51 protein-coding genes and 3 tRNA genes (2 of these 54 running past the window's edge) are annotated in these 57671 nt (G+C 47.8%); 15 read left to right on the forward strand and 39 right to left on the reverse strand.

Annotation, left to right across the window (positions count from 1 at the left end; all coding sequences use genetic code 11):
- Positions 1–2348 carry the 5' portion of a bifunctional diguanylate cyclase/phosphodiesterase gene (locus KDN34_RS14375; protein WP_212594401.1) on the reverse strand. 751 nt of this gene lie to the left of the window's left edge, so 2348 of the gene's 3099 nt are visible here — the first part of the coding sequence; its start codon is at positions 2346–2348; the stop codon falls past the left edge of the window.
- A gap of 434 nt (positions 2349–2782) precedes the next feature.
- On the opposite strand from KDN34_RS14375, the gene KDN34_RS14380 reads away from it, so the two are divergent.
- The 5 genes from KDN34_RS14380 to KDN34_RS14400 all read left to right on the forward strand — a co-directional run bounded on the left by KDN34_RS14380 (position 2783) and on the right by KDN34_RS14400 (position 8517).
- Entirely contained in the window at positions 2783–3811 is a 1029-nt protein-coding gene (locus KDN34_RS14380; protein ID WP_212594402.1) for an ABC transporter substrate-binding protein, read from the forward strand.
- Positions 3808–4791, forward strand: coding sequence for a FecCD family ABC transporter permease (locus tag KDN34_RS14385; protein WP_212594403.1), 984 nt, complete (start codon positions 3808–3810; stop codon positions 4789–4791). The genes KDN34_RS14380 and KDN34_RS14385 overlap by 4 nt, the downstream gene beginning before the upstream one ends.
- Positions 4788–5543 carry an ABC transporter ATP-binding protein gene (locus KDN34_RS14390; protein WP_212594404.1) on the forward strand — a complete coding sequence of 252 codons (756 nt, stop codon included), beginning with the start codon at positions 4788–4790 and terminating at the stop codon, positions 5541–5543. The genes KDN34_RS14385 and KDN34_RS14390 overlap by 4 nt, the downstream gene beginning before the upstream one ends.
- Positions 5544–5562: 19 nt before the next feature.
- Positions 5563–6372, forward strand: a complete 810-nt coding sequence (locus KDN34_RS14395; RefSeq protein WP_212594405.1) for a class I SAM-dependent methyltransferase — start codon at positions 5563–5565, stop codon at positions 6370–6372.
- A gap of 171 nt (positions 6373–6543) precedes the next feature.
- Entirely contained in the window at positions 6544–8517 is a 1974-nt protein-coding gene (locus tag KDN34_RS14400) for a TonB-dependent receptor plug domain-containing protein (protein ID WP_212594406.1), read from the forward strand.
- A gap of 114 nt (positions 8518–8631) precedes the next feature.
- Here the strand turns inward: KDN34_RS14400 and KDN34_RS14405 are convergent, their stop codons facing one another.
- Together KDN34_RS14405 and KDN34_RS14410 are read right to left on the reverse strand one after the other, a co-directional pair.
- The gene (locus KDN34_RS14405; protein ID WP_212594407.1) at positions 8632–10542 is read right to left on the reverse strand and encodes an alpha/beta hydrolase family protein; all 1911 of its coding nucleotides are present in this window, start codon (positions 10540–10542) and stop codon (positions 8632–8634) included.
- A 65-nt stretch (positions 10543–10607) separates the two neighbouring features.
- The gene (locus KDN34_RS14410; protein WP_212594408.1) at positions 10608–13841 is read right to left on the reverse strand and encodes a TonB-dependent receptor domain-containing protein; all 3234 of its coding nucleotides are present in this window, start codon (positions 13839–13841) and stop codon (positions 10608–10610) included.
- 573 nt (positions 13842–14414) lie between these two features.
- Between KDN34_RS14410 and KDN34_RS14415 the strand changes: the two genes are divergently transcribed.
- On the forward strand, positions 14415–16040 hold the full coding sequence (locus tag KDN34_RS14415) for an ArnT family glycosyltransferase (protein ID WP_212594409.1): 1626 nt from the start codon (positions 14415–14417) through the stop codon (positions 16038–16040).
- Between the two features lie 44 nt (positions 16041–16084).
- On the opposite strand, the gene KDN34_RS14420 is transcribed toward KDN34_RS14415, so the two are convergent.
- The 7 genes from KDN34_RS14420 to petA all read right to left on the reverse strand — a co-directional run bounded on the left by KDN34_RS14420 (position 16085) and on the right by petA (position 22386).
- Positions 16085–17794, reverse strand: a complete 1710-nt coding sequence (locus tag KDN34_RS14420) for an FAD-dependent oxidoreductase (protein WP_212594410.1) — start codon at positions 17792–17794, stop codon at positions 16085–16087.
- A gap of 413 nt (positions 17795–18207) precedes the next feature.
- Entirely contained in the window at positions 18208–18507 is a 300-nt protein-coding gene (locus KDN34_RS14425) for a DUF134 domain-containing protein (RefSeq protein WP_212594411.1), read from the reverse strand.
- A 166-nt stretch (positions 18508–18673) separates the two neighbouring features.
- Positions 18674–19135: a ClpXP protease specificity-enhancing factor gene (locus tag KDN34_RS14430; RefSeq protein WP_212594412.1), complete on the reverse strand. Its 462-nt coding sequence runs from the start codon at positions 19133–19135 to the stop codon at positions 18674–18676.
- Positions 19135–19764: a stringent starvation protein SspA gene (gene sspA / locus KDN34_RS14435; protein WP_212594413.1), complete on the reverse strand. Its 630-nt coding sequence runs from the start codon at positions 19762–19764 to the stop codon at positions 19135–19137. The genes KDN34_RS14430 and sspA overlap by 1 nt, the downstream gene beginning before the upstream one ends.
- Before the next feature lie 95 nt (positions 19765–19859).
- A complete protein-coding gene (locus KDN34_RS14440; protein WP_212594414.1) occupies positions 19860–20588 on the reverse strand; it encodes a cytochrome c1 in 729 nt (242 codons plus the stop codon).
- Positions 20585–21799, reverse strand: a complete 1215-nt coding sequence (locus KDN34_RS14445) for a cytochrome b (RefSeq protein WP_407695773.1) — start codon at positions 21797–21799, stop codon at positions 20585–20587. The genes KDN34_RS14440 and KDN34_RS14445 overlap by 4 nt, the downstream gene beginning before the upstream one ends.
- The gene (gene petA, locus KDN34_RS14450; protein ID WP_212594415.1) at positions 21799–22386 is read right to left on the reverse strand and encodes a ubiquinol-cytochrome c reductase iron-sulfur subunit; all 588 of its coding nucleotides are present in this window, start codon (positions 22384–22386) and stop codon (positions 21799–21801) included. The genes KDN34_RS14445 and petA overlap by 1 nt, the downstream gene beginning before the upstream one ends.
- Positions 22387–22410: 24 nt before the next feature.
- On the opposite strand from petA, the gene KDN34_RS14455 reads away from it, so the two are divergent.
- On the forward strand, positions 22411–22689 hold the full coding sequence (locus KDN34_RS14455) for a hypothetical protein (protein ID WP_212594416.1): 279 nt from the start codon (positions 22411–22413) through the stop codon (positions 22687–22689).
- Here KDN34_RS14455 and hflC read toward each other — a convergent pair.
- The 14 genes from hflC to orn form a co-directional block, all read right to left on the reverse strand.
- Positions 22639–23562 carry a protease modulator HflC gene (hflC, locus tag KDN34_RS14460; protein WP_212594417.1) on the reverse strand — a complete coding sequence of 308 codons (924 nt, stop codon included), beginning with the start codon at positions 23560–23562 and terminating at the stop codon, positions 22639–22641. The two genes, KDN34_RS14455 and hflC, sit on opposite strands and share 51 nt — an antisense overlap.
- A 3-nt stretch (positions 23563–23565) precedes the next feature.
- Complete coding sequence (gene hflK / locus KDN34_RS14465) at positions 23566–24729, reverse strand: FtsH protease activity modulator HflK (RefSeq protein WP_212594418.1); 1164 nt, start codon at positions 24727–24729, stop codon at positions 23566–23568.
- A gap of 35 nt (positions 24730–24764) precedes the next feature.
- Positions 24765–26072 carry a ribosome rescue GTPase HflX gene (gene hflX / locus KDN34_RS14470; protein WP_212594419.1) on the reverse strand — a complete coding sequence of 436 codons (1308 nt, stop codon included), beginning with the start codon at positions 26070–26072 and terminating at the stop codon, positions 24765–24767.
- A gap of 17 nt (positions 26073–26089) precedes the next feature.
- Complete coding sequence (gene hfq, locus KDN34_RS14475; RefSeq protein ID WP_212594420.1) at positions 26090–26365, reverse strand: RNA chaperone Hfq; 276 nt, start codon at positions 26363–26365, stop codon at positions 26090–26092.
- An 87-nt stretch (positions 26366–26452) separates the two neighbouring features.
- Positions 26453–27379, reverse strand: coding sequence for a tRNA (adenosine(37)-N6)-dimethylallyltransferase MiaA (gene miaA, locus KDN34_RS14480; RefSeq protein WP_212594421.1), 927 nt, complete (start codon positions 27377–27379; stop codon positions 26453–26455).
- Positions 27372–29156: a DNA mismatch repair endonuclease MutL gene (gene mutL / locus KDN34_RS14485; RefSeq protein WP_212594422.1), complete on the reverse strand. Its 1785-nt coding sequence runs from the start codon at positions 29154–29156 to the stop codon at positions 27372–27374. The genes miaA and mutL overlap by 8 nt, the downstream gene beginning before the upstream one ends.
- Positions 29157–29163: 7 nt before the next feature.
- Positions 29164–30492, reverse strand: a complete 1329-nt coding sequence (locus KDN34_RS14490; RefSeq protein WP_212596674.1) for an N-acetylmuramoyl-L-alanine amidase — start codon at positions 30490–30492, stop codon at positions 29164–29166.
- Positions 30485–30958 carry a tRNA (adenosine(37)-N6)-threonylcarbamoyltransferase complex ATPase subunit type 1 TsaE gene (gene tsaE, locus KDN34_RS14495; protein WP_212594423.1) on the reverse strand — a complete coding sequence of 158 codons (474 nt, stop codon included), beginning with the start codon at positions 30956–30958 and terminating at the stop codon, positions 30485–30487. The genes KDN34_RS14490 and tsaE overlap by 8 nt, the downstream gene beginning before the upstream one ends.
- A 38-nt stretch (positions 30959–30996) precedes the next feature.
- On the reverse strand, positions 30997–32472 hold the full coding sequence (locus tag KDN34_RS14500; RefSeq protein WP_212594424.1) for an NAD(P)H-hydrate dehydratase: 1476 nt from the start codon (positions 32470–32472) through the stop codon (positions 30997–30999).
- 200 nt (positions 32473–32672) lie between these two features.
- Positions 32673–33128, reverse strand: a complete 456-nt coding sequence (locus KDN34_RS14505) for a ferritin family protein (RefSeq protein WP_212594425.1) — start codon at positions 33126–33128, stop codon at positions 32673–32675.
- A 306-nt stretch (positions 33129–33434) separates the two neighbouring features.
- A tRNA-Gly gene (locus tag KDN34_RS14510) sits at positions 33435–33510 on the reverse strand.
- 20 nt (positions 33511–33530) lie between these two features.
- Positions 33531–33606: transfer RNA gene (locus KDN34_RS14515), tRNA-Gly, on the reverse strand.
- Between the two features lie 34 nt (positions 33607–33640).
- Positions 33641–33716: transfer RNA gene (locus tag KDN34_RS14520), tRNA-Gly, on the reverse strand.
- Between the two features lie 104 nt (positions 33717–33820).
- On the reverse strand, positions 33821–34366 hold the full coding sequence (orn, locus tag KDN34_RS14525) for an oligoribonuclease (RefSeq protein ID WP_212594426.1): 546 nt from the start codon (positions 34364–34366) through the stop codon (positions 33821–33823).
- Positions 34367–34461: 95 nt separating this feature from the next.
- Here orn and rsgA point away from each other — a divergent pair, with 95 nt between their 5' ends.
- The 3 genes from rsgA to KDN34_RS14540 are packed head-to-tail and all read left to right on the forward strand — an operon-like array spanning position 34462 to position 37198.
- A complete protein-coding gene (rsgA, locus tag KDN34_RS14530) occupies positions 34462–35523 on the forward strand; it encodes a small ribosomal subunit biogenesis GTPase RsgA (protein WP_212594427.1) in 1062 nt (353 codons plus the stop codon).
- A gap of 25 nt (positions 35524–35548) precedes the next feature.
- A complete protein-coding gene (asd, locus tag KDN34_RS14535) occupies positions 35549–36424 on the forward strand; it encodes an archaetidylserine decarboxylase (protein WP_212594428.1) in 876 nt (291 codons plus the stop codon).
- Positions 36425–36475: 51 nt separating this feature from the next.
- Positions 36476–37198 carry a glycerophosphodiester phosphodiesterase gene (locus tag KDN34_RS14540; protein WP_212594429.1) on the forward strand — a complete coding sequence of 241 codons (723 nt, stop codon included), beginning with the start codon at positions 36476–36478 and terminating at the stop codon, positions 37196–37198.
- A 2-nt stretch (positions 37199–37200) separates the two neighbouring features.
- Here the strand turns inward: KDN34_RS14540 and KDN34_RS14545 are convergent, their stop codons facing one another.
- Positions 37201–37533 carry a DUF3392 domain-containing protein gene (locus tag KDN34_RS14545; protein WP_212594430.1) on the reverse strand — a complete coding sequence of 111 codons (333 nt, stop codon included), beginning with the start codon at positions 37531–37533 and terminating at the stop codon, positions 37201–37203.
- Between the two features lie 50 nt (positions 37534–37583).
- Here KDN34_RS14545 and KDN34_RS14550 point away from each other — a divergent pair, with 50 nt between their 5' ends.
- Both KDN34_RS14550 and KDN34_RS14555 read left to right on the forward strand, forming a co-directional pair.
- A complete protein-coding gene (locus KDN34_RS14550) occupies positions 37584–38510 on the forward strand; it encodes a D-2-hydroxyacid dehydrogenase (protein ID WP_212594431.1) in 927 nt (308 codons plus the stop codon).
- A 208-nt stretch (positions 38511–38718) separates the two neighbouring features.
- Positions 38719–38910 carry a bacterioferritin-associated ferredoxin gene (locus KDN34_RS14555; RefSeq protein WP_212594432.1) on the forward strand — a complete coding sequence of 64 codons (192 nt, stop codon included), beginning with the start codon at positions 38719–38721 and terminating at the stop codon, positions 38908–38910.
- Between the two features lie 51 nt (positions 38911–38961).
- Here the strand turns inward: KDN34_RS14555 and parC are convergent, their stop codons facing one another.
- The 7 genes from parC to nudF are packed head-to-tail and all read right to left on the reverse strand — an operon-like array spanning position 38962 to position 46909.
- Positions 38962–41262: a DNA topoisomerase IV subunit A gene (parC, locus tag KDN34_RS14560; protein ID WP_212594433.1), complete on the reverse strand. Its 2301-nt coding sequence runs from the start codon at positions 41260–41262 to the stop codon at positions 38962–38964.
- 29 nt (positions 41263–41291) lie between these two features.
- The gene (locus KDN34_RS14565) at positions 41292–42428 is read right to left on the reverse strand and encodes a PQQ-dependent sugar dehydrogenase (protein ID WP_212596675.1); all 1137 of its coding nucleotides are present in this window, start codon (positions 42426–42428) and stop codon (positions 41292–41294) included.
- A gap of 41 nt (positions 42429–42469) precedes the next feature.
- Positions 42470–44356: a DNA topoisomerase IV subunit B gene (gene parE / locus KDN34_RS14570; RefSeq protein WP_212594434.1), complete on the reverse strand. Its 1887-nt coding sequence runs from the start codon at positions 44354–44356 to the stop codon at positions 42470–42472.
- 52 nt (positions 44357–44408) lie between these two features.
- Positions 44409–44984 carry a YqiA/YcfP family alpha/beta fold hydrolase gene (locus KDN34_RS14575; protein WP_212594435.1) on the reverse strand — a complete coding sequence of 192 codons (576 nt, stop codon included), beginning with the start codon at positions 44982–44984 and terminating at the stop codon, positions 44409–44411.
- Between the two features lie 34 nt (positions 44985–45018).
- A complete protein-coding gene (gene cpdA / locus KDN34_RS14580; protein WP_212594436.1) occupies positions 45019–45858 on the reverse strand; it encodes a 3',5'-cyclic-AMP phosphodiesterase in 840 nt (279 codons plus the stop codon).
- Positions 45859–45873: 15 nt separating this feature from the next.
- On the reverse strand, positions 45874–46302 hold the full coding sequence (locus KDN34_RS14585; RefSeq protein ID WP_212594437.1) for a DUF1249 domain-containing protein: 429 nt from the start codon (positions 46300–46302) through the stop codon (positions 45874–45876).
- Complete coding sequence (gene nudF / locus KDN34_RS14590) at positions 46283–46909, reverse strand: ADP-ribose diphosphatase (RefSeq protein WP_212594438.1); 627 nt, start codon at positions 46907–46909, stop codon at positions 46283–46285. Before nudF ends, KDN34_RS14585 begins: the two co-directional genes overlap by 20 nt.
- Before the next feature lie 250 nt (positions 46910–47159).
- On the opposite strand from nudF, the gene tolC reads away from it, so the two are divergent.
- Positions 47160–48482, forward strand: a complete 1323-nt coding sequence (tolC, locus tag KDN34_RS14595; RefSeq protein WP_212594439.1) for an outer membrane channel protein TolC — start codon at positions 47160–47162, stop codon at positions 48480–48482.
- A 61-nt stretch (positions 48483–48543) separates the two neighbouring features.
- On the opposite strand, the gene KDN34_RS14600 is transcribed toward tolC, so the two are convergent.
- Positions 48544–49281 (reverse strand): TIGR04219 family outer membrane beta-barrel protein, encoded by a 738-nt coding sequence (locus tag KDN34_RS14600; RefSeq protein WP_212594440.1) that lies wholly within the window; start codon positions 49279–49281, stop codon positions 48544–48546.
- A 3-nt stretch (positions 49282–49284) separates the two neighbouring features.
- Positions 49285–50256, reverse strand: a complete 972-nt coding sequence (locus tag KDN34_RS14605; protein WP_212594441.1) for a DUF2333 family protein — start codon at positions 50254–50256, stop codon at positions 49285–49287.
- A gap of 171 nt (positions 50257–50427) precedes the next feature.
- Here KDN34_RS14605 and KDN34_RS14610 point away from each other — a divergent pair, with 171 nt between their 5' ends.
- Entirely contained in the window at positions 50428–51165 is a 738-nt protein-coding gene (locus KDN34_RS14610) for an enoyl-CoA hydratase (protein WP_212594442.1), read from the forward strand.
- A 47-nt stretch (positions 51166–51212) separates the two neighbouring features.
- Here the strand turns inward: KDN34_RS14610 and KDN34_RS14615 are convergent, their stop codons facing one another.
- From KDN34_RS14615 to dusA, 4 genes are all read right to left on the reverse strand, one after another.
- Complete coding sequence (locus KDN34_RS14615) at positions 51213–51572, reverse strand: hypothetical protein (protein WP_212594443.1); 360 nt, start codon at positions 51570–51572, stop codon at positions 51213–51215.
- A gap of 2 nt (positions 51573–51574) precedes the next feature.
- Positions 51575–51766, reverse strand: a complete 192-nt coding sequence (locus KDN34_RS14620; RefSeq protein WP_212594444.1) for a PspC domain-containing protein — start codon at positions 51764–51766, stop codon at positions 51575–51577.
- Positions 51767–51797: 31 nt separating this feature from the next.
- Complete coding sequence (locus KDN34_RS14625) at positions 51798–52106, reverse strand: hypothetical protein (RefSeq protein WP_212594445.1); 309 nt, start codon at positions 52104–52106, stop codon at positions 51798–51800.
- 211 nt (positions 52107–52317) lie between these two features.
- Entirely contained in the window at positions 52318–53319 is a 1002-nt protein-coding gene (gene dusA / locus KDN34_RS14630) for a tRNA dihydrouridine(20/20a) synthase DusA (RefSeq protein WP_228730355.1), read from the reverse strand.
- Between the two features lie 218 nt (positions 53320–53537).
- Between dusA and KDN34_RS14635 the strand changes: the two genes are divergently transcribed.
- Complete coding sequence (locus tag KDN34_RS14635) at positions 53538–54257, forward strand: DUF4875 domain-containing protein (RefSeq protein ID WP_212594446.1); 720 nt, start codon at positions 53538–53540, stop codon at positions 54255–54257.
- Between the two features lie 422 nt (positions 54258–54679).
- Here the strand turns inward: KDN34_RS14635 and KDN34_RS14640 are convergent, their stop codons facing one another.
- A protein-coding gene (locus KDN34_RS14640; RefSeq protein WP_212594447.1) for a TonB-dependent receptor crosses the window boundary here: on the reverse strand, positions 54680–57671 show its 3' portion. The gene runs 179 nt beyond the window's last position; the window shows 2992 of its 3171 coding nt (coding positions 180–3171); its start codon lies beyond the right edge, outside the window; it ends in the stop codon at positions 54680–54682.

Genomic DNA, 57671 nt, shown 5'->3' on the forward strand with positions numbered 1-57671 from the left:
AGATCATGCTTGAGATTGAGTTTTTCCAGCGCATTAGTTTGCATATCGGCGGAGAAAAATACATAGGTGCCACGCCCGGCACTTTTAGCACGGTACATCGCCGCATCGGCACTGCCTACCAGATGATCAATGGTGATGCCATCGGAAGGGGAAATGGCAATCCCGATACTGCAACCAATGTTGATCACTTTATCGCCCACTTTCACCGTTTTGCTCACTGTGGCTATCAGCGCTTGCGCCAACTCAATCGTGGCGACACTGTCGTAAGGCGTCAGTAACAGGAATTCATCGCCACTGAAACGAAACAGGGCATCATCGACATCAACCTGCTCTTGCAGACGTAGGGCAACGGCTTTGAGCACCTCATCACCAAACTGGTGCCCCATCGCGTCGTTCACATGTTTGAAATCATCCAAGTCGATGAACATCACCGCCAGTGAACGTCTGGTTTTTTCAGCCTGATTACTCATTTTAAAGAACACATCACTGAGCCTGTTGCGATTGGGCAGGCCGGTCAGGGTGTCAAAGTTAGTCAGTCGGCGGGCATATTCTTCGGCCTGATGCTGACGCGTCACGTCTTCCATCACGCCAATAAGATGCTTAATTTCACCACGTTGATCCGTCACAGTAGAGATGGTGCCGCGCTGCAAATACAGTTCGCCATTTTTACGTTTGTTCCAGAACTCGCCGGACCAACTGCCTTTATCCAGTATGGATTGCCACATGTCACGATAGAACTCATCGGACTGCTTTGAAGATTTCAGCAACCGCGGATTTTTGCCCATCACTTCATCCACAGTGAAGCCGGTGATCCGACAAAATGACGGGTTAACGTTAATGATGTTACCTTCAGGATCGGTGATCACTATCGCTTCCTGGCTATATTCAAACGCTTCGTAGCCAAGTTGTAGCTTGATATGGTCATCTAAGGAGGTCAGCGCGAAGCTGATGTCTTTTACCAGGTCTTCAAACAACCGGTGGATATCATCATCAAAAATGGCTCCGCGACTGTCGAAAACCGTGAGCACACCGTGGATGTAACCAGAGCGATAGATAGGAAATGACACTACGGTGTTGTAATGGCAGTTCCAGTCGCAACCGCTGCAGCAACCGGTGTATTGCAAAGCACTGTAGCCGCTGCTGTCTAACACCCGATCCAGTTCTAGCGGAAATGCAGTGCCGCCATGAGTGCAATCATGTTCGGGATAGACATATCGCCAGTCAACGGCATAGGTATGTGGTTTCTCAGGTTGCCCGGTATAAGGTTGAAAGACGGTAATGCAGGTCTGCTCCAGCCCGATATCTTCGGTGATAATGCGACAGACTTTACTGAAAATTTCCTGCTCGGAGCTGTCAAAACCAATAAGATTCTGATTAACCGTGCTTAATGCTTCAAACATCTGGCGGCTACGACGACTGCGATTAAACGCCGCGACTTTTTCATTGATCAGCACGCACACGGCCAGTTTGACGCTAAACACGACAAAGATAAAAAATGCCAACAAGACAAAATCGTTTAAGCGGGATTCCAGCCCTTCATCTATCGCCGTCGTCTGCATTGACCACAATGCCACCAGCCCCACACTGCATAACACTAGGCTATTAAATCTGATAGAAAAGCTGACGGCATACAGAGCTAATATAAACACCAGCAACAAGATTTGTAGCGGAAGTTTATGAGCAACAACAGGATAATGGCTAAATGTCCAGACAGAAATCACCAAAGCCAACGCCCAATAAAACCCGGCCTGAAGAGAATTGTCCTGCTTTGCATACCGGTCCGTCGGCATAAAAACACCGTAAACAAACAGCGGTGTAAATAATAAGGCCGATAAGCCAAGGTTGCAGATCCACCTCGACCATTTCAGTACATAGGCATCAACCCCGGCGACCGGCAACAATGCCGGGAGATGACTGACAATAAACGCTGGCAGGATCGCGCCAACAAATAGCAGTTTCACCATGCCCTCAAAGGTGGAAAATCCTTGAAAGCTTTGGCTAAACATTTGTAGTAGCCAAGCCCCCAGCAATCCTTGGGCGACCACAGTGATTGCCAGTATGACAGCCGCAGATAGGGGTTCATGATAAAAAGTGATGCTGGCGACGATGCTCAGCAAAGACACGCCAACAATGGGCCAGAAATCGTTAGGGACCGGTTTGGGTTTGACCACGCGCAACGCCAGAACCAACGCCCCTGCTGCATCAAAATGTACTAAGAAATGGGATTGTTGGAACAATAATCCCAACGCTACGGTAAGCACGCCATAAGCAACAACAATAAGTAAACTGGTAAGCTGCGCCGAGCCGTCGCTTATTACTTTTAGTTGTGCCACTAATTGGCGAATCATAACGTCATCCTTAATCCTGCCAACAAATGCTTTGGCTACAACCCATTGTGATATGAACCGCTTAAACCCGACGCGCTAACTGCGAAGGTTGTTAATTCTATACCCGTAACAAATCCAGGGCATTAAATGAGTAGGTTAACATCTTGATTGAATATTAACCACGGATAATATTTAACCAAGATCAAACATTTACGTTTCTTTATAAACGCTACCGATGTTTGACCGCAACCACACAGGTAACGCAACCGACGAATACCCAACATGATGCAACACCTCTATCGTATAAGTATTCCGAGGTAAGCACTGACCTCAGTCAAGCCATAAGCTCAGATCTGCAAGCAAGCTCACACTCAGTTACCTTGACAGCATCGCTGATTTCCATAGCATATCGTTATATATTTTTTTATATATCGAATTTTCCAGGATTTTAAGATATGGATATGCAGCGCCGCATGTTGCTACAGGGACTGATGGCCAGTGGCACCCTCGCAGCATGGCCGCAATTAGCGATGGCAGATACCCCTTTGGTATTGCCCTTCGGTAAAATCCCCGCCCCGACTGACGTACGCAAGGTGCTGAGTGCTGGCGCACCAGCAGATATGCTATTGCTGGCCCTGGCACCGCAACACCTGCAAGGGTTCTCCAGTTTCAGCCTACAGCAGGATTTTCCCTGGTTTAGCCAGTCAGTGCGTGGATTACCCAAGCTCGGTCGACTTGCAGGGCGAGCCAGTACACTGTCGCTGGAACAACTATTGGCGCTAAAACCGGATATCATTGTCGACTGTGGTGACGTTACCAATACATTTCGTTCAGTGGCCCAAAGAACCGTCGCTCAGACCGGCATTCCTTACGTGTTAGTCAGTGGTCAATTGACCGACTCACCAGCGCAACTGACACAAACCGGAGCCCTGCTGGGGGTTGAAGCCACCGCGGCACAATTGGCAAGTATGGCTAAGCAGATCCTGAGTGATGCCAAAAATTTTGCCGCCAATACGGGTAAAAATATTCGCTTTTATGCCGCTCGCGGTGCCCGAGGTTTAGAAACCGGCCTTGCTGGCTCCTTACACACCGAAGCGATTGAGCTACTGGGATTACGCAATGTCGCCGAAGTCAGTGGCCGTAACGGGCTTGCCCAAGTATCGATGGAACAACTGCTACTGTGGCAACCCGATCTGATCATCACGCAGGACATCACGACGTGGCAGCACATTACACAGTCGCCGCAGTGGCAAGGCGTTCGAGCCGTCAAACAGCAACAAGTGTTGTGTTATCAGCGCTTCCCTTTTGGCTGGTTGGATGCACCGCCAGGTGTCAATCGTTTACTGGGACTTAGAAGACTCCAGGCGCATTTGGATAGCCGCTTGAGGCCTACTTTTAAGACTGACATGCAGCAGTTTTTTCAGACGTTTTTTCACAGCAGTCTGAGCGATGATGACTATCGCATACTGGTACCGGCAATATGAAGTATTGGTCTGCAGCCGTTGTCTGCACATTACTGCTAATAGCGATGGTGTTCGCGCTGACGTCTGGGAAATATCCGTTAAATCTTGCTGACATTGGTCACTTGTTGATTGACAACAAGACCGCCGATCCCCAGTTATCCATTGTATTCTGGCAGATCCGGATGCCAAGAATGCTGGCAGCGGTAATGATTGGCGCCGGGTTAGCCGCGGCCGGGACCGCCTATCAGGGAATGTTCCGTAATCCGTTAGTATCACCGGATATTTTGGGAGTCGCGGCTGGCGCGGGAATGGGCGCCAGTGTGGCAATTTTGCTCGGATTATCAATGTTATTGATTCAATCATTGGCATTTGCTGGCGGATTACTGGTGGTCGGACTGGTCTGCGTTATCGCGCGCTTTACCCGGCGCCAAGACCCAGTGTTATCACTGGTGTTAATCGGCATTGCGGTTGGCACCGTGTGCAGCGCCATGATCTCCCTGATCAAAGTGCTGGCTGACCCTTATACCGAATTACCGTCAATCACCTTTTGGCTGCTCGGGGGATTAAACAGCATTACCTTGAGCGATTTAAAAATCGCCGCACCGCTGACGTTACTTGGCATACTCCCGCTATGGTTGCTGCGCTGGCGCATGAACTTGCTGAGTCTGCCAGATGAAGAAGCCAGCGCCTTGGGCGTTAACGTTGTACGTCTGCGAGCAGTTTTCATTATCAGTGCCACGCTTATCACCGCCAGTGCGGTTGCTATTGCTGGCATCATCGGCTGGGTCGGGTTAGTCATACCGCATATTTGCCGCATGCTCACCGGGGCCAATAATCAACGATTACTGCCGATGGCGATGGCAACCGGCGCAATTTTGCTTTTGGTAACAGACACGCTGGCACGTACTGTCAGTGCGGTAGAATTGCCGCTTGGCATATTGACGGCGCTGATCGGTGCACCGTTCTTTCTGTTATTGCTGATGCGGAGAGAACGGCTGTGACACTGGTGCAATTTGAAAACACTGCGGTGGGTTACCCACAACATCCGGTACTGCAACAGCTCTCTTTTACGATTGCACAAGGTGAAGTTTGCTGTCTGCTCGGCGCCAATGGTTGTGGCAAAACCACATTAATTCGCAGTTTGTTGGGCCGATTACCCTTGCGTGGCGGCAATATTTTGTTGCAGCAACGCGCGATAAAAGCATGGCGTAGTGAAGATCTGGCGAAATGGATGGCCTATGTGCCACAGGCGCATGATGGTCCATTTACCTTTAGTGTTTTGGACATGGTATTGATGGGACGCAGTATACATCTGCCGTTGTTTTCCTCACCATCGGCAAAAGATCGACGATTGGCGCTGGAGTTATTGGACAATCTGGGGATCTATCACCTCGCGGCACGATTATATCCGTCACTTAGCGGTGGCGAGCGGCAGTTAGTGCTGATTGCCAGAGCACTGTTACAACAGCCGAAATTACTGGTGATGGATGAACCAGCGGCCAGTCTCGACTTCGGCCACCAGATCAAGTTACTGGAAAAAATCCGCCAGCTGAAAAGTACTGGAATGACCTTGTTGATGTCGACCCATCATCCGTTACACGCCAGAGCAATTGCTGACCGGGTTGTGCTACTGTCAAAGCACGAGGGCGCACGACAAGGCAGTGCTGCGGCCATGCTCACAGGACAAAAACTGGCAGCACTCTATGATGTACAGGAAGCGGATATCAGACATCACCTGGGAATCGAAATTTAAGCCTATAAGGAATCAGTCAATGATACTGGACGAGTTAAACTTTGCCGAACTTTACCGGCAACAGATGCAGCAGGCAGGCCGCACCACTAAAGCGCCGGAACACTGGGATGCCCGAGCTGAAAAAATGGCAGAAGTGTGTGCTAATCCGCAGGATCCTTATCTGGTACAACTACAAAGCAAAATTGATCTGCGAAATGCCAGCACCCTGTTGGATATGGGTTGTGGCCCCGGCTCAGTCTGTCTCAATTTAGCGGGCTCACTCACCCGGGTTTGGGGCGTCGATTACAGCCGAGGGATGTTGGAAGTAGCCGGAAGACGAGCCGCAGCCATGGGCTTACAAAACGTTACCCTGCTCAATAAATCCTGGGAAGATGACTGGACAGAGATCCCCGAATGCGACATTGCAGTTGCATCGCGCTCAACGCTGGTTGCCGATCTGCAGCAAGCGCTGATCAAACTCAATAATAAAGCCCGATTGCGCGTTTATACCACTCATACGGTAGCCACATCGTTTGTCGATGTGGCGGTGCAACGTGCAGTGGGTCGCCCGGTCGTTGAACTACCTAACTATATTTTCGCTGTTAACATTTTATATCAACTGGGGATCCATCCTAAGGTTGATTATATCCGTGGCCCCAACTGCCAAAATAAAACAGAAAGCTTTGAACAGTTTTCAGAATCCGTCAGTTGGTCATTGGGAACTCTCGACGACACAGAATTACAACGCCTGTTTGATTTTTACCAACAGAAAAAACGTATGGGGCAAGTGATTGTTCCGCCATCCCGTGACTGGGCATTGGTTTACTGGGACAAAACCCAAACACTGTAACTTAGCGAATATCAGGCTTACCTGACGGTAAGCCTTTCTGACGGTGCAATGATCCCCAATTGCTACCGATAACCACCGCCTTTCAGCCATTCTGACAGGCAGCGAATTACTGCCAAATTTTGGCATAGTCATCGATATATACTAATTTATATATCGAATTTGAGGTTCAACATGATATTGAAAAAACTCTCACTGCTCATGATCATCGCAATATCAGGGCAACATTATGCTCAGGCAGATGAGCCATCAGACACCGAACGTCTCACTATCTGGGGTAGTCAGGTTGCCGATAGCAGCGACGCTATTGATCAACAAACATTGGAACAGTTAGGAAAGACCAATGTTGCGCAGGCACTCAGTGTTATCCCCGGTGTATCGTTGCAAAAATCCGGTAGCCGGAATGAACTCCAAGTCAGAGTACGTGGTTTTGATAGTCGCCAGGTGCCGGTATTTTACGATGGGATCCCGATTTATGTGCCTTATGATGGCAACCTTGATCTGGGACGTTTTCTGTCATCCAATCTTGATTCCATTGAGGTTTCCAAAGGTTATACCTCACTGCTCCAGGGGCCCAACCAGATGGGTGGGGCGATTAATTTAACGACCCATAAACCACAGGCGCCATTTGAAGCCAGTGCGGCGTATCGCCAAGGGTTTACCCGCAATAGCAGCAATGCCTATGACGCAGATTTATCCCTCGGTATGCGAAGCGATCTGGGTTACTTGCAGTTTACCGGCAGTCAGCTGAAACAGGACTATCTTGGATTGCCATACGGCACCAATAATGATGTCGCCGGTACCGATGGCAAACTTATCAACTCTGCGGCAAACGATAAACGCGGCGTCATCAAATTAGGTATTACCCCGAATGCTAACGATGAATACACCTTTACCTATATAAAGCAGGATGGCCAAAAAAATAACCCACCCTATGCCGGGACCTCAGATCAGTCGTCTCGCTACTGGCAGTGGCCGGACTATGATAAAGACAGTTATTACTATCAGGGGCTTACACAGATAGGTGACATCTTCACCCTCAAAAGCCGGCTATACCATGATGTTTTTGCCAATACGCTGATGATGTACAACTCACTTTCAGCACTGGAAAAGAAAAGCGGCTATTACAGTCGTTATGATGATTTCAGCAATGGCGCAGCCCTGCAACTAAGCGCTGATATGCGCCAGCGTGATCAACTATCGTTTGCGGCGCACTGGAAAGAAGATGTCCATCGTGAAAAAGACGCCCCGGATGCACTATATGATCGTTATAAGGATCGTACGATCTCGCTAGCCGCTGAATACCAATGGGCAATATCAACGCAGTTTGATGCGGTTGCGGGCATCAGCTATGACAAACGCCAAAGCCTTGAAGGGATGCAGCATGAAAATGACGGCAGTATCACCCAGTATGATGACAACGATCAGCATGCATTTAACTGGCAAGGGCTGCTCAAATACCATGTGAATGACAGCGATGCGCTGACAGTGTCCTTATCAGATCGTAGCCGTTTCCCCACACTTAAAGAACGGTACACCACATCAAAACCTGCAACTGGACAAGTGGCACTGGTAAATCCGCAGCTAAAACCAGAACGTGCACGGGCATTGGATATCACTTACAACGGCTTGTTTAATTCGCAATGGAGCTATGAGGCAAGTGCTTATTACAACCGCGTCGATGATGCCATTCTTGCCATCAATATTGACGCAGACACGGTACAAAATCGCAACAGTGGCCGCGTAGATTACCGCGGCGTAGATTTAGGCATCTCAGGACATGTAAGCACATATGCTCAAATGGGACTGAGCTATAGCTATACCCATGCCGATGTTAAACGCCAAGAGCTTGGTGAAATCACCGGATTACCCGAACAGATGGGAAATGCCTGGGTCAAACTGACGCCTTGGGATCCCTTGAGCCTGACCGTATCCGAAGAGATCCGCTCATCAAGCTATAGTGATAGTGACGGCTCACAAATTGCTGCGGGATTTGCAGTGACCAATCTGCGCGCTGACTATCAGTTGCTGCCACGACTCAGTCTGAATACTTCAGTAAATAACCTGTTTGACCGTAGTTATGAATATGCCGAAGGTTTTATCGAGCAAGGTCGTAACTTTTGGCTAGGCGTGGAATACCACTTGTAAAGCATATGGGTTGTAGCACAGCAGCCTGTTACCTCGTCTGATCCTCTGTGCAAGCAAAAGCCGGTGATTACTGGTCATAATCACCGGCTTTTTATCATTTAGTCGGCGCTAGGCTTATTGTGCGAAACCGCACTTATTATCCAGCCATCCCAACAACTCTCGATACAAGGTCTGCTTATGATCATAGAACAGGGTATCAGAGAAATGATCGGCATCTTTCAGTTCAACATAGCGATAATCTTTATGGTACTGCTTCAGTTTATCGACAAAATCATGGCTGTGTTTGATGGGGACCCGGCTATCGATATCGCCGTGGATCACTAAGATAGGTACATTGACTTTATCGACCTGCTCTACCGGAGAAACCCCTTTCACCGTGGGCTGCTGCAACATACTCAGAAAACGATTGTCATTCAGTACCGCATTCAAACGGTTTAAGTCGCTGACACCAGCCCCAGCAATGGAACATTGGTAAATATTATTTTCCCGCATAGCGCTGACAAATGCCGCATAACCACCATAACTCCAGCCAAACATCGCGAGTTTTGACTTGTCAGCCAGCCCTTTATTGATCAAATACTGGGCAGCGTCATCAAGATCATCCTGCATCTTTAGACCCCAGTTTTTATCACCGGCTTTCCAGTAATCTAAACCGTATCCCGTTGACCCGCGGTAATTTGGCTGGATCACCAGATAGCCGTGATGGGCTAACAGTTGTGACCACTCATCAAACACCACTACATCGCGCACCCAAGGCCCACCATGTGGCAACACAACCGTTGGATATGGCGCTTTGCCAGTTTTAGGTATCGTCACGTAAGCGTATATTTTGCGGCCATCTCTGGCGCTATAAGAAATATATTTTACATCAGACAGTTCTGAGGGTTGCAGCGAAGGCCGGGTCGGCCCGATTTTTTGCAGCGATTTTTTATCAAGCAGCAGATAATATTCACCAGGATTTGTCGCTGATTGTGCGAATAGCACCAGCACGCCATCATCATCGCTGCGACTGACAATACGCACTACCTGTTCTGGGAACAACTGAGTCAACGCATCGTTTACGCCTTGGTCATAATCAGTGAGAAAATAACTTTCCGGATATTTATTGGTGTAGGTAAATGCCACCAGCTGGTGTTGCCGATTGAAACGCGCGCCATCCACATCCACATTCTGCAAACCAAACTGTCGTTCTGAATACTTTCCGGTAATTAGGTCATAACTATAGATCCCTGACTTGTCTTCACCGTGGTTCATATTGATGTACAGCAAATTAGGATTTTTATTATCAAACCCCAACACCTCAAACGTTTCACGATCGGTAGGCAGGTTTTTTTTCAATAACATCCAGTCTTCACTACCTTTTTTTCTGGCGTAAATATCGATGCTACTGTCTGCCAAATCAAATCCTTGGCCGATCCTGACGTCACCGTCATTATCCGTCATGAAGCCACCGTTAATTTTATCAGAACCGCGCACAACAATTGAGGTTCTGCCGTTGGTGACATCTAGCTTGATCACATCCGGGATTCGATTGTTATTGGCATCACCATAAATCAGGATGTTATCTTTATCCTGTGGCAACAGGTCGAGAATTTGGAAACCGCCCCGGCTACTGTTGGAAAAAGGCACAAGCCAGTCACCGTGACCATCGGCATCCGTAAACGCATATTTACTGACCCAAGATTTATGGGCACCATCTTCGAGTAGTTGTCGAAAAGCAACGGCGATTTTTTTGTTATTTACCCAAATTACGCCGGAGACCAACATCTTGCTGGCACCCAGTACAACCGGCTTTTTGGCAAGATCATGGGCATCGTATATCTCAATGACATAGTCACCATTTTTGGAAGTTGCGCGGACTACCGCAACTTTGCTGCCATCCGCAGCAACGCTAACTGAGCGAATAAATGGCAACGACGCAAAACTGTCTATTTCATTGTTAACGTCCGTGTGTTCCGCAGAAAAAACGTTTGTACCGAAGCATAATCCCAAACATGCTACGACCAATACATTCATCAATTTCATGTGGTGATTTCCTTTAAGAAGATGAATGGCCCCAAATAGGGGCCATTTTGATACTTCACGCCAAGTTAGAATTTAGCGCTTACGTTCAGGAACATCGTACGTGGTTCAGCATAACCGACACCTAAAGGAATGTTGGTATTGGCCGAAGTGACATAACCATCAACTTTCGGTGGACGTTTGTTAAATACGTTACGAACCCCCAAGTTAACTGAGTAGTTATCCCACTCGTAACCAACTGACATGCTGTGTACCCAGTAGTTGGTGGTATAACCTAATGGACGGCACAACAGTGGTGAACCATCATCGTTGTACATACCGGTACAACCAACGGTATTAGCCTCAAAGTCGTATTGATACTCATCGTCTTCACGTCCTTTACCGATAAAGCGTGTTTGCCAGTTCAGGAAGAAGTCGTTGTACTTAATGCTCAATAACGCATTACCACGCCATTCTGGATAAGCTGGCTCACCGACATAGTCGTTAACAGTACCCAGAACGTCATAAGTGGCATCGGTCATCTTGGTGGCGGTCATGTCCAAGGTGACTTCCATACTGTTCTGGAACAGCACCAAGTCCTGCTTATAGAAGAGGTTGAAGTCAAAACCTTTAGACGTAATCAGACCAATATTGATGAAGCTGGTGTCAATCAATGACAAGGTACCATCATCGCCACGAGTCAAACGATCACAAAATGCGGCATTACCATTAGAGGAATAACATTGGCCAATACTGTAACTGGCAGAAGGCTCTGCAATACTGCTAGTCACTTCAATATCAAAGCGAGTTGCAGACAATGTCAGCTCAAAAGCATCGGTAAATGGCTGTTCAAACACAATCCCGTAAGTTTTGGCCACAGAAGTTTCTGGATCCAACTCTTCACTACCACCACTGGCGGCTTCTACGCTATAGGAGCTACTGAAGGAGTTTTCGCCGTTTTGGCCTAAGCCTAAGGTTGTTGGGTCAACACCAGCGGCATAACAACGCTCTAATACGGCTGGATCACGCTCATCAAGTGATGCGTCGTAAGTAGCTGGAGTATTAGGATTTAATGGATCGGCCACCCGAGCATCAGCAGGTACCACACAGGGGTCGGTCACAGTGTTGAAACCAGACTGTCCATTAAGGAAGTGCTCACGTAAGTTAGGCGCTCGGTAAGATGTACCTTTGGTTCCTCGAATAGTCAACCATTCAACAGGACGGTATACCGCTTTTAAGCTGTAGGTTTTGGCCGCACTGTAATAAGTTTCCTTAGAGATACGCCCTGATGCGGTAAAGGTCAGTTCCTCTACGCCAGGAACACCTTTCACCAAAGGGAACTCCAGTTCGGTGAACGCTTCACGCAGGATACGTGAACCGTCAGCACCAGCATCTGAATAGAAGCCCCACAACAGGCCATCCGCTGCGACATCATTGGGATTGGAAGTAATTTCATCACGACGCCATTCCACACCAAAAATAGAGGCAACACCTTCGTTATTCCAAGGCAACTGGAATAAATCACCGCCAATGTAACCGTTAACAACGGTCTGGTTAACCTTAGTTTCCATGCGACGGTCAACCATCAGGTAATTATATTCCGCATCGGTCAGCGTACCTCCACCCGCCTGATAAATGTTATCTGCAAACAGATTTACTGGCACACATCCATCAGATCCATCGCCACAAGTGATTGAACCATCATCATTCAACACACTGGTATACAATGAATTCAGCAAGCGTTCTTCACTGATCCCGGTCATATTGTTAGTACCTTTAGAGGCACTGTAAGAAACATAAGCATCGTAATACCAGTTTTCTAAACCGATATTATCCAGTAGTTTCAGGTCACCAGTGGCGCCCAATACGGTGCGATACTGCGAGACTTCAACATCTGAGCGGTCACGATCGCCCCGGATATTAATGATGGGTCGCGCCCACACTGGGCCCCAATCCACCCCAACCGCATTCATACAGTTAATACCATTGGTACCACAAGGGTTGTATGGGTTAGTGTCTGGCACCCATTCAAAAATCTGCGCACCTGGGCCGAACTGTGGCGATTTACGCTTGGCATACAAGCCTTCGTAGTAAATCGTGGTATTGCTATCATCCTGGAGGTTATATTCGCCATTCAGCATGATTGAAAAACGCTTATTACGACTCTTATAATCACCTGATTTATAGTAATCAGACTGCTGATAAGCATATAACGGATCTTCGAAGTCAACGTCGGTATAGCCATCGCCATTGCCATCTACAATTGCCCGATCTGGAATACCATCGCCATTTGAGTCAGCCATTATCCAAGTAGGCAGATAGCCTGCATAAGCGGTAGGGACGTTACTCTCTGAGAAATTTGGAACCCCCACGTTGGTATACCCTGGGGTGTAATACAGACTGCCAAAGAAGTTATCAAACTGTACCCGGTTAGTCAGAGGATAAATTTCACAAGTATCCACGTCGCCACGCGCCGTTGGCCCATAACCACTGGCACGGGTAATTCTGCGACCGTCTTGAGTTTCCCAAATACGCTCTTCGCAACCATTAGTAAAATCATTGCCAGCATATGACATAGCTTTCTGGTCATGGTATTCAGCACCGACAGTGACAAAACCATTATCAAAGGTTTTACCCCACATACCAGACAAAACATACTCTTCACCGCCATCACCTTTTGGTTGGGCATAACCCGCAGTGAAATCAAAACCTTCAACGTCTTTCTTCAGAATAACGTTGGCAACACCGGCAACAGCATCTGAACCATAGATAGTCGATGCACCATCAAAGAGGTTTTCAATACGCTGGATCATCACCCCAGGGATCAAATTAAGATCGGGAGCAGTAGGCGCCCCACCGACCCCAGCGGGAGCCATACGGCGACCATTGATCATCACCAGTGTACGTTCGGCACCAAGACCTCGGAAACCGATAGTTGACGACCCAGGACCATTATCTGTGACATATCCACCAAAGGTATTGTCTATCTGTACCCCAGAAGCCTGACTGGTAGTCTGCAACATTGAGGTCGCATCAAACATCCCCAAATCTCGCGAAATATCCCCGTCGATCACCTGAACTGGTGATGCTTGGGAAAATTCTGCTTTACGAATTCGAGTACCAGTGACGATGAGCTTTTCAATATTCTCTTCATCTTCCAGTGTCGCTGTTTTGGCCTGAACATCTTCCTTTAAAACAGGTCGTTCGATCTTTTTAGATGTTTCTGCATCACCCTGATCGGCGGCAACTGCATACACTGAGGTTACGTATCCCAACATCAATGCATATCGAATTGTCGTCGCAATTATGTTTTTCCTAAACATAAATGTTCTCCATTCTCCGAATCAATATATTCAACACAATGTATTGATTTATATTGTTTTTATAATGTTTTAAGAGCATCTGTCTGATGACAGTACGGCGGCTCGATAGAGGCGTTAGGCAAGCTAACAGAACGAACGTAACATTAATTAAATTGATTGTTAACTTTTAGTTATTGATCAATTACATATTCTTACAATATTGACACTTATATTTTGGAGAATTTTTAGAAAATCTAGTTAGATATTTCCTAAATCAGAAAAAAATTATAAATAGTCATTGTTAATCATGATGTTGTGTTATTCATCAAGAGTTTTTCAACTATTAAAATAGTATTAAAAATAAACATAATTTAATAGATTAAATATTTTTATGAGTAAACATTTGTAAATGAAACAACATATTTATATATTTTTTAATAATACTTGCGATTAGTTGATATAAATCTTTCTGACACGCAGATTGTGACCAATGGTCAGCGATAAACCAGAGAGACTTGATACCGTTAATAAATTATTAATAATTGGCAGTCACTATCAGTCGCTTAGAATCAATAGGTATAAGTTTTTAACGGTATGAATAACCGCCTCACTCCTGCACCTACTTCAGTGGGTCATATCTCTTCGACCGCTTTTCTTTGGTGCACCTTACTCGCGGCATTAGGTTTAATTGCGGCACATCTGTGGTTACGACCGCTGATGCCAGTCGATGAAACTCGCTATGTCTCTGTCGCCTGGGAAATGTGGCGAGATCATAACTGGCTAGTACCACACCAAAACGGCGAAACCTATGCCCATAAACCACCGCTGTTGTTTTGGCTAATTAATCTTGCGTGGGCGCTGTTTGGCGTTAGCGAATGGCCTGCCCGGTTATCGGTCCCCTTAGCGGCTTGCATTAATTTCTGGCTGCTGCATTTGCTGGCCAAAAAGTATTATCCATCCTCCGAGACCGCGGCGCGCTTTGCCCCGGTGATCTTGTTGGCTTTGGGAGGCTGGTGTTTTTATCTGCCGACCATCATGTTTGATCTGCTGTTAAGTATCTTTGTGTTGCTGTGGATACTGAGCTGCTTGGAATTCAGTGAAAGTGGCAGCAAAAAGGCGCTGGCATTAGCGGGTTTTGCTATCGGTATGGGATTACTGGCAAAGGGACCGGTAATGCTGCTCTATGCGGTTCCTTTCATGTTGCTCAGACGATGGTGGCAAGCGGAAAACAGTATTGAATCCAAGCGTTTTGCTAAAGGCTGTGGACTGGCAATCTTAATCGGCTTGTTGCTGTTAGCGTGTTGGGTGATCCCCGCCGTTATTGCGGGTGGTGGCGCTTATGAAAATGAATTGATCTGGAAACAGACCACTGGCCGGATGGTATCGGCCTTTGCCCATGCACGTCCAATATATTGGTATTTATATTTGTTACCCATACTGTTGCTGCCATTACCGCTGTTGGGGGGGGTCTGGAAAAGTAGTCTGTTTAAAGTGACCGTCGCCAAAGACAAAGCGCTGCTGATTTACATTGCACTGATCATTGGGTGTTTCAGCCTGATCAGCGGTAAACAGATCCACTATCTTTGTCCACTGATGCCAATTATTGCGTTATATGTGGCTGGAAAGGTGCAACCAAACAAGTTTGGTCGCAGCTACCTGTTAGCTGCTGCCAGCGCCCTAATTGCCGCGGCGATTATTTCATTACCTTACTGGGCATCGCACATTTTCAAAAATATTCAGCAACCTCACGTGTATACCTGGGTGGCTATTGCACCACTGTTGATGGTAGCAGTGTCGCTAGTTAAATTCCGGCAGGAACAACTGACGTTATACGTGCGTTTTCTGGTGTTTCCGGTATTAATTACCAGTTTACTGATGACGGTCAAACTCCCGTTGCACCAGTCCTATGACATAACTCAAGCGGCAAAGGAAGTTAAAATACTTCAGGATCAAGGCAATACGCTGGTATTTTGGGATAAATATGACAATCAATTTCAGTTTGCTGGCAAGCTGTATCAGCCCATTATTGATTTGCAGGGCGATTATCCAGAACGACTGAGCTGGCTAGAAGCACATCCTCAGACAATTGTGATATGCCCTATCAATCACCCTTCTGATGCATTGCTTAAAGGCGCTATCTACTCGCAAACCTATCGTGGCCGATATTTGTTGATAGTGAAAGCTACTGACTTTATCAGCTTTATGCGCACCCAAGGTTAGCGGCATAAAAAAGAGCGGCTTGACCGCTCTTTTTCATTGTCCACTTAGAATTTTGCCATAGTCATCTGAAAGGTTTTATAACCGCCGCTGAGGTTACGGACATTAAAACCATTTTGCTGCAACATGCGATAAGCCACATGTCCACGCAAACCGACCTGACAAGCCACTAATATTTCTTTATCTTTCGGCAATTCATTCATTCGTTGACGCAACTGGTCAACCGGAATATTCACCGCCGCAGGAAATGCTCCGACGTTCACCAGCTCTGGTGGATTACGCACATCCAGCACTAGTTGATCAGCCGTTGGTTGCGCCACGTCTTCAGAATGGCAAACATGTTCATCACCATCGAGCACATTGGTTGCTACCATGCCGGCTTGATTCACTACATCGCGCGCTGAGCCAAAAGGTGGAGCATAAGTCAGCTCCAGATCCTGCAAATCTCGGACAGTCATCCCGGCTCGCTGAGCTACAGCCAACACATCAATACGCTTATCTATGCCATCCATGCCCGCAGCCTGTGCCCCAAGAATCTTGCCATTGTCAGGATCGAACAATAATTTCAATGTTACCGGATGCGCCCCAGGGTAATAGCCGGCATGGCTGGCAGTATGGACGTAGACTTTCTGATACGGCAATTGCAAGCGTTTCAGTGTTTTCTCATTCAACCCCGTGCTGGCAATGGCTAAATCAAACAACTTACAGATAGCGGTTCCTTGAGTACGATGGTACTGCTTATCCAGTCCCAACATATTGTCTGCTGCAATGCGACCCTGACGATTTGCGGGGCCAGCCAGTGGCACTAATGTCGGGTTACCGGTAACGAAATCAGGAGTCTCCACCGCATCGCCAACAGTATATATGTCTGGATCAGAGGTACACATACCGCTATCGACTTTGATACCCCCACGTTCGCCCAAGGCGATACCTGCGCCATTGGCAAGGGCAACATCAGGCTTAACACCTACGGCCATAATGACCATATCCGTTGCCAACGGTTGTGCCGATGACAGAGACAGGCTCAACAACGCGTGATGGGGTGTCGGTTGATCATAAGCATCAACTGCTTCTGGTTCTGCGGGCAAACTGTCGAGACTTTCCACGGCAGTCAGTCCAGTGTTCAGACGCAGATCGACCCCTTTGTTAAGCAATTCTCGGTGAAGCAGGTTAGCCATTTCAGGGTCAACCGGTGCCATCACCTGCGGAGCAAGCTCCAACAACGTTGTGCGAACACCTCGTTGATGCAGCGCCTCAACCATTTCTAAACCGATAAAACCACCACCGACCACAGTGGCATGTTGTGGTTTATGTGCCACAAGCGCCGCAATAATTGCGTCCATATCGGCGATATTACGTAGCGTAAAAACATGGGGATTATTGATACCAGGAATGGGAGGCTTGATTGGGGACGCCCCCGGACTCAATAACAACTTGTCATAGCTTTCTTCGTACGTTTGCCCTGTGAGTACATTTTTAACCTGCAGTTTTTTAGTTACGGCATCAACGGAAAGCACTTCATTGAAAATTCTGACGTCAACATTGAAACGTTTTTTAAAACTTTCAGGGGTTTGCAATAGCAAAGCATCCCTGGACGCAATATCGCCACCAATGTGATACGGTAAGCCACAATTCGCAAACGAGACAAATTCCCCCCGTTCAAGCATGATAATCTGAGCGGTTTCCGACATCCGCCGGGCTCGCGCCGCTGCAGAAGCCCCACCGGCCACTCCACCGACAATGACGATCTTGGTCATACTCACTCCTGTTATTACTATCCAGTAAGTTAATTTCGATATATTGGGTTCGATAGCAAATAAAACGCCTAAGTATCCATGCCAATAGAAACGATTCAGGTTGCAACACTCGCTTTGACTTCATTGAAAAAACCAACCAGAGCCGTTCAGGGAAGTCGTCATCGGCAGCGTTAAACTAGCTTCTATAAGAATAAACTTATGGACTGAATGCAACCCTTTTCATCAAAAACCGCGATAAATGTCGTGGAGAAGCAAGCTGCACGCGAAAGGAGAAGAGTACCGTTTTTACCCGTTAAACTGAGCAGCTTAATTACATTGCGCTTTAAGGTAGAGCTGGAGACATTCTTATAGACATGCGGCATGTATCATTATTGGCATAAGCCAATAATAAGCTCTTCTGTGGGAATGTACAGTTAATCGGTAGATTTATCCGAGGAGTCTGACGCCATCATGAGCGCCTTACCATGCATAAGACAATCGGCCATTTTAAATCGGGCGGACTTAACCAGATTCGCCAGTGTCTGTCGTGAAACGCCCATTTCCTGGGCGGCTTCCTGTTGTTGCATCCCTTGAAAGTCCACGAGTCGTAACGCCTCAAATTCATCCGACCCCAGATAAACCTTGGCTAACTCAGTCATAGGAATTCCATTAGGTTTAAAGCATGAATCTGCTGGTCTTCCACATATTCTGCGGGGAATTTTTGGACGCCCCATTACGGCTCCTGCATCAAATTTAAGTTAATTTTAATAGAGTATGCTTTCCAACTGATGAGTAAAGTATTATTGGTCAGGAGTATGACCCTTGTAACGCTCATCAGCAGGCATCAATGCTCATTAAAAAGCCAGTCACTAAGACTGGCCTTTTCTTATATCTACCTGCTTATTTGACCAAGGTCAAATGCGGTTTACTCTTTGGCTTATCACTGATGGATGTTGAGGTGGCAGTATCCTTCTCATCAGTTTCAGACGGAGAATCATCGACCACATTCAGGAATGACTCTTCGCCATCTTCCAAGAGATAGGCATCTTCCATATCAAATACAGTACCGGCACCATTTTCTCGAGCATAAATTGCGACAATTGATGCCATGGGTAAGACAACTTGCTGTGGCACGCCACCAAAACGGGCGTGAAATTCCACAACATCGTTAGTCATCTGCAAATTTCCCACCGCTGACGCAGCTATATTCAGTACGATCTGACCATCTTTGACATACTGTAAAGGAACTTCAGTTCCCGGAATATTGGCGTCCACTACCACATGAGGCGTCAGATGGTTGTCCATCAACCATTCATAATACGCCCGCAACAGATAGGGGCGACTGGGAGTTAACTCTTTCATTACAGGCCCATACGCATTTCGCGTTCGGCTTCAGTTAATGATGCCTTAAACGAATCCCGTTCAAACACACGAGTCATATATGCTTTGATATCTTTTGCAGTCTTGCCTTCCAGCTCGATTCCCAATGCTGGCAAGCGCCACAGTAAAGGACCAAGGTAACAATCTGCCAAGCCAAATTCTTCACTCATAAAGAAAGGCATTTCAGCAAATACCGGCGCAATCGACAGGATGCTTTCCAGCAGCTCTTTACGGGCATCTTCTGCACGCTCACCCTTACGGATGCGATCTACCAGACTATACCAGTCACGCTCAATACGGTGCATCATCAGACGAGTTTGTCCACGAGATACCGGATATACCGGCATCAATGGTGGATGCGGAAAGCGCTCATCCAGATATTCCATGATGATACGGCTTTCATACAGCACCAACTCACGGTCTACCAAGGTAGGCACAGAATTATAGGGATTGAGTTCGAGTAAATCTTCAGGCAGATCATTAGGGTCAACCTGCAAAACATCCACTGTCACCCCTTTTTCAGCCAATACAATGCGAACTTGATGGCTATAGAGATCGTCAGCCCCAGAAAACAGGGTCATAATAGAGCGTTTATTGGCAGCGACAGCCATTGATACCCTCCAGATTCAGAAAAAACAAATGTAAACGAGGGGCTAAGCCCCCCGTTTACATTATGCGGATGATATATTCTACCTTGTAACTGCCGTTAGTGTACATCTTTCCAATACTCTTTCTTAAGTAACCACGCCAGAAATAGAAAGATAACCAAAAAGCCCAATACCCAAATGCCAATCTGCTGACGTTGGGTTTTCATCGGTTCCGCGGAATAAGCTAAATAGTTTATCAGGTCGGTCACCAAGCGATCATACTCTGTCGCTGACAACTGTCCCCCTGTGGGCGATGACACCCCCACCACTTGTTGTCTTGCTTTGCCATTGATGGTTTCCGTTTCCAATATCGGCTCAGCCAATCCTTGAAGATCCTGCAACACATGGGGCATTGCCACGTACGGGTACTGTAGATTATTAACCCCAAAAGGCCGCTGCGGATCCCGATAGAAACCCTGCAGAAAACGGTAGACCCAGGCTTCGCCTCTGACTCTTACCACTAAGGTTAAATCGGGTGGCGCAACACCAAACCAACGCGCGGCATCCTTTTTCGACATCGCATTTTCCATTAACTCGAAAGACTTGGCATCGGTGAGGATAGCATCCGACATCTGTGCGTCTGATAACTGCAGATCGTTCGCCACCTGGTTATAGCGTTGATAATGGGTACTGTGGCAGCCAGAACAATATTGTTGGAATGCCTTAAAGCCACGCTGAAGCGAGGAAACATCTCGACTGCCTAAATCTATCGGCAATGGCGGAATGCCATCAGTTGCCCAAACACATGTTGGCAACAGTATCAAAAACGCGAGTAATATGGCTCTCATTTGAAGGTCACCCTATCTGGCACAGGCTTGGTTTTCTCGCGTTTACTATAAAACCACAGCGCAATGAAAAAGCCAAAATAGCCCACTGTTAATATCCGGGCCAGCAGTTTCAAAAATAGCGTTTCCGGTTGTAAGCCGATGATGCCTAATGCCACAAAACAGCAAGCAAATTGCAGCAAATTGATTTTGTGCCAACGGCTACGGTAACGCACAGATTTAACCTTACACCGATCGAGCCAAGGCATAATGAATAGCATGACCACCGCCATCGCCATTACCACCATCCCGCCTAACTTGTCGGGGATTGCCCGCAACATCGCGTAAAACGGCGTAAAATACCAAACGGGAGTAATATGATCGGGCGTTTTTAACGGATCAGCCGCTTCAAAATTGGGCCCTTCTAGCAATAAGCCTCCACCTTGCGGCATGAAAAAAATCAGGTAACAAAAGACCAGTAGAAAGCCAGCAACGCCCACCAGGTCTTTAACGGTATAATAGGGATGAAACGGAATGCCATCTAACGGCCAGCCATTCTCATCTTTGAATTTCTTAATCTCCACACCATCGGGATTGTTCGAACCGACTTCGTGCAGCGCAATTAAATGCAGAAAGACTAATACCACCATAATCAGCGGTAACGCAATCGCGTGTAACGCGAAAAAGCGATTAAGTGTGGCACCGGACACGACATAGTCTCCCCGCACCCACAGTGCTAAATCATCGCCGATAACGGGAATTGCACCGAACAGCGAAATAATGACTTGAGCCCCCCAATATGACATCTGTCCCCAGGGCAACAGGTAGCCCATAAAGGCTTCCATCATTAGTACCAGAAAGATCACCATACCAAAAAACCACAGCAATTCTCTCGGCTTTTGATAAGAGCCGTACATCAGGCTACGGAACATGTGCAGGTAAACCACAAAAAAGAATGCGGATGCACCGGTAGAATGCATATAACGCAGCAACCATCCATATTGCACATCGCGCATAATATATTCAATGGAGGCAAACGCACCTTCTACGGTCGGCACGTAACTCATGGTCAGCCAGATACCGGTAAGCAATTGGTTAAACAACACCAACAATGACAACGCGCCAAACAGATACCAGAAATTGAAATTCTTCGGTGCCGGATATTGCCCAATATGCCGTTTATAAGTGGCGCTAACGGGTAATCTTTCATCAATCCATTGTAATAATCTGCTCATCAGCTTGCTTCCTGATCAACACCGATAAGCACTCGCTCATCATCCAGATAACGATGAGGGGGGATCACCAGATTCAATGGTGCGGGCTGTCCCTGAAAAACACGTCCTGCCATATCGAATCCTGAGCCGTGACAGGGGCATAAAAAGCCAGAATCCACACCTTCTATTTCCCGGGAAAAGTCGTCACGGACATATGTTGGCGAGCAACCTAGGTGGGTACAGATCCCGACTGCAATAAAAATATCCGGCTTGATTGAACGGGTGGCATTTGTTGCGTAATCAGGTTGTTGCGGTTCTAGCGAATGAGGATCGCGTAACTTGTCATTATGGCTGTTTAAATTCTGCGACATCGCTGTTGTGCGGCGCACGACCCAGATCGGCTTGCCTCGCCATTCCACTCGAATCATCTGTCCCGGCTCCAACTTGCTGATATTGACTTCTACCGGCAACCCTGCGGCTTTCACCCTTAATGTTGGATTCCAGGATTTGATAAACGGTATCGACGCGGCAACAACACCGGCACCACCGACGGCAGCAGTTGTGATTGCCAGAAATCTACGCCGACTATTATCTGCTGCGTCACTCATCCTTTATCTCCAGAACTGCTTGGCATGGGATTATTGTTGTGGGTTGCCAATGCTGACTACCATACAGGGACAAAACCTGCGCCGCATTATAAAAAAAAAAAAGAAGCAGATCATGGAAAATACTTCATTGTCGACAGCTTAAGCAATCGAACATCTGCACCACTTTATTATCTTACGGTACATGTCATAACGGATGCGCCAGTTAAGGCAATAAAAAACCCGGCATTAGCCGGGCTTTTTATACGTTATCGCTTAGTTGCTCTCTTTCTTCATATATTTGAAGAAATCGCTATCGGGCGCTAACACCATAATGTCAGACTTGTTATTGAAACTGGCTCGATAAGCATCAAGGCTACGCAGGAAGCGGTAGAATTCCGGATCTTTCTGATAAGCATCCGCATAGATTTTAGCGGCGACGGCATCACCTTCCCCGCGAACGACTTGCGCCTGACGCCGTGCATTTGACAAAGTCACAACAACGTTAGCATCGGTACGAGCGCGGATTTTTTCGGCTTCTTCCTTACCACGAGCACGATGTTCTTTGGCTACCGCCTGACGTTCAGCACGCATACGCTGGTAGATGCTGTTACTGACGTTAGCTGGCAAATTGATCTGTTTTACCCTGACGTCAACAACTTCGATACCAAGATCTTCTGCACTCTTCGCGGCATTTTCCAATGCCTGACGCTGCAATTCATCACGGGTACTTCCTTCACCCTGACGGCTGGCATCTTCACTCACACCCGATACGATCTCTTTGATGGTGCGTTTACCGAATTCAGTACGCAAATCACTGTTGATCTTGCGTTGTAACAGTGCTTCAGCGTTGGATTTAATACCACCGTTTGTTGCCAGATAGTATTTTTCGAAATCCTTAATACGCCACTTCACATACGAATCGACCATCAAATCTTTCTTCTCGGAAGTGACAAAACGGTCTGCAGCACCATCCAGTGTCTGAATGCGGGCATCCAGATAACGGATCTTGTCAATCATCGGGATCTTGATATGCAAGCCAGGACCATAGACGCGGGTCACCATCTTGCCATCAACGTTATCTTTCAACACTTCACCGAAACGCGCCACAATAGCGCGTTCGCCTTCATTCACCACCATCAGTGAGGACAAAGCAATCCCGATACAGAAAGCTGCTACTACGATTAAAATTCTGCCCATGGATTATTCCCTCCCCTGACGAGTACGATCTTCACGGGTAGGCCGCCCGGTAATACTGGTATCGCTACCACTGACGTTACGGGACTTCATACTACCAAAACTATTAGTTGGATCAGTGCTGGCACTGGTGTCAGCTGCTGCTGCAGCGGCAGGCGCCTGTTGATGTTCACCGGACAACAATTTATCCAATGGCAGATACATCAAATTGCCGTTGTTTTTAGTGTCCACCAGCACTTTACTCGTGTGGCTGTACACATCCTGCATCGCATCCAGATATAAACGGTTGCGGGTAACTTCCGGCGCTAACTTGTACTCAGGCAATAACTTGTCAAAGCGAGCAACTGCCCCTTCGGCATCCTGCACCACCTGTTCTTTATAGGCTCGAGCATCTTCACTGATACGCTGCACTTGGCCGCGAGCTTTTGGCTCAATTTCACGCTCGTACGCTTCAGCCTGACGAATATAGGTCTGTTCATCTTCCTGTGCAGCGATGGCGTCATCGAACGCTTCTTTCACTTCCTCTGGCGGACGAGCCGGCAGGAAGTTTACGTCGACGATGGTCAGCCCCAGATTGTAGGTCTTGATAATGCGATCAATTTCAGCCCAGGTATCGTCACGGATCTGTGCACGCCCGGTAGTCAGGATATCATCCATATTGGAATGACCAACGACATAACGTAGTGCACTGTCAGTTGCTTCGCTCAAACTCGACCGAGGATCAACGGCACTAAACAGAAACTGATAGGCATCACTGACTTTGTACTGCACATCCAGTTCAACCTGCACTACGTTTTCATCTCCGGTCAGCATACTGCCAGACGCCGGAATTGAACGTACGCTAGCAATGTCAACTGGTGTAACCGTATCAATAAACGTGGCTTTCCAATGCAGGCCAGGACCAACATCACCAATATGGTGTCCGAAACGCAATACTACGCCGCGCTCAGCTTCCTTAATGGTGTAAAAACCAGAGAAAGCCCATACTGCTAATGCAATTGCCAGCACAATGGAGATAGCACCGATACTAAAACCGGAGCCGCCACCTTTACCGCCAAATCGTTTAGACAAATTACGGAACACTTCGTCCATGTCTGGCGGACCTTTATCGTTGCCGCCCTTATTTCCCCAGGGGTCATTGCCCTTGTTACCGGGCTCATTCCAAGCCATTTAATACTCCGTTAAAGGATGAATTAAAGAGAATATCAACAGACGGCATTATCTTCTTCAGGGATGTAGACAAGATGCATAATCTCACCGTCACTCTGTTTAATAAGCCGCTGCCAATCCGCTTCAGGCAAACGCACGGACAGGATACAGTTCCCCATATCGTCATACGATTTTTGCTGTATCGCATCCAGGTTATAAAACTGACCAAGATAATGCCCTTTGGCCGCTGGAATTTTCAGCGTCACGCTGACAATTGTACTGCCGGTAATCTGCTCAATAGCCTGCTTCAGCAGATCCAAGCCCAGGCCTTTCTGTGCTGAAATCCACACCCGATAAGGGTTGCCCTCAGCATCGGTATCAATCTTGGGTTCAACATCTTCAAGTAAATCAATTTTGTTGCACACTACCAACTGTGGAATGTCATCTGCATCAATTTCATGCAGAACATCCTGCACCTGGGCAAAATTGTCATCCATGTTAGCGTCAGCACAGTCCACCACATGCAGCAATAAATCAGCCTGCCGGGTTTCCTGTAATGTCGCTTTAAAAGCCGCAACAAGTTCATGTGGCAGGTGACGGATAAACCCCACGGTATCCGCCAAGAAAACTGCACCATGCTGCAACTCTAACTTACGCAACGTTGGATCCAGTGTTGCAAAAAGCTGGTCTGCCGCATAAACGGTAGACTCGGTCAGCGTATTGAAAAGTGTAGACTTACCTGCGTTGGTATAACCAACTAAAGAAACAGTGGCAAGGTCGCTACGCTGCCGGGCACGCCGACTCTGCTCACGCTGCTTGTCCACTTTTTCCAGACGTCGATTAATATATTTGATTCGACCACGTAATAAACGACGGTCTGTTTCTAACTGTGTTTCACCAGGACCACGCATACCGATCCCCCCTTTCTGACGCTCAAGGTGGGTCCAGCCTCGTACCAAGCGAGTCGATAAGTGGCGCAATTGCGCTAGCTCCACTTGCAACTTACCTTCATGAGTACGTGCGCGTTGGGCAAAAATATCAAGGATTAGCGCAGTGCGATCTAATACACGGCATTGACACAACATCTCTAAGTTGCGTTCTTGAGCCGGACTGAGTGCATGGTTAAAAATCACCACATTAGCACCGGTCGCCGCGACCATTGCGGCCAATTCCTCAGCTTTGCCCGTCCCGACAAAATATTTGCGATCAGGCGTCTTCCTGCTTCCAGTGATCACGCCTACCGATTTGGCACCGGCAGATTCCACCAGTAACTGCAATTCAAACAGGTCTTCCCGACTATCTTCATCGTTAAAGTCGATATGCACCAGAACTGCAGTTTCCCCCGCTTCATAGCGTTCAAACAAGAAGAAACCCCTCGCTGTTACTGCTCGCTACTGCTGTCATCACTACCATTGTAGCCGGCTTGTCCGCCCTGATGACCACTTCCCATATTAAACGGACGGGAAGGTACCACTGTGGAAATCGCGTGCTTATAAACCATCTGACTTACAGTGTTTTTCAGCAGAATCACAAACTGATCAAAAGACTCTACCTGCCCCTGCAATTTAATGCCGTTAACCAGGTAGATCGAAACTGGAACACGTTCACGGCGTAACGCATTCAAAAATGGGTCTTGTAATGATTGCCCCTTAGCCATTTTTATTTCCTTTTTGCTTTATATGTATTAATCCAACAGTGACACTTTCTTATTTAGTTTTAGTATTATACAGCAACAACCATTAAGCTAGCGGCATTGGCGTATAAGTGTAACTAAATTTCCTTTTGCACCGCTCTCGAGCCAATTTAGCTCCGGCCATCCCCGCAACCATGTTAATTGACGCTTGGCCAATTGCCTAGTAGCTGCTATGGCTTTTTCTGCCATCGTGGCATAGTCATAATCGCCATCCAGATACTGCCAGCACTGGCGGTATCCAACACAACGCATTGAAGGTAGTTCCAAATGCAGATCGCCCCGCTGCCGTAACCGAACCACCTCATCTACAAACCCTTGCGCCAACATCTGCTCAAACCGTATTGCGATATTACGGTGCAACTCGGCTCGCTGGTTTGGCGCTACTGCAAACTGCACAAAATCATAAGGTAGTGCAGTCCCTTTAATCTGCGTCAGTTCAGTCAGTGTTTTACCACTGATCCGATAGACTTCTATGGCCCGCGATAATCGTTGCGGATCATTAGGATGGATCCGCTGCGCGGCAACCGGATCGATCCTCTCCAGCTCTTGGTGTAATGCTTGCCAACCGTTACGCTCAACCTCAGCAAGGATCGCTGTTCTGACATTTTCATCCGCGCTGGGCAAAGGTGATAAGCCCTCCAGCAACGTTTTGAAATACATCATGGTGCCGCCGACCAGCAAAGGCGTTTTTCCCTCTGCCAGGACGTCCTCGATTTCCTGCAAACAATCGCGGCGAAAATCGGCGGCAGAGTAACTCTCCGCCGGATCGAGGATATCAATCAATCGATGCGGAGCCCGACTTAATTCAGTTGGTGAAGGCTTTGCCGTACCAATATCCATTTGCCGGTATATCAGCGCTGAATCCACTGAAATAATTGCACAGTTATGGTGTTCAGCCAGCTCCAGTGCCAATGCCGTTTTTCCGGAAGCTGTCGGCCCCATCAGAGAAATAACTCGGGGTAATGCTTTATCACTCACGCTGTTGTTCCAACCAATGTCGCCAAGGTAAAGCTTTACCTAGCTTTAAAAGCTCAGCTTGCGCTGCATCATCCAACAAACACAATGTCTGCCATGTTATCGGAGCGGAGATATAGCCTTCGCTACTCTTGCTCGCCAGCCACTGTGCCAATTCACTATTTTCAGTTGTGCCATGAAGGAGCTGCTGCAACAGTTCAGGGATCACAATCGCAAGTTGGGTGTCCCTGAGATATGGGGGCACTTTTTTGATTATCAACTGCTGATAACGGATATTCAGTTCCAACCCCAAACGTTTAATCAAAGGTTCATGTTCCAGCAGCAGCTTTTTCCATTCTTCTGCGGCATCTATCGCAACCGGCATCAATAACGGCTGAGCCGGTAAGCCCTCTGATATTCTGTTCACAATTTGCTGGTACCGCAGCGCTTCAGCTACATGTTTTACCGGTAATAAACGTAAATTGTTCTCTTCCACCAACACCCAGTATTGGCCATCTAACAAGGGCGGCATGGTTTTGCTTGCCACATCACTGCCCTCGTTAACCTCGCCTGGGGTAGTCAATAATGCGCCATAGCTTTGCAGCGCTGAGCGTGAAGGCGCTCTCGCCGGATAATATTCTCGACTCCCCGAGGAGGCAGAGTTCCGGCCTCCAACAGCATTGCCGACATCAGCGGCTGAATAATCACGCTTGCCTGAACTTGACGGAGCTGACGCAACTTCCCGCTCAATATACGGATTTTCGCTTAATTGCGGCTTAATGAAGGGCTCGTTGACCGCCGATATAGCGACAGACTGCTCAAGGGCAGAGGTCAACGCCTGCAAGATAAAATCATGCACATAGCGCGCTTGGTGGAAACGGACCTCATGTTTCGCTGGATGCACATTGACATCTACCTGATGCGGATCCAACTGCAACATCAACACATAACCGGGTTGTTCGAGTTCATTAAGATCCGCAAATGCCTGGCGCACAGCGTGATTCACCAGGCGATCTCTCACTAAACGACCATTCACATAAAAGTAGTGAATATCCTGCAATTCCGACTGTTGTGGTGACTGCAGATAACCACTCAGTTGCAGTTCTTCATGGTTGCATTCCACTTTAACGGCTTGTTCGGCAAAGCTACGCCCGGCGACTTGTGTCAGTCGCTGCAGGAATTGATTGTCAGTATTCGCCGGACGATAGTGGCGCACCTGTTTGCCATTGTGTTTGAGTGTCAGTTGAATATCAGGCCGAACCAGCGCCATACGTTTCAACCACTCATCTATATGGGCAAACTCTGTTTTGTCACTTTTCAGAAAACGTCGCCGCGCAGGAGTATTAAAAAACAGATCAGCCACATCAATCGTCGTACCTATGGGATGGGCTGCGGGCTGGATTTTGACCGCCATTTCTGAGCCTTCGGCATATGCCATCCAGGCTTCAGCTTGCTCTTCTGTACGTGAGGTCAAAGTCAAACGAGAGACTGAACTGATACTGGCCAGCGCTTCACCGCGAAAGCCAAAGCTGAGAATGGCTTCCAGATCATCCAGTGTGTGCAGCTTTGATGTGGCATGACGCGACAACGCCAAGGCTAAATCTGTTTTACTGATACCACAGCCATTGTCCTGAATGCGGATCAGCTTGGCGCCGCCTTTTTCGATCTCAATATCGACTTTAGTGGCGCCGGCATCAAGGCAGTTCTCAACCAGCTCTTTAACCACAGACGCAGGACGTTCAACTACTTCACCCGCCGCAATCTGGTTGGCCAACTGCGGCGGTAATATCTGAATAGCCATGTAAACCTCAGGCTCTGGGGATGATCAGCTTTTGCCCGACGCGCACCACGTCGGACTTTAGATTATTGGCTTTTTTGATTGCAGCTACCGATACCTGATAGCGCGTCGCGATAATGGATAGCGACTCGCCACGAGACACTTTATGTTTGATATTACCTTGTTTGGCAAGCAGCGTGCCTTCCGGTGGATAGCTCTCAAAATATTGGTGGATCCCTTTAGAAATCGCATCTGCTAATTGTTCCTGATGCTTGGGGTCCTTTAGCAATTTTTCTTCTGAGGGATTTGAGATAAAACCGGTTTCCACTAATAGAGAGGGGATATCCGGCGCTTTCAGTACCGCCAGACTGGCATATTCAGGACTACTCTTGTGCAAACGAGTCACCTTGCCGAGATCATTCAGAATATTGCTGGCAACCCGATAGCCAGTGGAGCGGGAATTATCCATAGACATATCGATCAAGGTGCGCATCAGATACTGTTCGTTATCGGTATTTTGCACAATCTCACCAACCCCCCCCAGCAAATCTGACACTTTTTCACTTTGCTCAAGAAGTCGCCCCATTTCACTGTTGGCGCGACGATTAGACAGCACCCAGACTGATGACCCACGCGGCTGCGGCGAAGTAAATGCGTCGGCATGAATCGACACTAGGAGGTCTGCTTTGGCTTCTCGCGCCAATTCTGACCGCCGATTTAGCTCCACAAAATAGTCACCGGAGCGGATACGTACGGCCTTTATGCCCGACATGGCATTGAGTTTTTCGGTCACCCGATTCGCAATTTGGAGTGCCACTCTTTTTTCGTAGGTCCCCGACGGCCCAATAGAACCTGGATCATCACCACCATGCCCGGCATCAATCGCAATTACCACATCACGATCATTACCTGCGCGGTTATCCACTTCTCGCGCAATACTACTACTGTCACTTTGTTCAAAATCCACCACCAAACGGTCACCATAAGGCCCCGTGGGCGGCAACGAGAACATGTTTGCCTTGGTGGCTTTACCTAGGTCGACGACCAAGCGCAAAGTCCCTTTGGTCGGTGGCGAGCTATAACGGATGCGTTTAACTAACTTGCTGTTATTATCCAGTTTATCCAGCGCTGATTTAGCGCCACGGGTATCACCGAGATCAATCACTAAGCGATCAGGATTTTTCAGAGTAAACGAGTCATATTGTGGTTTAGTGGCAAGATCAAATACCACTCGCGTGGAATCTGGTGCAGCCCAAATACGCACACTATTGAGGGTATTGGCTGCCACGGCCGGAGCACCCACCGTAAAAAACGCAAAAAAAACTATATATTTTAATAAGATGTTATTAGTTCTAGGCATCATTCTGTAATTTTTCTAATAGCATCCTTCCGGATTCCGAGCAGGCGCTGATGACAACTTCACGCTCAGTATTAGCATACTTAATATGCAGCTGTATATCCGCAGGAGGCAAACAACCCTCACCTTTTTCAGGCCACTCCACTATACACAAGCTGTGATCGTTAAAATAATCACGGATCCCCATATATTCCAGCTCTTCCGCTGAACTCAGGCGATACAAATCGAAATGGTATACATCAACCCCGCTGAGCTCGTATGGCTCCACTAAGGTGTAGGTAGGGCTTTTGACATTGCCTTTATGTCCTAATCCCTGAATTAAACCACGACTGAAAGTGGTTTTCCCTGCGCCCAGCTCGCCGGTCAGATAAACGATTAACGGTGGTGTAAACAGTGCTGCCAGACGTGCGCCTAATGCGATAGTTTGCTGTTCATCATGCAATTGTAAAATCAGTGGCTGATTTGTCATTCTCTCAGGGATCCAGGCTCAGGGCCTAAAGGCCCGCTTTATTCAGTGTTGACCAGACGGCGAATCCAGGGCATCAAATCGCTGGCCAGCATACCACGTTCACCGTCGCGCGCAGCAAAATCCGCCGCTTCACCATGAACGACTACACCGGCAACGGTTGCCCGGCAATTATCCAACCCTTGCGCCATCAGCGCGCCGATTATACCAGATAACACATCACCACACCCACCACTGGCAAGCCCGGGGTTTCCTACCGGTGCAACATATAGCATATTGCCATCATAAATCAGGGTTCCGGCCCCTTTAAGTAATACAGTTCCACCATACTTCTGTTGCAAGGCTTTCACTGCGGCAAAACGGTCAGCTTCAACTGTCTGAGTGTCAGTTCCCAGCAATCTCGCCGCCTCACCAGGATGAGGTGTCAACACCCAGTGAGCTTGCTGCTGCGGCTCAGTACTCAGCATATTCAGGGCATCGGCATCGACGACGGCGCGTTTGTCGGTCAGCCCTACCGCTTTAAACAGGTTATAGCCCCAATCCTGCTGTCCCAAACCTGGACCTAACACTAAAACATTGGCCCAGCCCAGCCGTTGATAAACTTCCATATCAACTAACTCGCAGCCGTGAAACATCAGTTCTGGTCGCCCATTGTTGACCGTGAGTTGATGTTCAGGGCGACTAACAACAGTAACCAGCCCCGCACCGGCGCGCAAACAGGCTTCACCTGCCAGACGAATGGCTCCGGCCATACCATGATCGCCGCCAATAATCGTCACTTTACCGGATTGCCCTTTATGGCTATCGCGCGGTCTGGCTTTGAAACAAGCAGCGAGGAAATGGCGATCCACACGCATCACCTCAGATGGTGGCAGATAAGGCGTCAAACCAATATCTGCAAAATGCAGTTCACCACAACAATGGCGAGCACGGCCGGTAACAAGTCCTTGTTTAACCACCCCCATAATAATGGTGAGATCTGCGATGACGGCACATCCTGCCACTGCCCCCGTATCTGCCATCACGCCTGAGGGCAGATCCAGACTCAACACTTGAGCAGGACTGCGGTTGATCTGTGCAATTAACTCTGCCACTGCGGGGCGTAACTCACCGTGAATACCGGTTCCCAATAAACCATCGACAATGACGTCCGCTTCCGGCCAGTTATCTAGCGTCACCATGTCGAATGCGAAATCTTGCAGTAACTGCCAGGCCTGTTGCCATTCACTGGTGGGTTGGGTAGCGGGATGTATTAGCAGGGAGGTTTCAATACCGGCTTGCAACAGATGACGCATACACACCAGCGCATCGGCACCGTTATTGCCCTGACCAGCAATCACCAACACTTTTTGCGGTAGCTTTAGATGAGGCCTCAGCAGGTCAAAAGCCGCTTTCCCCGCACGCTCAACTAACTGATAAAGTTCACCTTCAGCAGCAGTCACCCACGCCATTTCGGCCTGTCTGACCGCAGCGGCAGTGTAAAGAAGAGAGGGTAATTGTGACAAATCCTGCGCCATATCTATCTCCGGAGCCACTTGTGTCGTTGTAACGATTTGAAAACGGGCAATTGCTGCCTTTACCTTATGCAGACTAACAACACCACCACAAGCGGTTTATGACCTATATCAGAAGATCATGCTATTACCATAAAAAAGCCCGGCTCTCGGCCGGGCGTAATCAAGTGCTATTTACTCTTTACTAACTGTCAGTCTTACACCTAAATATCTTCCATTCGAATAGTACTGTGTACTAAGCGGTGCTGATGAATTTTTTCCACTCGTACCAAATCTTCTAACGCACTTTTCACTTCAGCAGAAGATGAGGATGCCGCAGTTTTTTCCAACAGACCAATCAAGGCATTGTCCAATTCCAGATGCAACTCGAGAACATCGTCCTCAGTCATATTGGGAGGGAGCATCACATCCTGACAACGCTTTTTAAAATCTTCGAATACAAAATCTTTATACCAGGTATCAAGAATCTTAGCTGGTGCGGCATCAATGTAGTCTTCCAGATGCTGAGCCACATCTTTCTGATGTTTTTCAAAATATTCCAACACCAGTTTTGCCCGGGAAGAATCAGCCTGATTATGTAGTCGACCGTACATCTTGGCCATATCAAGACGACATTCAGCGACATAATCCAGAAGTTCACGCAATTGTTGGATACGCATCCGGCACCCTCCATTTTGGCAGCGATTTGCTGAGGTTGATTCGAAACTATGTTCATTATGGAAGCAAATGTCAGTTGAATACATGACAAGTGTCATAATTTACAGGTTATGGCGAGCCGTATATTAGTGATAACGTAATAAACCTGCAGTTGATCACGAAATCAGCATGGTCTGACCTGTACGCAACAATGAATATTTTACGCAGTATATGCCGAAAGAAAAAAGAAAAGCCAATATATACAGCGAATAAGCAGGTTGAATTGCTGACTGTTATGGCTATAGCTAAAATGGGCTAAAAGGGAAGATTGGAGCGACATACCGGGTTCGAACCGGTGACCTATACCTTGGCAAGGTATCGCTCTACCAACTGAGCTAATGTCGCAAAAGAGGTCGTCTCGAATTTGGAGCGACATACCGGGTTCGAACCGGTGACCTATACCTTGGCAAGGTATCGCTCTACCAACTGAGCTAATGTCGCGTCGTTCGCCATCAAGGCAAAAATATTCGAGATTTGGAGCGACATACCGGGTTCGAACCGGTGACCTATACCTTGGCAAGGTATCGCTCTACCAACTGAGCTAATGTCGCACCGTATTCCTGCTAGCGTTATCAACCAGCGGGAAGGTGAGGCCGCATTATAGGCAAATTTCTAACCCCTGCAACCCCCCTGACAACAATTATCTGCCAAACGGTCAAATTTTAAATACCCGCTGCCGATAAAACTTCAGCTCGGCAATAGACTCCTGAATATCCTGCAATGCCTGATGCGTATTTTGCTTGTTAAAATCCTTCATGATTTCCGGTTGCCAGCGCCGCACTAATTCCTTGATTGTGCTCACATCTATGTTTCGATAATGGAAATACTCTTCCAGCTCTCGCATGTACTTGTTCAGAAACCGTCGGTCCTGGCCAATGCTATTACCGCACATAGGCGATGCCCCTTTCGGCACATAATTTTGTAAAAACGCAATGGTTTCTCGTATGGCATCCTGCTCACTGTATTGACTGGCTTTCACCCGCGCAATCAGACCGGACGCCCCATGATGCTGTTGATTCCAATCATCCATCGCAGCCAACACCGCATCAGTTTGATGGATAGCAATCACTGGCCCTTCACCAACAACATTCAACTCTTTATCTGTCACCAGTGTCGCAATTTCAATTATCCGGTCAGTTTCCGGTTCCAGACCGGTCATTTCCAAATCTATCCAAATCAGGTTTTCTGCATTGGCTGCCATAGTGCGCCCTTCTCCTAACCGCCATATTCAGGCTTTTTTATTCAAGACCGTGTATCATACTGCTTTTTAACAGTTCCCAACAAACCAAGGTATCCGTGAGCAAAAAGAAACTGACCCACGGCCAATTGCGCCGCATGAAAGCAAATCACGAAAAACGATTGCAACGCGGTAACAATACTGAAGAATCCGCCACTGAATTTCAGGACAGCCTGCTAGGGCCAGAACAGGAAGGCACTGTCATCTCCCGTTTTGGTCAACACGCTGATGTGGAAACAACTGGCGGAGAACTGATCCGCTGCAACTTGCGTCGAACCATCGGCAGCCTGGTTTGTGGCGATAAAGTAGTGATGCGACCGGCGACGGATCCAAGTCATACGATTGCCGGAGTCGTCGAAGCCGTACATCCTCGACGCTCGACACTTACCCGACCAGATCTCTATGATGGAGTGAAAGTCGTCGCCGCCAATATTGACCAGATCCTGATTGTATCATCCGTAGTGCCGGTATTTTCCACGCAGATTATTGATCGTTATCTGGTCGCCGCAGAAGACTGTGGGATTCCACCTGTTATTGTCCTGAACAAAATCGATCTGCTAACCGAAGAGATGGCTACCGAAATCGACCAAGCGTTAGTACGTTATCGGGCAATTGGCTATCAGGTCTATGAAGTCAGCAGTCGCACCGGTGCCGGGATTGAAGAGTTACAGTCGTTGCTGGATGACAAAGTCAGTATTTTTACCGGCCAATCAGGGGTGGGCAAATCCTCGTTGATTAACTGTGTGCTGCCAGATGCCCAATTGCTCATAGGTGATGTGTCGGATAATTCCGGTCTGGGACAACACACCACCACGGCCTCAAGGTTATTGCATCTGCCATCCGGGGGCGATTTAATTGATTCTCCTGGCGTCAGGGAATTTGCACTGTGGCATCTGACAGCTGAACGCGTGAGCTGGTGCTTTGTCGAATTTAGAGATCACTTGGGTGGCTGTAAATTTCGTGACTGCAAACATCTTGATGACCCAGGTTGCCGATTGCGAGAAGCGGTCGAGCAAGGCAAAATTGCCCGGGATCGCTTTAACAATTATCACCGAATTATTGCCAGTCTCAGTGAACAGCGCCATGCGCGCCAGTTCAGGGCCGGCGTCGATGATTTTTAAACTTCGTTAACAAGGAATTCAAATATTGGACAAGCTGAAGATTGCACTGCAATATCTGTTGCCCAAACACTTGCTCTCAAGAGCAGTCGGCAAACTGGCGGCAGCAGAAGCTGGCAAACTGACAACCGTGGCTATCCGTTGGTTTATCAAACACTATGGCATTAATATGGCAGAAGCTCAGCAGCCAGAAGCCGAAGACTACCGTAGTTTTAATGCCTTCTTTACGCGCGCATTGAAATCTGGCGTTCGTCCACTCTGCGAAGACCCACAGCAACTGGCGCATCCGGTTGATGGGACTGTCAGTCAGTGTGGCGCAATTGTTGATGGTCGAATTATTCAAGCCAAAGGACATGATTACAGTGCGTTAGCATTACTCGGTGGCAAGCAGGATGTCGCTGACCGTTTTTATGATGGTGACTTCGCCACGATATATCTTGCGCCCAAGGATTATCACCGGATCCACATGCCGTTTGATGGCGTATTGTCAAAAATGATTTATGTCCCGGGGGAGCTGTTTTCGGTAAATCCACTGACGGCGCGCAATGTCCCAGGATTGTTTGCACGCAATGAACGAGTAGTCGCCATTTTTGAAACGGCTATCGGACCAATGGCCATGGTGCTGGTAGGTGCCACGATTGTTGCCAGTATTGAGACTGTCTGGGCCGGAACCGTAACGCCACCTACGGGTAAAAAGGTGTTTGTCTGGGACTATGACGTTCAGGGTGATGAAGCGATAAAACTCGCCAAAGGCCAGGAAATGGGACGCTTTAAGCTTGGCAGTACTGTGGTATTGTTATTTGCTAAAGATGCACTCGCTGCATTTGCCGATGGTGTGGCACCCGAAGCGGTCACCCGAATGGGAGCACCTTTTGCAAACATTACGGATCTGACTGAAATCTAATCGGATTTATGGCTGAATCAATTTTGCCGCTGTTGTTGTGAGAAACTGATTATGTTGGTATTTGCGCATCGAGGTGCCAGCGGTTATGCGCCGGAAAACACGATAAAAGCCATGCTGCTGGCGCTGGAATTAGGCGCGGATGCAGTAGAGTTAGATGTTCACAGTGTGGAAGGTGAGTTGCTGGTATTTCATGACCGGCAACTGGCCCATAAAAGCAGTGGTAGTGGTCTGATCCACCGTAAGAGTTTACAGGAAGTTGCCGAATTACGGGTGGGCGGTGAGGTTATTCCCACACTGCGACAAGTGTTGCAGGCGCTTGATCATAGATTGCAGGTGAATATCGAACTGAAAGGCATTGGTTGTGTTGCGCCATTTCTCAAACAATATCCAAGCTATCTGAGTGAGTTGGGCTATCAACCTGAACAGCTATTGATCTCCTCCTTCAACCATCCCTATCTCAGACAAGTGAAGCAGCAGTTTGGGCAAGCGCATGTTGCCCCATTACTTGCCAGTATTCCGGAAGATTTAGCCGCCTGCGCCAGTACATTGGACGCAGTAGCCTTGCATCTGGACATCAACTTTATTAGTCATCAATTGCTGGCCGATGCCCATCAGCGTGGCTTAAAGGTTCATGTCTACACCGTCGACGATATTGATGATATCCGTGCGCTAAAACAGTTAGGTGTGGATGGCATTTTCAGTAATTTCCCGGATAAAGCGCGGCAGGTTCTGGCGGAGCCCTCCACCCGAGATTACAGCGATTGGTTTGAGTAAACTCAGCTTTGATTATTTCGCTGAGCCCAGCTGCCGACCAAAATGAAAGTGATCGTCACCAGTAAAAACATCCACATCGCCGGCATATGTGCTAATTGCCTAGCTAGCCACGGGCTGACGGTGACTATTAACATGCCATAACCAAAGGCATTGACGACGATAAAAATCAACGTCCGGACCACGAAATTGCGGGCGCCCAACTGACGTCGTAACCAACGGTTAACGTCGGCACCGAACACCAGTACAATGCAGGCAACCATGGCAGTGGCAATTTCACTGAGCCAAGGATGTAACATGCTGCCGAATTTGGTCAGATATTCAACAAGATAATGCATTTATTAACAGCGAGTTGTGGCAGATAACTGTCAGCATATAGGTATCGGATATGGTTCACAAGTTACTATTACTTACCCGGGAAAATCATCGTTATCTGCCGTTGCTAGAACAACTGGTACTCCCCGAGTTACAGCTTGTGGATGATTCGCCTGCGGCGATTGCAGAGGCAGATATCTGGCTGGCAGAACCCGCGCTAGCACTGCCATTATTGCCGCATGCCCATCAGTTACAGTGGCTGCAATCCACCTTTGCCGGCGTTGATAAATTGTTAGGGCCTAAGCGCCGTAGTGATTACCAACTCACAAACATTAAGGGAATTTTTGGCCCATTAATGAGTGAATATATCTTTGGCTATCTGTTGGCTCACTGCCGCCAGCAACAGCTTTATCGGCAGCAACAGCAGCAGCAATTGTGGCAACCAGGTAACTATCAGAGCCTGCAAGGGCAACAAATATTGCTGCTTGGCACCGGCTCTATCGGTAGCCATGTGGCGGCCACCGCCAAACATTTTGGCATGCATACTGTTGGCATGAATCTGAGTGGCAAGCAGCCAGCTGCATTTGATCGAATTATCACCAACCAACAACTCAATGATGCTTTGCCGCAAGCCGATGTAGTTGTCAACACCCTGCCTGCATCGCCAGCCAGTACTGACATTCTTGATGCTGAGCGACTGCGTTATCTCAAACAGGGGGCCATACTATTTAATGTCGGACGCGGCAGTGCAATCGATCTGGAAGCGCTGACACAACTACTTTCAGAACGCTCGGATATCACAGCGATACTGGACGTATTTCCTCAAGAACCGTTGCCACCACATCAGCGCTTATGGCAGATGCCCAACGTGATTATTACCCCACATATTTCCGCACCCAGTTTTCCGCAGCAAGTGGTAGAAATTTTCGCTGACAACTATTCACGCTGGCGTCAGCAGTCCCCCTTGCAGTATCAGATTGATTTCAAGCGTGGCTACTGACATCTGCTGATGTTTGTCAATCTTGCCAAAGGTGACATCCTTCAGTTAGCGGCTGAAATTAATTATATGATTTCATTAAAATTCAGGCTTACGAACAGCTACCAACTGTGATCCAGACTAAAAATTAGTCAATTATTATTGTTATTGAGAACTATTTTTATTTATAATAACCACAGTATTAATGCGTAGGTTCTGGAGTTCAGCAGTTATGTACGTTTGTCTGTGTCACGCAATTACGGATACCCAGATCAGACAGGCCGTCAGCCAAGGAGATACCAGTCTTAAAGAGGTTCGCCAGCGTCTAGGCGTGGGCGATCAGTGCGGTAAATGTACCCGCATGGCAATGCAGATCATTCAGCAACAGTTGGATGTGGAACCTAATTATTACGAAGTTGCTTAAGTGCACTAGTGCCCATAAAAAGCCGCTGTGACAGCGGCTTTTTAATCTTAATTAAACGTCACTATCATCGGTGGTGACGTTACTCTCATCTGGTAACGAATCCTGGCTTACCTCGACGCTATCGACTCGTTGTAATCCTCGTGGCAACTTCGCACCACGACGACCGCGTTCACCACGATAATATTCCAGATCACTGCTCTTCAGTGTCAGCTTCCGCTTGCCAGCCCAAAGCGTCACACTGCTACCGCTGGGCACCAGATACAGGTGCGTCAGTAACTCCTCACGCAGTTTGGCACGCTCTGATGGAATGCCGATAATCTTGTTACCTTTGCCCTTAGACAATTGCGGTAACGCATCTACGGAAAACAGCAACATACGGCCTTCGTTGGTGATCGCCAAAATCGAATAATCTACGCCTTTGTCCAAGCGTTGTGGCGTTAAGACTTTCGCATTTGATGGCAAGCTCAATAGCGCTTTACCGGCTTTATTGCGCGATACCATCTCTTTGAATTCACAGATAAAGCCATAACCAGCATCACTCGCCAGCAGAAACTTGTTGTCATCATCGCCTAACAACACATGTTCCATCGTCTCACCCGGCACCAGGTTGAAACGTGTGGTGATAGGTTCGCCCTGACTTCGCGCCGATGGCAGAGTATGGGTCTCCGTAGAAAATGCCCGGCCAGAGCCGTCAATGAACACACTGGGTTGATTGCTCCGTCCCATTGCGGCACATAAGAAGCTATCTCCCGCTTTATAAGACAAGCCCTCGGCATCAATATCATGACCTTTGGCACAGCGTACCCAGCCTTTTTCAGAAAGGACCACGGTTACCGGCTCGGTCGGTACCAGTTCCTGTTCTGACAGCGCTTTGGACTCTGCGCGCACCACCAATGGTGAACGGCGATCATCACCATAAGTGTCGGCATCAGCCTGTAACTCTTTTTTGATGAGCGTCTTCAAGCGCCGTTCTGAGCTCAGTAATAGCTGCAGTTGTTCGCGTTCTTTTTCCAGCTCGTCTTGTTCACCACGGATTTTCATCTCTTCCAGTTTGGCTAAATGACGCAGTTTCAATTCCAGGATCGCTTCTGCCTGCTTATCACTCAAACTGAAACGACGCATCAGTTCCGCTTTAGGCTCATCGTTGAAACGGATAATCTCAATCACTTCATCAATATTGAGGAAGGCAATCATCAATGCTTCAAGAATATGTAAGCGAGACAATACCTTGTCTAAGCGGAACTCAAGCCGACGACGTACGGTAGTGGTACGAAAACTCAGCCACTCGGTCAGTAATTGTTTAAGTCCCTTAACTTGTGGTCGCCCATCTAAGCCCAGTACGTTGAGGTTGACCCGATAACCTTTTTCCAAATCGGTGGTGGCAAACAGGTGCGCCATCAATTGAGCACAATCGACCCGGTTTGAGCGTGGGACAATGACCAGTCGTACCGGATTTTCATGGTCAGACTCATCGCGTAAATCTGTCACCATTGGCAACTTTTTCGCCTGCATCTGTGCCGCGATCTGTTCCAGAATTTTGCTGGAGCTGGACTGATGCGGCAGCGCAGTGACAACAATTTCGCCATCTTCCACGCTATAAACAGCACGAGCTTTGATAGTGCCGCGACCGGATTCATAGATTTTGCCAATTTCATCCGGCGGGGTAATGATTTCAGCTTCTGTTGGATAATCAGGTCCTGGCACAAACTCCATCAACCGTGGTAAATCCGCGCCAGGATTGTCCAGTAACTCAATACAGGCGTGAGCCAGCTCCCGCGCATTATGCGGTGGAATATCGGTTGCCATCCCCACCGCAATCCCCGTGATGCCATTGAGCAGGATATGCGGTAACCGCGCTGGCATTACCAGTGGTTCTTTTAAGGTGCCATCGAAGTTAGTGCCCCAGTCAACCGTTCCCTGCCCCAGTTCACTCAATAACACTTCGGAGAATCGTGACAAACGTGCTTCGGTATAACGCATGGCAGCGAATGACTTCGGATCATCTGGCGCCCCCCAGTTACCCTGTCCATCCACCAGTGGATAGCGATACGTAAATGGTTGTGCCATCAGTACCATCGCTTCATAACAAGCGCTGTCGCCATGCGGATGATATTTACCCAGCACGTCACCTACAGTACGCGCGGATTTTTTGTATTTAGCAGCAGCGGACAGTCCAAGTTCGCTCATCGCATAGATGATGCGCCGCTGTACCGGCTTCAGGCCATCGCCGATATGCGGCAATGCCCGGTCCATGATGACATACATGGAATAATTGAGATAAGCATCTTCGGTGAAACGCCGGAGTGGGATCTGTTCCACACCATCCATACTCAGGGCCAGAGGATCACTCATGATTGTCTTCCTGTGCCGGGTTATGATTGTTATTCATCAGCTTCATCTGCATCATTGCCTTTATAAAACAGGCGATAAATGTTGCCTTTCAAATCGTCAGAGATATATACGGAGCCATCCGGTGCCATCGCCAATGAGTAGGGACGCGCCATCGGAAATTCACCGTCAAGGAAACTCAATAGTGTTGAACGGCTGACGACTTTATCACCGTCCATTTTTAATAAAACGACCTGGTAGCCCACCTTGCTGGAGCGGTTCCACGAACCATTCTCAGCCACCAGCATCTGATTATGATATTCGGCTGGAAACTGGTTACCGATATAAAACAACAAGCCCATTGGTGCAACATGGGCAGGCAATTCAAACACTGGCGGCTCTACCGTTAGGTTTTTCGGCTTTTCGTAGGCGGGTTCTTTTATATCTTTGCCATGGATATAGGGAAAACCAAAGTGCTCTCCGGGTCTATCGATGCGGTTAATTTCATCTGGTGGGATGTTATCCCCCATCCAATCACGGCTACTATCGGCAAACCACAGCTTGCCATTCACTGGATTCCAGTCAAAACCGACCACCTGACGGATACCCGTGGCAATTTGTTGTGACTCGCCAGAGTCAAGATCTATCGCGATGATACTGCCAAACGGCGCAATAGGTTCGCAGACATTACACGGTGCACTTATCGAAACGTATAACCGACCATCGGGGCCGAATTTTATACCGCGGATACTTTTGTTACCCTTACCTGGTAGTCGGTCATAGACTTCCCTTGGGCGACTGGGCCGCTTTAGGCGTTGTTCGATGTTATTGAATACAACTATACGATCTTCCAGCGCAGCATAGAGATCCCCATTATGAAATGCTAACGCTTCCGGATAATCCAGATCTTTAGCGACCAGATAACGTCGGTCGACTCGGCCATCATTATTACTGTCAACCAATGCGGTAATGGTGCCACTCTTACGGGAGCCCACAAACAGCGTGCCCTGATCGCCAACCACGATCTGCTTTGCATCACCTAATTCGGTAGCATACAGAGATACGCCAAACCCCTTAGTTACCATAATCACAACAGACTGCGCTGCATTGGCAGTCCCGCAACTCAAGGCGGTTCCCAGCAGTAACAAACCTGCACCGGCGTTCCTGCCGATTCTGTTACAGAAATTCATCATAACCTTGCCTTTGCTCTTATTTTCAGGCATTTGCGACATCAAAACTCGGCCAGATCTCCCTTAGTTTCCAGCCAAGATTTGCGATCCCCGGCTCGCTTTTTGGATAACAGCATATCCATCAATGCCACAGTTTCATCGGCATCATCAATGGTCATCTGCACCAAGCGGCGGGTGTTAGGATCCATGGTGGTTTCCCTGAGCTGCAGAGGGTTCATCTCACCTAGCCCTTTAAATCGGGTCACTTGCACTTTGCCTTTTTTGTTATCTGCCGCAATGCGGCTGAGGATGCTTTGTTTTTCTTCTTCATCCAGTGCGTAATACACCTCTTTGCCAAAATCTATACGGAAAAGCGGTGGCATCGCAATGTAGATATGTCCTTGTTCTACTAACACTTTAAAATGCTTTAGGAATAATGCGCAGAGCAGCGTAGCAATATGCAGTCCATCCGAGTCGGCATCCGCTAGCACGCAAATTTTGCCATAGCGCAACTCTGAAATGTCATCACTATCGGGATCACAACCGATAGCGACTGAAATATCGTGTACTTCCTGTGAACCTAGCACCTGAGAACCATCGACTTCCCATGTATTCAGGATCTTACCGCGCAGCGGCATAATGGCTTGAAACTCTTTATCACGCGCCTGCTTGGCACTACCGCCCGCAGAATCCCCTTCCACCAAAAACAGCTCAGTGCGGCCATTATCCTGACTGGTACAATCGGTCAATTTACCCGGGAGTGCTGGCCCAGCGGTCACTTTTTTACGGGCAATTTTCTTCGCCGACTTTAACCGTTTCTGTGCATTATTGATGCACATCTCGGCCAACAGTTCAGCTTGGTCAGTATGGCTGTTCAGCCATAGGCTGAAGGCATCACGCACGATACCGGACACGAAAGCGGCACATTGCCGACTGGAGAGTTTCTCCTTGGTCTGTCCAGCAAACTGTGGGTCCTGCATTTTCACAGACAGCACGAATGAGGCTTTGTCCCAGATATCTTCCGGGCTCAATTTAATGCCACGCGGGATCAGATTGCGGAATTCACAAAACTCGCGCATGGATTCCAATAACCCTTGGCGAAACCCGTTAACGTGAGTTCCGCCCAGCGGCGTAGGGATCAGGTTAACGTAACTTTCGTTAAGGCACTCACCACCTTCGGGTAACCATGTAATGGCCCAGTCGGCGGCTTCAATTTTTGTACTGAGGCTGCCAACAAATGGCTCTTCCGGCAAGGTGACCGAATCTTTGATTGAATCTTTAATGTAATCGGTCAGACCGGCTTCGTAGAACCATTCCAGCTCTTCACCCGACTGTTTATTGACAAACCGAATGCGTAAGCCCGGACACAGCACTGCTTTAGCCCGTAGCAAATGGGTCAGCCTGCTGATGGAATAGTTAGCAGAATCAAAATATTGTGGTTCTGGCCAGAACTGTACACGCGTACCGGTATTACGACGCCCACAGCTGCCGGTAACATGTAACGCTTCAACACAATTGCCATGCTCAAAGGCAATATCATAGACCTGACCGTCACGGCGAACTGTCACTTCAACCCGTTTGGATAACGCATTGACCACCGAAATCCCAACACCGTGCAAGCCACCGGAAAATTGGTAGTTTTTATTCGAGAATTTACCACCGGCGTGCAGTTTGGTGAGGATCAGTTCAACCCCAGGAATGCCTTCTTCCGGGTGAATATCCACTGGCATTCCACGGCCATCATCTATGACTTCCAGCGAGTTATCGGGATACAAAATCACGTCAATTTTACTGGCAAAGCCAGCCAACGCTTCATCGACGCTGTTGTCGATCACTTCCTGTCCCAAATGGTTGGGACGGGTGGTATCCGTGTACATACCGGGACGGCGTTTTACCGGATCAAGTCCGTTGAGAACTTCAATGGCGTCGGAGGTATATTGATTTGTCATAGCGCGTACTTTTTATTTTTTGAGGCCATCGTGGGCCGCACATATCTGATTGTCAAGGTAAGCAAAGAAATCGGCTCACCGTATCCAGTTTATCGCCATAGCCCACAAAGCTGTGATTACCACCGGCCTCAAGCAGCATCTCACAACAATGGTATTTAGCCAATGCCTGACGATAATCCAGTACTTCATCGGCAGTTTGTAACAGTACCAAAAAACGATCAGGGTTGAGAATGACTGGCGTATCAAATTGCCGCAACTGTTGTTGGTGCTCGGGCAGTAATTCATAATGTTCCCCGGTGTAGGGGTTAACTTGTGGACCAAGATAATCTTCAAACAATTCATAGGGTTTTACTGCTGGATTTACCAGCACTGCCCGCCCACCATAATGTTGTACTAGCCAACTGGCGAAATAGCCTCCAAGTGACGAACCGATAAAACACAGTTTTTCGCCATCAGCCAACGCCTGTTCAGTAATCTGTTGCAGCAAGTCCATCGCGGCCTGTGGCGACGAAGGCAATTGCGGCACTATCATCTTGGTTTCTGGAAAATGCGTCTTGATATAGGCTTGGGTAACCGTGGCTTTATCGGAAAATGGAGAGCTGTTAAAACCATGAATGTAGAGCAGCATAGATCCTCGCAACAGCGGCTACTCTGGGGATAAATCAGTAACCACTCGCCTGAATGTCGGGAGCGAAACGTTCTCCCGGAATACGGTACACATTGGTCAGCATGCTACCATCCGGTCGCAGCTCCAGCAAACGATAGCCCGGTTGCACGGAATCCAGGGCGAAATAAGGGGATTGTGGCTTAAACTGAATGCAGGTTGATGGCGTGGCCATTAATGCAATATTGTGGTGTTCACCAGGATAGAGACTATCCAGTTGCTGATGCACATGTCCCCACAACATCCCTTTTACTTGTGGCAACTTTGCCATCTGCGCCAGAAATTGATCACCATTATCCATCCAATGCTGATCTAACCAGGCACAATTAACTTTTATCGGGTTATGGTGCATCACCAGCAATGCGTGACGTTCAGGCTCAGCGGCTATGGCGCTCTGAATAATGGCAAATTCTTCATCACTCAGGTGCCCCCCCGGACGACCGCGAACCGTCGAGTCCAGCATAATTATCTGCCAATTTCCCGCCAGCACCCGCCGTTGACCAAAGATTTGCTTTCCCTGCATATGCAGGCTCATGATCCGTGGGTCGTCGTGATTTCCCGGCAGGTAATGGCACGGGAGATTCAATGGCTCAATGGCTTTGACGAAGTTGTGATACGACTCACCGGAAAAATCCTGGCTGAGATCACCTGTGGCTAACAAAATATCGGCGGGATAACTGAGGGCTTCGATGGTATTGAGTACGGCTTCAAAACTGCTGGCCGTGTTGACTCCCAACAGATGCCCGTCAGGATCGGCAAACAGATGAGGATCGGTAATCTGCACTAAGCGTACGCAATGATCCTTTGGGATACGATAAGTGATAGCCTCTTTCAGCACATTGATTACCCAATACTATGACTGACAAACAAGGCGCGCACGACAGTCGATTTTCAACAACTCCTCCAGAAAGGCGTTAACCTGATATTTTTCATTCCGATGATGCATATGCAGGTTCGGATAATCATACACCGCCTGTAATCGGGAAATCTGTTGACTGCTTAACACTTCTGCTAATTTAGCATCATGATAGACTCTCACCGTCACACAAGGAACCGGCACTACGCCATCCAGCCCCATCGGACGGGCAATACTAACCACTTGAGTATAAGGCGTATTTTCAAGAATACTGACCTCCAGGCAACCGAAGCTGCCCTCGACTTGCCACTGCTCACCAGTGGCACAAGACTCCGGCAACCAGCGCACGATATGGGCATAATTCCGACCACATAATGCGAGAAATCGGCTGACATCAGGTTGGTATTTATCTTTTGCTTTCTGCATCCCTAGCCATCAATTGTTGGTAGTTAAGTTGTAACCATTGCAGACCCAAAGCGGTCGACACGTTGTCGATGCGGCCATCAGTTGTCATTTCATAGGCTTGTTGGCGTGGTAACACCACAACCCGGATATCTTCATGTTCGGCAGCAAGCCCGTGGATTCCGCCAGCGACACTGGCATCTACTGCCGCCCAATAAAAGTAAAATCGTTCCGTACTGCCGCCGGGACTCGACAGATAACTGCTGATGGCATGCAGACTGCGCGCGGTAAGACCGCTTTCTTCCATCAACTCTCGCCGCGCCACTTGCTCAGGTGTCTCATCACTGTCGATCATACCGGCCACAAGTTCCAGCAACCACGGAGAATCACTGGTCATTACTGCCGGAAAACGTAATTGCTCGATTAACACTACCTGATCCAAGACGGGATCATAGGGCAGTACCACAACGGCATGACCACGCTCGAAAATTTCGCGACGCACCTCACCACTCCAGCCACCAGCAAACAAACGATGACGGAAGCGGTATTCTTCCATAGAAAAGAAGCCAGAATAAAGTGTTCTTTTGCCTAAAATCTCAATATCGTTCTTGGAGAATTTTTCAGGTTTCATTTTCGTCCCATCTCTGCCATAACTGAGCTCCAGCTTACCGCGAGGTTTTCGTCACAATTAAGCGGCATCATTAATTAATAAAATCTGTTACACTTCGGAGTTGACTGGAAATCAGATGGTTTTTAGTATTTCGGCCAACAAGTTTTGCTGTATCGGGAAGCGTCGGGAAGCGCAAACCGCCTTTTTAAGGCATTAACAGTCTAACGAAGTTAAACCACCTGTACAGGGTGTTTGTCTATAAGGACAGCTAATGAAATTCAAGATCCGCACTTTATGCGCGGCGTTAACGCTCGCTGCTTCAGCTCATGCTGCTCACGCCGACGATTTGCTTCAGATTTACCAGCAAGCTCTCAAGAGTGACCCTGTCGTTCTGCAGGCCAAAGCACAACGTGATCAGCTTTATGAAGCGATTGAGGTCAATCGCGCCTCATTGCTGCCAACAATTAGTGGGCAGATTGGCTATAGCAAAGCCTGGAATAGCTATAGTGGCAACAGTCGCGGTCTTACTGGCACCTTGTCCCTCAGTCAGAGTATCTACGATCATTCTGTTTGGGTGGGATTGTCTCTGGCAGAGAAAACTGCCGCGCAGGCCGATGCTGACTATGCCGCTTCTTTGCAGAGTCTGATCATCCGCGTCACTTCCGCCTATTTTGACGTGTTGTCAGCCAAAGATACCTATGAGTATCAAATCGCTGAGCGCACCGCTATTGAACGCCAGTTAGAGCAGACCAAACAGCGTTTTGCCGTCGGCTTAACCGCAATTACCGATGTGCATGAAGCTCAGGCGCAGTACGATCTGGCCAATGCGGCGGTGATTACCGCTCAGAATAGCCTGACAAACAGCTATGAGGCATTACGCGAAATCACAGGGGTTGATCATACTGATCTTAAAGTACTGGATACTGACCGTTTCTCGGCCTCAATGCCGACGCCGGCGACTCCTCAGCAATGGCAAAATCTGGCAGAACAAAATAGTTTGTCGCTGTTGAGTTATCGTTTAGGTAAAGATATCGCCAAAGAAACCATTACCTACTATAAAGCCGGACATTACCCATCGTTAAGCTTGGATGCTGGATACACCAAGGCCTACGATGCCCAGACTTATGGAAATGATATTCCCGACTATGACAACAAAAGTGTCGGCATCACCATGAGTGTTCCTATCTTTGAAGGTTTCAAAGTAACCTCTCAGGTAAAACAGGCACAATATGCTTATGTTCAGGCCAATCAGTTACTGGAACAGAACTACCGTCTGGTTGTGAAAAATATTCGCAGCGACTTCAACAACGTCAACGCGTCTATTAGTTCTATCAAAGCCTATGAGCAGTCAGTTGTTTCTTCTGAAAGTGCACTGAAAGCCACTCAGGCAGGGTTTGAAGTGGGTACGCGTACCATTGTTGATGTGCTCAATAGCACCTACAACTTATATAATTCCAAACGTCAGTTATCTGATGCGCGCTACAGCTATATCAACTCCATTCTGGCATTGAAACAAGCTGCCGGTACGCTGACCGAAGATGATGTGATGGCCATTAATAAGGGGCTGACGGCCGATAATCGTCAGCAGCCTTAAGCGCTCGCACACATAAAAAAACCGCCGTTTGGCGGTTTTTTTATGCCGTTTACCAATTAACTTAGAAAACTAATTCAACACCGGCGAACACGCCATCAAATTTCATATTGGCAGTCACACCATCAAAGTCATCCACATCAAATTTGAAGTTACGGTAACCGGCATGGATACGGGTGTCTAAAGCAACACCATCAAACTGCCAGCCCAGACCGACCTGATAATCATAAACACTCGACTCATCGATGCCGGCCAGAACATCTGCGTATGCAAACAGACCGGTTCCGGGCACGCCCACTTCCGCATTGGCATACCCCATAAACACCCCTTTAGTTAACTCAATGGTGGTTGACTTACTGGCCTGATAAACCCGAAACGAACCATCAAACTTCTTATATGCAGCACCAACATCCAGAGACAAAATATCGTTATCTAGCAGTTCATAGTAACCAATGAAATCTGTATTACCGAGATCGATATTGGCATTGGTATCACCATTAAAAGTGAGCCCGGAAAACGACATACTGTCAGCAGACAAACTGCCATCTTCTTCCAGATGGTTTTCGCGGATCTTTAAATTCGGCAAAAACGGGATCGGATGCTCCAGATTCAACCACAAGCTATAACGCGATGAAGAATCGTAGCCAAATTCCTGTTGCGCCTGTCCCTTCTCAGCAAAGGTACCGCTGGCGTCAGCATTCCAGAAATCACCACCGACTTTAAACCCCAGAACTGTGGCTGCCTGCGCGGATACCGCTGTCATAGAGGACAGCACGATCATAGCCATTAATGTTTTTTTCATTACTTAACCTTGTGATAGTAGATTGGTTAAATCAATTACCGCCGCATTTGCGCGGGATACGTAATTGGCCATTACCAGTGAATGATTGGCCACAAATCCGAAACCTGAGCCGTTGAGAATAATCGGGCTCCACACGGTTTGCTGAGTCGATTCCAACTCACGGATAATCTGTCTCAAGCTAACTTCAGCATTTTTCTTCTTCAACACATCAGCGAAGTCCACTTGAATGGCTTTCATAAAATTCAGTAGCGCCCAGGTAGAGCCACGGGCTTCGTAAAACACATCATCGATCTGCCACCAGCTGGTTTTAACCTCGATACTGGAGTGAGAGGGTGTTGATTGCCGAGCGGCACTATCACCTGCCAAATCAGTATTTAAACGCTCCTGACCGACGCTGGCTGACAATTGCTGTGACAAACTGCCCAGGCGCTTTTGCACCTCTTTCAACCATTCATTGAGGTTATCCGCCCGAGCATAAAACTGTGCGTCATTATTCTGCGGGTCCGCCATTCTAGCGCGATACAGTTTCAGCAGTTTAACCGCATCGCGGTATTCACTTTCAGCACTCGGCACTAACCAGCTGGTATGGTCGATATTGAGCTTAGAATGGGCTTCGAGCAGGTCTTTATCAGCGGTTGATTGGGATTGGGAACGGCTGAATTCTTTACGCATCACTAGCGCCAGATCGCGGATCTGTTCCAAAGCGCCGAATTCAAAGGCCGGCATATTATCCATCATGACCGATGGCGGCATCACATCGTTTGATAACCAGCCACCCGGTTTATCGAGTAAGGTATCAATGGTGTCGATCAGCGCGGTTGTGGTTGCATAACCAATCACTGGCTGCCCCTTACTGTCATTCAGCATCTGCGGTTCCAGCACATCTGGCTCAACGCTCCACCAGACACTTATCGCGTACAAGATGACGGCTACCAATGCCACCACGCCGGTGGCATATTTCCATTTTGCTTGCATCCTTTGCTTTCTCCTTTTGGTGGCACAAGGGTATTGCGGGATAACGCAATAATGGCCCCGGAATGTGCATGACCAGTCAACACCCTTATAATATAACTCAAACAACTGTTTGAATCTGGCATTGCTTGTCTTACACTGCCAATCAGACACACCAATATTGGGGCTGATAGCATGACCACAATTCAGGTTCACGACACGCAGGGAGTACGGGTACTTAAATTCAATCGCCCGGACAAACGTAACGCCATTGACCTCGCTATGTACCGGCAGCTCACAGAATACCTGATCCAAGGTGACGCCGACAACGGCATCCACGCATTCCTGTTATGTGGTAGCCATGATTGTTTCACTTCAGGTAACGATGTGGCGGAATTTCTGCAACATCCTGATCTTGGACCAGAACATCCAGCCGTTCGTTTCCTTTATTGTCTGACAGAACTAAAAAAACCGCTAGTTGCCGCAGTCAGCGGTGTAGCGGTCGGGATCGGTACGACTTTGCTACTACATTGTGATTTGGTATACGCCGACGAAACCGCACGTTTTAAAATGCCTTTTGTCGATTTGGCGCTGGTTCCTGAAGCTGGGGCCAGCCTGTTATTACCGCGCCTGGTCGGTTATCAAAAAGCCGCTGAACTGCTATTGTTGGGCGAGACATTTGATGCCACCGTCGCAAGCCATTATGGGTTGGTGAATCGAGTCTGTAGTGCTACGGAACTGTATGAATTTGCACTTAATCAGACGTGCGCTATTGCAGCCAAATCGCCTCTGGCAGTGCAACAAACTAAAGCGCTAATGCGCGTCGGAAAGCAATCACTGCAACAACAGATGCAGCTGGAACTAAGTTACTTTGCCGATCGACTTCAGAGTCCGCAAGCACGGGAAATCTTCTTAAAATTCCTGCAGCGTTAGCTATCCACAGGACTGACTTGGCAATTCTTGGTAAAAAAACCGTCAAGTCAGTCCTGTAACTCATTTTGCAAAGTTTTACCGACACCCCAAATCACGAGGAATAGCAATAGCACCGGCCATAATAAGGAGAAGCCACTTAGCAGCATTACTATGGCCGCGCCACTACAGGCAACGACGACTAAAGCCATCATGCTGAATGCTGCCGTCACCCATAACAACATCATTAGCCCTGTCAGTCCGGCCAACAACAAACTCCATATCCCATCGTCGAGCCAGAAAAATTCTGAAGGATGAGCTAATAGCATGACACCACTGTGCCCCACGCTAATCGCAACAATGATCAGGAGTCCGACAAATGCCCATACCAGTATTTGCGGTCGCCGTCGATAACGTCGATATTTCAACATAATTACGCCCTTAATTTAGGATAAAACACGCTACCGACGACGTACAGACCAACACCCCACAGTGGTGATAGTAAGGTCATCACCACCCAGCTAAGCCGCAGCCAGAATACAGACCATCCAAGATCACTGGCTAACTGCCCACAAAGACCACCCAACCACTTGCTGGGATTACGCATACGTTGTTCCAATTTCATTCGTTACTCCGAAAGCCGTCTCTGTTGATAATTACTTACCGCTGTTAACCTCAGCGACCACCACAGTATTCACCGGAGTTTCAGCGATGGCATCAGTGGTTTCCTGCACCAGTTCACTGGATACTGCCGCAATGCTGGTACTCAAATCACGTTGCAAAGACGCCATGATTTCTGCCTTAGCACTGTGCAACATCTCCTGAGCCTGAACCGCCAACGTGGTGCTTACGGCAGTTAATACGGAATTACGATTCGGCAGCGTGTCATCTGCCATGGCGGTGCCACACAACAAGCTTCCTGCCAAGATAGCACTTACTGCAAATGTAGAAGTTAAGCGTTTCATGATTGTCATCCTTTTCCAGTTAAGCTGAATTGTTTCAGCGTTCGCAAAGGATAATTCAAGCTGTGTGCCAACTTGATAATTAACAGATAACAATATGTTTATTAACAGTTTTATTTTTAATATATAACTAAAAATAACAGCTGAAGATGAGGAAAAAGAAGAGAATGGCGAAAATTACCAGATTTGTAGCATTTTTCGCCAAATTTTGCCTTTAACGTTGATAAACACTATCTCTGGCAGCCAATAGGACTTCGATGCCAGCGTCAGGTTTATGTGCGTTTTCACTAAGATAGCGGCGCCAACTGCGTCCGCCCGCCACGCCCTGATAAAGTCCGGTGAGGTGTCGGGTGATATGGTTAAGGCGACCGCCAGACTGCAAATGCTGTGCAACATAAGGCAATATCGCATCCACAACTTCATCACGGCTCAACGGCGTTTTGTTACTCGCAAACAGTCGTTGATCAACTTCCGCTAACAGATAGGGATTCTGATAGGCTTCGCGTCCGACCATGACACCATCGAGATGCTGCAGATGTTCAGTCACATCGTCCCAGCTTTTTACACCGCCATTAATACTGATATTTAATGCTGGAAAATCGCACTTGAGCTGATACACACGCGGATAATCCAGCGGTGGAATTTCCCGGTTTTCTTTCGGACTCAGCCCCTGCAACCAGGCTTTGCGGGCATGGATGATAAAAGTATCACAGCCCGCGTCGCTGACCTGACCAGTAAAATCGGTGAGAAATTGATAAGAATCCTGTTCATCGATCCCGATGCGGGTTTTCACCGTCACCGGAATGCTGACCTGTTGCCGCATCGCTTGCACACATTCAGCCACCAGCAATGGTTCGGCCATCAAACAGGCACCAAAACGACCATTCTGCACTCGGTCAGAGGGACAACCAACGTTGAGATTCACCTCATCATAGCCCCGTTCTTCGGCAATACGCGCGCATTGCGCCAGCGCTTGTGGATCGCTGCCACCTAACTGCAACGCCAACGGATGTTCGGCTTCGTTATATGCCAAGTAATCCCCCTTACCGAACAGGATGGCACCAGTGGTGACCATTTCGGTATACAACAGGGCTTGCGACGACATCAGCCGGGCAAAATATCGATAGTGCCGGTCAGTCCAATCCAGCATCGGGGCAACCGAAAAACGACGATGATTCGCCAATTCCGCTACTGTTTTAGCCGAGTAATCTGTCACTTATCAAAGTTCCTCAAATACCTGGTGTCATTACTGCTTTCATTGTAAGGTGCCGTACACTGCTCTATAAAATGAATAGACTTTATAGGACATAGTCTCGGTTCAGCGATCGAACCGGTTCGTCAGGCAGGGGCGCGATTATACACAGGTAGCACAAAATAATCAGCCGTTGCCGATAGCAGCCGTAATGTGGCGCCAGCGCTAGCTCGGGAGTAAACATGCAGGATAAGCGAGCAATACAAGTTAGTATTATTGTGTTTATTACCATTGCAGTCGTATTGGTGCTGTACTTTACCTCGACACCAAGCAAGGACAATTTCCGCCCGGCAACGCCTAAAGCAACTAACAGCCAGCCAATACTGCCGGTTGCTCAACGGCCTCCCGCCACAGATTTAAATCGTAGCTGGCCAAGCCAAATCGCAGCCCTCGCCAGGCGTGCCATGTCTTATGAAGTATTAAGTTCAAAGCTTGATAGCAGCGCTGGTCGGCCACAGCTGCGGGTCGTGATCACCTCTGGTTACGCTAATAGCTATGAACAGTACCTGGGTACCGCAATTAAGGTGGCACGCACTATGGCGATCAACCGTAATGCAACTGTGGTACATGTAATTCTGGAACCCAACGGCAACCTATCCGGTAAAGGCTACCAGCTGGCAGATGTGGTGTTATATACCGACGGTAAAGGCGACGATGGTAAAACCTTTAATGGGGTGTATTGGCAAGCATCTGCAGTGCAAGTCCCTTATTCACCGCAACAGCTGCAAGTTGCCAGTCTGTGGTTCCAGCATCAAAATGAATACTTAGCTGCCGATGGTAAAATTGATGAAACAGCGCTCACTCGCTATATCGCCGCACAGCTACATATTCCAGAGCTCGCCGTGCAATTACCTCAGCCTAAGCGAATTCCCCTGAAAGCCGATAATCAATTAGCTGATTGAGTTAACCAATCGGCAATGGCGGCATAAGTGGCGGGTTACCGAGGCTTCAGCAATACAACTTTCTTGATCCATAGCGATCGACAGGATCCGCGTTACGGCGAGTACCTGCACGCCAGCGAACTCGGCTTACCCTTTAGCGGAGAGGATTTTTGGCAAAGAAGACCCAATTCTGGTGCTGGATATTGACAGCGGTAAGCTGGTACCGGTAGGCAAGTGCAATAACGCACGGCTAGAAGTGAACGAGGTCCATTCCAAATGAGGCTAAAAGTCGTCTAGTTAAGTAGTGGCGATTCACAGTGACTCAGCGGCAAGACAGGGATTACCGGCCAAAATCGAGCGAGTTACTTTATAATTTTGAAATATTAACTCATAAAAAAGCCCGGCGAATAAATGCCGGGCTTTTTCAGATTCAACCAACTGAATTAGAAGGTGTATTTAACACCGACTTTCAGGTACCAAACAGACTGTGCAGTATCGAAGTTGTTGTCTGTAGTGAAGCTACTGTATGGGTGATATACCAATGTACCATCAGCAGTATAGTTCGCGTTGATCAGCGTCTTAGAACTATAAGACGCGTATTCCTGGCGACCCCATTCTTTGTTCAGCAAGTTCGCAAAATTCTGAATGGTCACGTAGAAAGTACCCTTTTGGTCTTTGGCAAAGCCAGGAACTTCCTGCTGGAACGATACATCCATAGTGGTCACCCATGGAGTACTATCGGACGACTTAGGTACATAACCGCCTGCATATTTCTGCAAACCAGCAGGGATTACGTAATTCTGCATAAAGGTTTCATAATCTAAACCATCAGCATAAGTGACGTTTGGATCATCTGGACCAGTCGGAATATACGGAGCCATGTAGCCGTATACGCCTTTTTCATCACCGATGGCATATGCATTCTGCTCTGCTGAAGCAATGCCATAATATGCGCCGCCCATCGTCCAGGTGTATGGCAAGCCAGAACGACGTTCAAAGTAGGCATTGAACTTAGAAGCATAACCTTCGAAGAACTCATGGGTGTATCCCAGAGTAACTTTGAAACTGTGTTTAACCTCATAGTAACCAGTACCGAGCTGAGTTTCGTTACGGTTAATAATTTGGTTGTATTTCCAGTTAGATGACGCCTGAGAACTAGTACCAAAGTTGCCTTCAGTAATATTCTGGTGAGTATATGACATGCTCAGATCAATACCATTGTCCCATTGCTTAGACAGACTGGTAGTGAAGACCTTGGAGTTGCCATCTTTATCAGCGTTAGTCAGCAGAATGTCATATGTATGAGAACTATCAACCTGATCGTAGATGATACGGCCATCGGAGGTGGTTTCTCCGGTATCATAACGGTTCAAGTCGATCCAAGTAGCATCATCTTGGTTCTTGGAATAGATGAACTCTGCAGACCAAGTATAGTTATCACCTAAATTCGGGATATCAAACTTGTAATCATATCCAATACTAGAACGCCATACTGACGGGATCTTGAAGTTTGGATCGATAGCATCAGTTTCACCATCGCCCGCACTTAACTGATCTTTATAACTCTGAGCAACTGAAGTGAAATCAGCGTCAGTGTTACCACTGTAATCAGTCAGACTGGAAACAGTCACGCCATCTTTACTGAAGGAGTTAGAGATCCAAACGTTAGGAGAGCCACCAGAGAAACGACCAATACCACCGCGGACAGTCAAGGCATCAGTGGCATACCAGGTCAAACCTAAACGTGGCAACCAAATGTCTTTACCATCCAGGTTTTCCTGGTTAGAGAAACCATAACGTTCATAGAAATTTTCGTTATAGTTAGGAGTATCTTTCGCGAAGATCTGCTCGTAACGCACACCATAAGTCAGGTCAATAGAGTCAGTGAGAGCCCATTCATCCTGAATATAACCGGCATAAGTACCCATGGTGAAGTTTGCAGCGCCATCGGCAGCATTATTGGTTACTGCGTTACCATATTTGAAACTGTAAACGTTGCCGTCGTAAAAATCTTGTACGGTATCAAAAGTCCACACCCCTAAAGAAGCAGATACGAACAAGTTGTAAACATCAAGAGTTTCGTACTGAGCACCGAATCCCAACTTATGGTCACCCATCAGGTATTCACCGTCCAGGTTTACAGTCCAGGTTTTGGTTTCCAACTGGTTAGCATGACGATATTCATCAGGGCCGAACTGAATGCCAGCGCCATCGCCCTTACCGTTTACATATGCGGTATTGTTAATGATGACCGTACCGTAAGCGTATGTACCTGGGATCTGACCAGTTTGCACGTCTTTATAAGACACTGACATTTCAGTGTTGAAATCAGAAGTCCAGTCAGAGAACAGCTTCAGTGAGTATGAATCCATATCCTGTTGCACATTATACCAGTTGGTAGATGTCTTCAGGACCGACTTGCTTGTAGTCAGGTTATTGTACTGGTTACTTTTTACTTTGTTATAAGTGAAAGACGCACGGTGAATATCATTGATGTTCCAGTCCAATTTAACCAGATACTTCTTATCACCTTCATCTTTGCTGGCATTCCAATCGCCAATATCAACACCATAAGTGTCTTCTGCAAACGCACGAATGGCATCATAAGTAGCCACCGTCATATCGGTTTCGTTAGCTTTACCACTGTCTAACGGACCCCAATCTGCAACGACAGGTGTTGAGTAATTTTCGTAGTTAACAAAGAAAAACAGTTTATCTTTGATCAGCGGACCACCAACGTTAAAGCCGTAAGAATCGCTGTCGATACCTTCAACTTTCACTTCTTTGTTGGTATATGGGTTCTTAGCTTTACCTGCCCATGAACTATTGGTTTTTTCATAGAACAGGCCGCCATGGAACTCGTTAGTACCGGACTTAGTTACGGCATTGACATGCGCACCGGTAAAACCGTTGTACTTGGCGTCAAAAGGATTGGTTTCAATAGAAAGCTGATCAATGGCATCCACAGAGATTGGTGAACGCTGAGTCGGGTAACCGTTAGAGTTCAGACCAAAATCGTCGTTGATACCTACACCATCTACACTGATGCTGTTAAAACGTGGATTCTGCCCAGCCACACTCAGTGGGTTATCATCGCCACCCAAAGAGGTCGCCAGGGGGTTCTGACGAATGATATCTTTCAGGTCACGGTTGAATGATGGTGCGTTATTAATTGCATCGGCACCAAAAGTACTGTTACTACCTGCATTTGAAGTGTAAGCAACCTGGTTGCCAGTCACGGTAATGCGTTCTACGTTCTGCTGGTTAGCAGTCAGTTGCTCATTAAAGCGGTATGTCTGACCCAATTGCAGATAGATGTCTTCCTTAACAGCATCCTGGTAAACATCAGAATCCACAATCACTTCATAAGGGCCACCAACACGCAAACCTGAGGCACTGAATGTACCGGTTTCGTTAGTGGTGACTTCAGTCACT

Origin of the sequence: Shewanella yunxiaonensis, from assembly GCF_018223345.1 — a bacterium.
GTDB lineage: Bacteria > Pseudomonadota > Gammaproteobacteria > Enterobacterales > Shewanellaceae > Shewanella > Shewanella yunxiaonensis.

Coding starts and splice junctions, on each gene's coding strand:
- mutL (WP_212594422.1), bottom strand. CDS start 29,156: ATGGCTATTCAGATATTACCGCCGCAGTTGGCCAACCAGATTGCGGCG.
- hflC (WP_212594417.1), bottom strand. CDS start 23,562: ATGGGCAGAATTTTAATCGTAGTAGCAGCTTTCTGTATCGGGATTGCT.
- KDN34_RS14445 (WP_407695773.1), bottom strand. CDS start 21,799: ATGAGCAGATTATTACAATGGATTGATGAAAGATTACCCGTTAGCGCC.
- KDN34_RS14425 (WP_212594411.1), bottom strand. CDS start 18,507: ATGGGGCGTCCAAAAATTCCCCGCAGAATATGTGGAAGACCAGCAGAT.
- KDN34_RS14610 (WP_212594442.1), top strand. CDS start 50,428: ATGACCACAATTCAGGTTCACGACACGCAGGGAGTACGGGTACTTAAA.
- KDN34_RS14620 (WP_212594444.1), bottom strand. CDS start 51,766: ATGAAATTGGAACAACGTATGCGTAATCCCAGCAAGTGGTTGGGTGGT.
- KDN34_RS14605 (WP_212594441.1), bottom strand. CDS start 50,256: ATGCAAGCAAAATGGAAATATGCCACCGGCGTGGTGGCATTGGTAGCC.
- KDN34_RS14585 (WP_212594437.1), bottom strand. CDS start 46,302: ATGCAGAAAGCAAAAGATAAATACCAACCTGATGTCAGCCGATTTCTC.
- nudF (WP_212594438.1), bottom strand. CDS start 46,909: ATGAAACCTGAAAAATTCTCCAAGAACGATATTGAGATTTTAGGCAAA.
- KDN34_RS14625 (WP_212594445.1), bottom strand. CDS start 52,106: ATGAAACGCTTAACTTCTACATTTGCAGTAAGTGCTATCTTGGCAGGA.
- tolC (WP_212594439.1), top strand. CDS start 47,160: ATGAAATTCAAGATCCGCACTTTATGCGCGGCGTTAACGCTCGCTGCT.
- hfq (WP_212594420.1), bottom strand. CDS start 26,365: ATGGCTAAGGGGCAATCATTACAAGACCCATTTTTGAATGCGTTACGC.
- KDN34_RS14500 (WP_212594424.1), bottom strand. CDS start 32,472: ATGGCGCAGGATTTGTCACAATTACCCTCTCTTCTTTACACTGCCGCT.
- KDN34_RS14455 (WP_212594416.1), top strand. CDS start 22,411: ATGGGATTATTGTTGTGGGTTGCCAATGCTGACTACCATACAGGGACA.
- KDN34_RS14555 (WP_212594432.1), top strand. CDS start 38,719: ATGTACGTTTGTCTGTGTCACGCAATTACGGATACCCAGATCAGACAG.
- parE (WP_212594434.1), bottom strand. CDS start 44,356: ATGACAAATCAATATACCTCCGACGCCATTGAAGTTCTCAACGGACTT.
- KDN34_RS14490 (WP_212596674.1), bottom strand. CDS start 30,492: ATGCCTAGAACTAATAACATCTTATTAAAATATATAGTTTTTTTTGCG.
- KDN34_RS14565 (WP_212596675.1), bottom strand. CDS start 42,428: ATGAATTTCTGTAACAGAATCGGCAGGAACGCCGGTGCAGGTTTGTTA.
- tsaE (WP_212594423.1), bottom strand. CDS start 30,958: ATGACAAATCAGCCACTGATTTTACAATTGCATGATGAACAGCAAACT.
- KDN34_RS14550 (WP_212594431.1), top strand. CDS start 37,584: ATGGTTCACAAGTTACTATTACTTACCCGGGAAAATCATCGTTATCTG.
- petA (WP_212594415.1), bottom strand. CDS start 22,386: ATGAGTGACGCAGCAGATAATAGTCGGCGTAGATTTCTGGCAATCACA.
- KDN34_RS14400 (WP_212594406.1), top strand. CDS start 6,544: ATGATATTGAAAAAACTCTCACTGCTCATGATCATCGCAATATCAGGG.
- KDN34_RS14440 (WP_212594414.1), bottom strand. CDS start 20,588: ATGAGAGCCATATTACTCGCGTTTTTGATACTGTTGCCAACATGTGTT.
- KDN34_RS14385 (WP_212594403.1), top strand. CDS start 3,808: ATGAAGTATTGGTCTGCAGCCGTTGTCTGCACATTACTGCTAATAGCG.
- sspA (WP_212594413.1), bottom strand. CDS start 19,764: ATGGCTGTCGCTGCCAATAAACGCTCTATTATGACCCTGTTTTCTGGG.
- KDN34_RS14615 (WP_212594443.1), bottom strand. CDS start 51,572: ATGTTGAAATATCGACGTTATCGACGGCGACCGCAAATACTGGTATGG.
- KDN34_RS14405 (WP_212594407.1), bottom strand. CDS start 10,542: ATGAAATTGATGAATGTATTGGTCGTAGCATGTTTGGGATTATGCTTC.
- KDN34_RS14635 (WP_212594446.1), top strand. CDS start 53,538: ATGCAGGATAAGCGAGCAATACAAGTTAGTATTATTGTGTTTATTACC.
- KDN34_RS14380 (WP_212594402.1), top strand. CDS start 2,783: ATGGATATGCAGCGCCGCATGTTGCTACAGGGACTGATGGCCAGTGGC.
- KDN34_RS14545 (WP_212594430.1), bottom strand. CDS start 37,533: ATGCATTATCTTGTTGAATATCTGACCAAATTCGGCAGCATGTTACAT.
- KDN34_RS14420 (WP_212594410.1), bottom strand. CDS start 17,794: ATGACCAAGATCGTCATTGTCGGTGGAGTGGCCGGTGGGGCTTCTGCA.
- KDN34_RS14540 (WP_212594429.1), top strand. CDS start 36,476: ATGTTGGTATTTGCGCATCGAGGTGCCAGCGGTTATGCGCCGGAAAAC.
- orn (WP_212594426.1), bottom strand. CDS start 34,366: ATGGCAGCCAATGCAGAAAACCTGATTTGGATAGATTTGGAAATGACC.
- parC (WP_212594433.1), bottom strand. CDS start 41,262: ATGAGTGATCCTCTGGCCCTGAGTATGGATGGTGTGGAACAGATCCCA.
- hflK (WP_212594418.1), bottom strand. CDS start 24,729: ATGGCTTGGAATGAGCCCGGTAACAAGGGCAATGACCCCTGGGGAAAT.
- KDN34_RS14505 (WP_212594425.1), bottom strand. CDS start 33,128: ATGCGTATCCAACAATTGCGTGAACTTCTGGATTATGTCGCTGAATGT.
- KDN34_RS14395 (WP_212594405.1), top strand. CDS start 5,563: ATGATACTGGACGAGTTAAACTTTGCCGAACTTTACCGGCAACAGATG.
- KDN34_RS14430 (WP_212594412.1), bottom strand. CDS start 19,135: ATGAAAGAGTTAACTCCCAGTCGCCCCTATCTGTTGCGGGCGTATTAT.
- KDN34_RS14410 (WP_212594408.1), bottom strand. CDS start 13,841: ATGTTTAGGAAAAACATAATTGCGACGACAATTCGATATGCATTGATG.
- KDN34_RS14600 (WP_212594440.1), bottom strand. CDS start 49,281: ATGAAAAAAACATTAATGGCTATGATCGTGCTGTCCTCTATGACAGCG.
- KDN34_RS14415 (WP_212594409.1), top strand. CDS start 14,415: ATGAATAACCGCCTCACTCCTGCACCTACTTCAGTGGGTCATATCTCT.
- KDN34_RS14575 (WP_212594435.1), bottom strand. CDS start 44,984: ATGCTGCTCTACATTCATGGTTTTAACAGCTCTCCATTTTCCGATAAA.